Here is a 57671-nt window from a genome sequence, read left to right on the forward strand (position 1 = left end):
TGCGGGAGGTGCCCTTCTGGTTGTCGGTGTCGAACCAGACCACGGCCCCGATCGACGGCGTCGCGGCCACATAGGTGGAGAGTCTGCGGATCCAGGGCGCCTTGGTGTTCCGGCCGTGGCCGATGGCCGCCGTCTCGGCCAGCACGATCGGCTTGCGCCCGCCGTAGGCGTCGACGATCGGGGTGAACAGGGTCCGCGGCGACTCTCTGGAGAAGTTGTAGCCGGACACCCCGACCCAGTCGACGTAGGAGTCGCCCGGGTAGTAGTTCTGGAATCTGTTCCAGGAGACGTCCGGGCCGGAGTTCCAGTTGGGGCCCCACACCCAGGCCACGTTGGTGGCGCCCTCCTCCCGGAAGATCCGGTGCATGCGCCGCCACGACTTGATGTACCCGGACGCCTTGCGCCCGTTGTGGGCGCCGTCCCAGTCGAACCAGTTGCCGTTCATCTCCCAGCCCCAGCGCAGCATGATCGGGCGGCGCATGCCGGCCAGCCGGGTGGCCATCAGGGCGATGTCACGGTCGGACCTGCCGCTGGTGATCCGCTTGTGGAAGGTGCCGTCCCAGGACACCATGAGCACCGCGCCGGGCGGCACCTCCGGCTCGCTGACCGGCGCGTATCCCGTCCACGGGTAGTAGCGGTGCACGATCCGCTGGTCACGCCCGAGCTGCTTGCGGCGCAGCGCCAGGCTCTCGGTGAGGGATCTGCCGCGCAGCGAGAGGTACGACCCGAGCATCGCCTTTCCGGGCCGGAAGCGGACCGGCCCGCCCCGTCCGACCGCCGCCTCGGCCGGTTGCGTGACGCCGGCGGTCAGCACCGCGGCCGGCACGGCCATCGTCATCAGGCCCAGTACCCGGCGGCGCGCGATACCGGTGGGCTGTTCGTCTTCCACGGGCTCAGCGTGCCCGCCCCGGCGCCGCCTGCCCTCCTCCCCGCAGTCGGCAAATGGCAGCCAACCATCCCGAATCAGGCAGGCTGGGCGAGGCCTACCGCGTTCGTGCCAGCTCCGTCAGGCGCCGCATCGACGCCACCGGAACCGGGCAGGCTGTGCCTCCTCGATCGATAACGACCAGAAGGACAGAAAACCCATGCGAGCCCTCACGACGGTCGTCCCCGGCCTGGTTCTGCTCACCGCCCTGGCCGCCTGCGGCTCGTCCGGCGGCGACACGGCCGGGTCCGCTCCCGCAAGCACCGGAGCCACCACGCCGGCCGGGACACCGACCGCCTCCGGGACCACGTCCGCCGCGCCGGCGCAGAGCCCGGGCGGATCGGCGGGTGGCGGGAAGTCGGCGTGCGGGACGCAGGACGTCGCGGTCACGATCACGGCGCAGCCGGGCGGGGACACGACGGTGCGGCGCGGGCTGGTGGCCGTCACCAACACGGCGAAGAGTGCCTGCACACTCCGCGGGTGGCTGTTCGTCACCCTGGTCAACGCGGCGAACGAGCCGGTCGGCCCGCCCGCCGAGACGGTCGAGGAGCCCGGGCCGGCGCAGGACATCGAGATCAGGCCGGGCACGACCGCGTTCGCCGGGCTCAAGTGGACCGCCTGCGACAAGGCCGACTCGGCCTGCCACGTGGGCAACACGATCCGCTACAGCCTGACCAAGTCGACGGACGGGCCGGCGGCGAAGCTGGACGGGTTCCCGGCGCCGGAGAAGAGTGGCATCACCATGAAGTCGCTGCTGATCGGCAGCCTCCAGCCGGCCACGCAGGGCGTCGTCGCCTGGTGATCCGCTCCGCGGGCACCCACGGTCGCCTGATCTAGGACGGTAGACGCAGGCGCGCCTGGACCGGCAGGTGATCGCTCGGGAACTGGCCGGCCTGCCGGTGGGTGTTGATCAGGGCGGCCGACACGGTGATGCCGGGGCTGGTCAGGATCCAGTCGACGCGCTGGCCGTCCGGGATCAGCGGCTCGTAGTTGTGGATGGTGCCCCAGGCCGGTCCGCGACGCGGAGCGCTCCACGAATCACGCAGGCCCGCCTCGGCGGTGAGGAGGCGGTAGACCTCGCCGTCCGGGGTGGCCGGGCTGTTGAAATCGCCGGTCAGCACGATCGGCACCGGGCCGAACGCGGCGATCCGGTCCATGATCAGGCGGGCCGACTGACGGCGGGCGGTCTCGCTGACGTTGTCCAGGTGAGTGTTGACGGCGAAGAACCGGGCGCCGGTCTCCCGGTCGGTGAACAGCACCCACGTGACCATCCGGACACGATGCGCGTCCCAGCTGATGGAGCCGGGCACCTCGGGGGTCTCGGAGAGCCAGAAGTGGCCGTACCTCTGTGGGGTCAGCCGGGTCCGGTTGAAGAAGATCTCCATGTGCTCGCCGAGGCCGCCCGGGTCGCGGCCGAGACCGATGCTGTCGTAGTCGGCGCCCAGGTCACTCTCGATGTCCCGCAGCTGGATGGCCAGCCCCTCCTGGGTGCCGATCAGATCCGGTCGTTCGGCGGCCAGCAGGGCACGCGTCACCGGGCGCCGCTCGGCCCACGAGTTGGGCGGGGTGATGCTCGCGTAGCGCAGGTTGAAGCTCATGACCTCGAGATCGGCGGGTGCGGCCGGGCCGGCGAGCAGCCGCATGGCGGACACCGGCGGAACGGTCACCGACGGAATGACCGGGGCCGAGGGAGTGGCCCCGGCCGACGGGGTGACGGACGCGGCGGGCACCCGGTGGGCCACCTCGCTGCCGGCGATCGAGGTGCAGAGCACGGTGAGTGCCGTGAGGACGATCCCCCGCATCCCGCGCATCGGCACCGTTCGACGATAGCAAGTAGATGATCACACACGGTGATGACCTGCTTGCGGTTGGGCCGGGCGGACGCCACTCCGATACGGTCTGGCGGATCGACGGGGAGGCGACGATGGCGGCGGGTGACGGGAACAGGCCGATCGTGATCGACGGGCTGTTCTGCACGGACGAGCCGGTCCTGGTGTGGCAGGACGGCGAACACGACAGATGGGCCGCCCGTGCCGCGGCCCTCGACCACGGCCGGGAGCAGCCCGACTGGCCGAAGGCCGTGACCAGCGCGAGCCGGTTGTCCGATCTGGCACCCGCACAGATCTCGTGGCTGATCGCGAAGGGCCCGGACGGCCCGGCCCGCGCACTGATCGCCGACCCGCCGATGCTGCGCCACCGGCAGCGCATCGATCTGGGCCGGGTCGCGGTCGCCCGGTTCGAGCTGGACGCGCTGCCGTTCGCGCTCAGTGAGGCCGGGGAGAGCGCCGATCCCCTCGGTCTGCTGGTGCTGCCGTTCCGTGCACCGGACGCGGCCGTCCTGGTCGCGGGCTGGTTGCGGCATCTCGGGTCGGCGCGCCTGTGGGCGCGGCTCTGGCTGGGCCGGCACCCCGAGGCCGCGGCGCGGGCGCTGATCCCGGCCGCCGCCGGGCGCCCCGGCCGGGCGCGGCAGAACGCCGGAGACGCACTCCGCTTCCTCACCGCGGCCGGCCACGGGCCGATCATCCGCAAAACCGCCGAGGGGTACGGCCAGGGCGCCCTCGCCGTGGTGACGGACCTGCTCGGACCCGACACCGCGGACATGCCGGCCGATGGCCCGCGGCCCGCGGGTGAGCAGCTTCAGCTCGTACCACCGATGCCCCCGGCCCGGCCGCAACCGGTCCGGAAGGCGAAGGCACCGCAGTGGTTGCACCCCGAACGGCTGCCGGAGTTGCGCCGCGCCGACGGCGGTGTGATGCCGGTCGACGAGGCCGCCGCGGTGGCCGGGGCGCTGATGCGGTCGCGTCTGGCGGATCCGCCGGAGCCGCCGCCCGGCGATCCCGACCGGCCCGGCGGCCTGCCGCTGATCGTCGAGTCGTCGGCGGCCACCCAACCGCTGGTGGCGCCTCTGGACGAGCAGGCGCGACAGCTGCTGGCGGGAGTCGACCGGCGGAGTCTGGCGGAGTTCGGGCGGGCGCTGCTGGACGAGTGGCTGGCCGACGGGATGCCGGTCCCGGAGGTGCCGGTGCTCCTCGCGCAGGCCCACGTCGGCGACGACACGACGATGGAACAGCTGGGCCCGCTGGTCCGCTCGTGGCCGGCGAAGAGCCGCTACGCGCGGGCCGCCGACGGATTCGCGGTGCTGGCCACGGTGGGTTCGGACGTGTCGCTGCGGCATCTGCTGGCGATCGAGGCCAACATGTCCGGCGGATCGACCAACGACCGGGCCCTCGACTATCTGGCGCAGGCGGCCGCGCGGCGCGGGCTGTCGGTGACACAGCTCGCCGACCGGCTGGCGATCACGCACGGCCTGGACCGGGGGGTGACCGTCGACTACGGCACACGATCGTTCCCGGTCGTCGTCGACGAGCACCTGACCGCCCACGTGACCGGCCCCGACGGGCGGGTCCTCGCGCGTCCCCCGAAGCCGGGCGTCAAGGACACCGCACCGGGCGCCTACCAGTGGTTCCTCCAGTTCAAGAAGGATCTGCGGGCGACCGCGGCGGCACAGACCGCCCGGCTGGAACGGGACATGCACCGGCACCGGCTGCGCCCGGCCCGCGACCTGCCCGGTGTGCTGCTGCCGCACCCGATCCTCGGGCCGATCGCGCGGCGGCTGCTGTGGGGCGAGTACGACACGGCGAACCGCCTGGTCCGGGCGCTGCGGGTGGCGGAGGACGGCAGTCTCGCCGATGTGCACGACACCACCGTCACCGTCGACGGCGGCACCCCGCTCGGGATCGTGCACCCGGCCGAGCTGGGTGACGAGCTGGCCGGCTGGGCGCAGATCATCGCCGACTACGAGATCCTCCAGCCGTTCCCGCAGGTCGACCGGCCGGCGGTGGCGCTCACCGCGGAGCAGCGCGCGGCCACCGGCCTGCCCGGCTTCGGGCCGGTCCCTCCGGACGCGATCGAGACGCTGCTGCGCGGCCGGTGGCAGGGCAACGGGTACGAGAACCCGGACAGCAGGCACACGCAGCTACGGCACACGCTGCCCGGCGGGCTGACCCTGCTCGTCGAGCTGCACCCGGGCGTGCCGACGTCGACGTACCTCACCCCGGCCACCGACCAGCGGATCACCGAGATCTGGGCGGACCACACCTGGTCGGACCACTGGCAGTCGGTACGCCGTACCCCCATGGGGGTCTGCGATCCGGCCGCCCTGTCGGAGTTGCTCGTCGAGCTGTACGCCCTCGGACGCTGATCGTCGCGCCGCCGGCGGGTCTCAGGCGGCCGTGTCGCGGCCGGCGCGGAGGTGCCGGTCGAGCCAGGTGAACAGGTCGGGCAGGATCGACCGCCAGGTGGTGAAGTTGTGCCCGCCCGGACGGTCGGCGATGACCACGGCCGTGTCCGGGGCGCGGACCATCGGGGCGAAGGCCTTCAGGTCGCGCTGGGCGGCCCGGTCGGCGGCCCCGGCGGTGAGGAACAGGTGCAGCGGGGCCCGCTGCTGCCGGCCGATCATGAGCCGGGGGTCGTTGGCGCGGCGCAGATCCAGGTCGCCCTGGTACAGGTCGCCGGTGGACCGGTCGATCAGCGGCCGGAAGTAGCCGGCCAGCGAGGCCGCGGCGGCGAACTGGTCGGGGTGGCGCAGGGCCAGGTTGACGGCACAGAAACCGCCGGTCGAGTAGCCGACCACGGCCCAGTTCTGCCGGCCCGCGGCGGCCCGGAAGTGGCGGTGGACGATCTCCGGGATGTCGGTGGTGAGGTAGGTGTCGGCCCGGACGCCGAGCGCCGAGTCGACGCATTCGCTGTCCCGGCCGCGGACCGGGTCCTGCTCGGCCAGAACCGCGATCAGGGGTGGCAGCCGGCCGGCGCCGATCGCGTCGTCCAGCGCGGCGCCCACGCCCACGCTGTCCAGCCAGCTGTACACGGTTCCCGGGTAGCCGGCCAGGAACATCACCACCGGCAGATCCCCCCGCGGGCCGGCCGGCGCGGTGTAGCCGGCCGGCAGGTAGATCTGCGCGGGCAGCGCGTAGCCGGTGCGCGCGCCGGCCAGGGTCGCCGGGACCACGGTGCCGCGGCCCGGGGCGGTGGGATGGCCGGCGAGCCAGCGGTCGAGGTCCTCCCGGCCACCGCCGTCCGCGGACAGTCGCGGGGCGTCCACCGGAAGCGTCTGGGCGTACGTGTCGCCGCCCTGCCCGAACAGTTCGCCGAGCGTGACGTAGAAGTTGGCCTGCCTGTTGACCACCGCGGCGATGCTCACCAGCAGCAGCAACTGGACGATGATCAGCCCGGCCGCGCGGTGCACGATCCGGAACCGGCCCCGGTCCCAGAACGCGGCGGTGGCCACGGCGGCACCGATGGTGACCGCGATCAGCGAGCCGACCACCCAGCCGCTGGTGAGGACGATGCCGCTCACCGGGGCGTCCCCACGGCCGTCTGCTTGCGGTCGAGTTCGGCCATCGGCGGGCGCGGTACCGGCGGGACCGGGCGGCGACGGCCCGGGGCGGTCACGAAGCCCTCGGCCACGGCGGCGGCCACCGCCACCTTCGGGAAGGACCGGCCCCGCGGGTAGCAGAGGAAACGGGGCTGCCAGGTCGGCTGGTACTTCTGATTCGCCCGGTACAGCGACTCCAGCTGCCACCATCGCGACAGCACCTTCAGCAGGCCGTACCACCAGCGCAGCAACGGCCCGGCGCCCAGCCGCTCACCGCGGGCGAAGACGGACCGGAACATCGCGAAGTTGAGCGAGAGGCGCTGCACACCCATCGTCGCGGCCATCGCCAGCAGCTCCACGATCATGAACTCGATCAGGCCGTTCGGGCCGTCCGGGTCGCGGCGCATCAGATCGAGGGAGAGCCCGTCGGCGCCCCACGGCACGAACCCGAGCACCGCCACCGGCCGGTCCTGCGCGTCGCGGGCCTCGACCACCACGTACTCCAGGTCCTCCGGGTGGGCGAACCGGCCGAGAGCCATCGAGAAGCCGCGTTCGGTACGGCCGTCGCGCCACCGCTCGGCGTGCCCGGCCAGCTCCTCCATGGTGCTCGGGGCGACGTCACCGACCCGGTGGACGCGCACCCGGTACCCGGCCCGCCGGACACGCTGCACCGCCTGCCGTACCGTCCGCATCGGGCGGCCCTCCAGGGTGAACTCCCCGGCGTTCAGGATCGCCTCGTCACCGATCTCCAGCACCCGCAGCCCGGCCCGGGAGTAGGCCCGCGCCCCGGCCGGTCCGGCGCCGAGGACGGCCGGGGTCCAGCCGTGCGCCAGTGCCTCCTCCTGCCAGGCGGCGATCGCGCCCGGCCACTCCGAGCTCGCGCCGATCGGGTCACCGGCGGCCAGGCTCACACCGTTGACCAGCCGGTAGCAGACGGCTGCCTTACCGCTGGCGGAGAAGACGGCGGCCTTGTCCGGGCGCAGCGCGAAGTAGCCGAGCGAATCCTGGTCGCCGTGGGCCGCGAGCAGCTCCCGTACCCGGGCGGTGCCCTCGCCGTCGTCGGCGGTCACCCGGCGGCTGGGGCGCAGGCTCAGCCATGCGGCGAACACGACGACGCCCGCACCGGCCAGCCCCACGGTGACCGGGATCCACGCCGGCGGTGCCGCGTCGAAGTGCGGTTGGCGGATCCCCACCAGCCAGCGCACCAGGAACCAGACGCCGCAGAGGGCACGGCGCACACCACCGGTGGAGGTGCCGGGGCTGAACACGGTCAGCATCAGCCAGCTCGCCAGCGGCCCGACCACGACGAGCGACCCCAGCAGCACGGTCGTCGACCGGCGGGCCCGCCCCCGCCCGGCGCTGAATTCGGAGCCGGCGGCCACGGCCACGGCCAGCAGCAGCGCGCTGATGCCGATGCGCAGCGTGGCGCCGTGCCGCATCGGGTGCGCGGTATCGGTCACGATGCCGGCCGCGGCCAGCACGATCTGGAGGGTCAGCAGCGACACCAGCCACACCCAGGCGGTGTGCTCGCGACGGCTCAGCCCCCGCGCCACGATCAGGTAGAGCACGCCGCTCGCGGCCGACGTCATCGCCGGCAGCCCGGTCCACAGTGACGCGTCACCGGCCAGTCTCGTGCCGACGGTTCCCACGGCGGCCAGGATTCCCAGGATCCCGACGACGGCGTAGAGGATGCCGAACGCGACGGGCACCCGGCGGCGCCAGTCCCATCGCTGTCGTTCTTCCTTCACGGCACGCTTACGCGCCACGTCGCCTCCCCCGATTCGGCCACCGACACCCGGGATCGCCGGGCCGTTGAGAGCCTGCCATCACGGCGCAACGCCGGGATCGGCCCGGAAGCGGACGGCCCCTATACCTTTCGGTAGAGGGCGTACCGTCCATGGATGCGCGTCTTCCTGACCGGCGCCAACGGGTTCATCGCCCGCGCCACCGCCGCCCGGCTGCGAGAACAGGGCCACCAGGTGTACGGCGTGGACCTGCACGCCGACCCGCCCGCCGGGGTGGTGGCCGGCGACATCACCGTGGACGGCCCCTGGCGGGACGCGGTCACCGGCGCCGATGTGGTGATCCACACTGCGGCCGTGGTGTCCAACGCGGTCGGGCTGGACGGGCAGTGGCGGGTCAACGTCGCCGGCACCCGCCGGGCCCTCGACGCGGCGGTCCACGCGGGAGCCGGGCGGTTCGTGCAGTTGTCGTCGATCCGGGCGTTCTCCGACCTGGGCTTCCCGGACGGTGTGACCGAGGACCATCCGGTACGCCCGGACGGCAACCCGTACGTCGACACGAAGATCGCCGGCGAGCAGGTGGCGTTGCAGGCGCACGCCGAGGGCCGGATCGCGGTGACCGTGGTGCGTCCCGGTGACGTCTACGGGCCCGGGTCCCGGCCGTGGACGCTCCTGCCGCTCCAGCTGATCAGGAGGTACCAGTTCCTGCTGCCGGCGATGGGTGCCGGGATCTTCAGCCCGGTCTACGTCGACGACCTGGTCGACGGCCTGCTCCGGGCCGCGTCGTCACCGGCGGGCGCGGGGCAGGTCTTCACCCTCACCGGCGGGGTGGGCGTGCCGTGCCGGGAGTTCTTCGGCCACTACTACCGGATGCTCGGGCGGCGCGGACCGGTCGTGGCACCCACCGCGGTGGCGGTCGGGGTGGCCCGGGCGGCGGGCCGGCTGATCCGGCTGACGGGGGCGGAGACCGAGGTCAACGCCGTGTCGATGCGCTACTTCACCCGTACCGGCACGTACTCGATCGCGAAGGCCCGCCGGCTGCTCGGTTACCAGCCGGCGGTGGATCTGGCCGAGGGGATGGCCCGTACCGGGGCGTGGCTGCGCGCCGAGGGCCTGGTGCCCTGAGGGCTCACCGCCGCCGGCTCCACCCGGGCCCGGCATCCTTGTTCCGGACGCCGGGCCGTTTTCTGCCGTCACGCTAATCGCCGTAGAAGGCGAGGCGGCGGCCGGACCCGGCGCGCACGACCGCGCACAGCCGTGCCAGGTCGCTGAGGAAGCCGGCGGAGACACCCCCCGCTTCCAGCCGGCCACCGGCACCCCGGATCTCGGTCTCCAGCAAGCCGCATCGGTCGGAGTCCAGGAACGTGTCCCCATACGGATCCAGGCTGCCCAGCAGGGGAAACTCAGCCGAGCTCAGCCCGTGCCGGACCGGGTCGAAGGCGCGGTCGGCCACGACCTCCTCGACGACGTGGCCCGCTTCCTCCACCCGGATCAAGAAGCCCATCCGCCGGTCTCCTTGGTCCGAGGTTGCGCGCCCGGGTCCACTCGCGTGAACTCGTAGCGCACCCCACGATCAGGATCGCTGAGGTAGAAGAACAGCACCGGATCGGGGCGATCCAACTCCGCGTGCAGACCACCACCCCAGCGCCCACGCCCCTCGGTCAGATCCAATTGCAGTCGTACGGTGTCCGCCTGGCCCTCCCCGTCGATGGCGGCCGGACCGATGCGCCACGTCCCGGATCCGCCGAGACGCCGACCCTCGAAGTTCGACATGACGGCCTCCCCACGGAGATCCGACGCCTCGAAGGTTCCGTCCGCCGCGAACCGGAACAGGCCACCGTCGGCGCTGGCCCAGGTGCCGACCACGTCGTCCTGCCGGATACTCGCCGGCGCGGCGCCTCCTGCGCAGCCGACGAGAATCAGAGCCGTCAGCACCGCTGCCATCACCGCATACGTGGACCTGTCCAGGACCCGCCGTCCGGTGGGTCGTGCGAGGGGCGCTACATCCGGGATCATGAGAATCCGCCGGGAGCCGCGGTCTCGACCTCGTATGTCACCCGTCACCATCCGTTCATTCCCGGCTTCGCCACCCCGACGGAAACCATCGCGCAAGCAGCCGGCCGGGCCATGCTCCCGCCATCGAATCCGGTCGGACACTAGCATCGCCGGCTCCGCGAACGGCACCGGCAGCAGTCGGCACCAGTGCCGTTCACGCAGGTGACAGCGTCAGTCAGCGCCGCCGGGAAGAGCCGGGCCGGCGGTGGCGTACGCGGCCGCGCCGATCAGTTCCATCGACACCTTCAGCCGTTCCAGGCTGATGTTCTTCGCGATGGTGTCCTCCGGGCTGTGGTAGGGCGGCTCCAGCAGCGCCGGACTCGCCTCACCGCGCCACGAGAAGTTGGCGGCGGCGATCCCCACCTCCTGGAACGACTGGTGGTCACTGGACCCGCGCAGCGTGACCGGGGAGATCCGCGGCTCGTAGCCCAGCCGGGCCGCCGCCGCCGCGACCTCGTCGGTGGCCCGGTTCGCCAGCCCGGTGAACGAGAGCAGCCAGTACCGGGTGGCCGGATCCCAGCTGGTGGCGACCATGTCGTTCTGGTAGACCGCCACGATCCGGTCGCGTTCGGCCTGCGGCAGCTGCGACACGTAGTAGCGGGAGCCGAGCAGCCCCTGCTCCTCCGACCCCCACAGGGCGAAGCGCACCGTCGCCGAGGTGGGCAGCTTGCGCAGCACCCGGGCCAGTTCGAGGCAGAGGACCGTACCCGAGCCGTCGTCGTTGGCCCCGGGGGCGCCGATCACCGTGTCGTAGTGGGCGCTGACCATCACGACCGGGCCGTCGGTGCTGCTGCGGCGCCGCTCGGCGAGCACGTTGTGCGAGGTGAGGCCGCGGTGGGCGGCGGTGGAGACGGTCAGCCGGAGCCGGCCGGCGGCGAGGGCGGCCCGCAGCCGGTGCTTCTGCGCCTGGGCCACGCCGACCACCGGGATCGGCACGGGCGTGGTCGCCGACCCGGGCAGGGTGGGGCTGAACGCCGCGGCCCGGCGCGGTTCGACCAGGTCGGCGGGGAGGAAGACGACCGCCTTGGCGCCGTTCGTGACCGCGGTGGCGACCAGGGCCTCCCGGTTCGCGGCCACGTAGTCGATCAGCACGATCTTCCCGGTCACGTCCGCCGGGTAGTCGGCGGCCGTACCGGCGTGGACGTCCACCACGTCGCCGCGGACCTTCACGTCCAGGGCGCCGTGCGGGGAGGCGCCGGTCTGCCAGCACAGGTCCCGGGGCAGGCCGGGACGGGCCTCCAGCTGGGCCAGGAACTTGTCGGCCACGGCGAACGGCTGCCGCGTCACGTCGTACCCGAGATGGTCCAGCACGCCGGAGATGTAGTCGGCGGCCCGGTGCTCGGAGCGGGTGCCGCCGATCCGCGGCCCGATGCCCTGCGAGAGCACCTGGAGGTGCCACAGCGCCCGCTCGGCCGAGACCCGGGCCGCGACCCGCTGGTCGGCGGTGGTCAGCGTGGGTGGGCGCAGTGCCCCCGGTCGCTGGTCGCCGACCGCCCAGGCGGGTGCGGGTACGGCGATGCCGGCCGCGCCGCCCAGGGCGATCGTCAGCATCCGGCGCCTGCTCAGTGAAGATTTCTGGCCTGGTGTTTCCAAGACTCCCCCTCGCTGAAAGGGATCGTCCATCCCGGTCAGGATGACGATCCACGCGAAAGAAAGACTATGGTCAATGTCGAGGCGGGACAATCGATCAGGTGTGGACGGCGGGCGAGCACCCCCTGCCGCCCGCCGTCCACCGTCGTGCCGCTACTGGTAGCTGACCGCCGTGGGGCGGACCACGTAGACGACACGGTGGGCAACGTCTCCGGGCGGCAGGGTGATGTCGAGCTCGTACCGCGCGGCGAGCTCGGCGAAGAACACGCCCTCGGTGTCCGGGTCGATCCGCTCGACCGTGCCGCGCACCTCGAGATAGCGGTACGGCTGGTCGGGGTCGTTGATCGAGAGGCTGATCCGCGGCTCGCCGGTCACGTTCCGGTACTTACGGCGCGTGGTCGTGTTGGTGAACCGCAGGAACTCCCCGTCGAAGGTGAACCACATCGGGTTGACCTGCGGCTCACCGTCGTCGCGCACGGTCCCGAGGTGACCGAAGAGTGGCCGCTCCAGCAGATCGGTGTGGCTGTCCGGGATGATGCTCATGCCAGAACTCTGGCATACGACAGTGCTCGTAGACAACCCGGGTCCGTGGCAGAATGCCTCACATGAGCGCGATCGACGACCGGCTGGGCCTCGTCATCAAACGGGCCGAGCAGGCCCTGATCGCCCGTAAGACCGCGGCCCTGCGCGAGTTCGGCCTGACCGTCCCGCAATACGCGGCGCTGCTGCTGCTCTCCGGCGGCGACGGCATGTCCGCCGCGCAGCTGGCCCGGGAGTCGCTGGTCACGCCGCAGACGATGGCGACCGTGCTGACCAACCTGGAGACCAAGGGCCTGATCGAGCGCGACCAGTCCCCCCTGCACCAGAAAGTCGTGGTCAACCGGGTCACCCCGGCCGGCGCCGCGCTGCTCACCGGGGCCGACGCCGCCGCGCTCCGGGTGGAGGGGGCTCTCGCCGCCGCCTACACCGATACCGAGCGCCGGCAGCTGACCGAGCTGCTCGATCGCGCGATCACCACCCTCACCGCCTGACCACCCGTTCGTAGGACGGTCCCCGTCCGGGGACTACTCGAACCGGTGGTGAGGGGCCCGCGGCGACCCTGTCGCCCGATAGAGGTGTTGACCGTCATCTTTGCGTCCGTCAATTCTGTCCCGCGTCGCGAGAGCAGAAGGTCCCGCGTCGGGAGAGCAGAGGAGACCTGATGGGGCGGGACGGGCGCGTCGATCGGAGCCGGACCATCCGCGGCCGCATCGTCCGCATGCTGGCGCTGCCGGTCGCGGCGATGATGCTCCTGCTGGCCGTGGTGGTGACCGAGGAGTTCGCCGGCTACCGGCTGGCCGCCCGGACCGGGCACGCCGTCGCCCTCGACCTGGCCGTGCAGGCCCTGGTCCAGGAGGTGCAGACCGAACGTGGCGTCACCGTCGGCCTGCTCGCCGGCAACCAGGACTTCACCGCCGAGATCGCCCCGGCCCGGCAGCGGGCCGACGCCCAGCGCGCCGCGGTCCAGCGGCTCGTCGACGAGCGCGGCGACCTGGACGGGCAGGTCGGCGAGGTACTGGAGCAGGCCGAGACACTTGCCGCGATCCGCGGCGAGGTGGACGCCGGCGGCGCCGACCGGACCGAGATCTTCGAGGACTACAACGAGGTCGTCGGGGAACTCGGCGAGGTCTACTTCGCGCTGGACAACGCCGCCGACGCCACCATGCGCCTGGGCTCCGAGTCGCTGGCGATGCTCAACCTGGCCAAGGAGGCGACCGCCCGGCAGCGGGCCTTCCTCAACGGCGTCTTCTCGGCCGGCGGGTTCGCCGACGGCGAGTTCCTGCGGTACGTCCAGCTGCGCGCCGAACTGGACGCCGCCTACGCGGAGTTCGAGGAGTACGCGACCCCGGCCGCGCTCGCCGCCAAGGACGAACTCCTCGCCAGCGCCCCGGCCAAACGCGCCCAGCAGCTGGAGAACCGGGCGCTGCGCTCCGGCGACGGCAAGACGCTCCGCGCCGACGCCCAACTCTGGTGGACCTCGACCGGGCCGGTGCTCGACGACATGTCGGTCCTGGCCCGCTCGATCGGGACGAGCCTGGAGGACCGCGCCCGGGTCCTGCTCGAGGAGGCGAACGTACGGCTCGCCGTCCTCGCCGCGGTGGTCCTGGTCTGTATCGGCATCGCGGTCTATCTGGGTACCGTCGCCGCCCACTCGATCGCCGGCCCCCTGTCCGGCCTGGCCGCCGAGGCGAACCGGCTGGCCGGCGAGCGACTGCCGGAGGCCGTGCGGCGGGCGGTGGCCGGTGACGCGGCCGGTCCGCCCGGCGCGGTACAGGTGGCCGACGGGGCCAGCTCCGAGGTGCGGCTCGTCGCGGACGCGTTCGACCGGGTGCAGGCGACGGCGTACGCGCTGGCCACCGAGCAGGCCGAGCTGCGCCGCGCGGGTGCCGAGTCGCTGGCCAACCTGGGCCGCCGCAATCAGAACCTGCTGCGCCGCCAGCTCGGCTTCATCACCAGGCTGGAGCAGGAGGAGGCCAGCCCCACCGGCCTGGCGAACCTGTTCGAGCTGGATCACCTGGCCACCCGTATGCGGCGTAACGCCGAGAGCCTGCTGGTGCTGGTCGGCGCGGCCAGCCCGCGCCAGTGGTCCCGGCCGCTGCCGTTGACCGACGTGATCCGGGCCGCGGTCTCCGAGGTGGAGGAATACCGGCGGGTGTCGCTGCGCCGCCTCGACGAGGCGATGGTCTCCGGTTCCACCGCCAGCGGCCTGGCCCACATGCTCGCCGAGCTGATCGAGAACGGTCTCGCCTTCTCACCGCCGGACATGGACGTCGAGCTGCACGGGCGGGTGGTCGACGACGGCTACCTGATCGCGGTCTGCGACCAGGGTGTCGGGATGAGCGAGGAGGAACTGGAGGTCGCCAACCGGCGGCTGCGGGGCGAGGGCGACTTCCTCACCGCGCCGGCCCGGTTCCTCGGCCACTACGTGGTCGGGCGGCTGGCCGCCGAGATGGGCGTCGGGGTGCAACTGGCCCGCTCCCCGGTGACCGGCGTGACCGCCCGGGTCAGCCTGCCCGCCGGGATGCTCGCCGGCCCGGCCTCCCTCGACGCGCCGCCCGCCGGCACCTCCAGGGGCGACACCCCGCCCGCCGGCATCCTCCCGGCGAACACCCCGTCCGTCGGCACCGTCCCGGCGAAGACCCTGCCCACGGCGTCCCGGACCGAGTCGGTCGAGCTGCCGTCGCTGCGTCCGCCGGAGCCCCGGTCGCGGCCCGTGCAGGTCGACTACGTGGTGCTGGACGGGCAGCCGGCGGTGCCCGCTCCGCGCCGGCCGGCCGACGCCGGTATCGCCCGCGCCGGGCACACCGCCAACGGCCTGCGCCGGCGCACCCCCCGGTCGCAGCGGAGCCGGCCCGAGCCCGCGGCTCCGCTCTCGTCGGCCGGGACCGAACCGACCGTCCCGATCCCCGATTCGCCCGAGGCGGTCCGCGACCGGCTGACCGCCCTGCGCGCGGGCATCCAGCGCGGCACCGGCCAGGGCCGGCACGCGGTGAACCTCGCCCCACCCGACGTCGAACCCGGTGGCGCGAGCCTGCCTCGCCGTCTCGAACAAAGCTTCATCAGTGAGGAGATCTCGTGAGCGTCGAGGCCCAGGCCGACCGGCACCAGTTCAACTGGTTGCTCGGCAACTTCGTCCATCAGACCGACGGCGTACGCGACGCGGTGGCGGTCTCCTCCGACGGCCTGCTGATCGCCGCGTCCGACGGTCTGGCCCGCGCCGAGGCCGACCAGCTCGGGGCGATCGTGTCCAGCATGGCGAGCCTGGCCCGCAGCGCCTCCCGCCGGTACGACTTCGACGGCCTCAAACTCATCATGATCGAGATGCTCCGGGGGTTCCTGGTGATCTCGGTGATCCCGGGCGGCAGCTGCCTGGGCGTGGTGGCCTCCGGCGACAGCGATCTCGGCCTGGTCGGCTACGAGATCTCGATGCTCGCCGAACGTTTCGGTGACCTGCTGACCCCCGCACTGATCGCCGAATCGCGGCAGCAGCTGCCCCGATGAGTCCCCCGCCGATGAACCACGACGCCGAGGATCCGGTGGTCCGCCCGTTCATGCTGACCGGCGGGCGGACCCAGCCGCTGCACGACGGGCTGCGGATCGAGACCCAGCTGCACGCCGCACCGGCCGGCCTGTCCGCGCCGCTGCGTTTCGAGGCCCGGCGGATCGTCGAGCTGTGCCAGCGGCCGATGTCGGTGGCCGACCTGTCGGCGGCGCTGCGGGCCCCGCTCGGGGTGGTCCGGGTGATCGTCGCGGACCTGATGACCCAGGGGCTGCTCCAGGCGGGCGACACACCCGGTGAGCTCACCACCGCGTTGATCGAGAGGATCAGGGATCGTGTTCGGGCGCTCTAGCACGGTGGCGGCACCGTCACCGGTCGCTGTCAAGATCGTGATCAGTGGTGGGTTCGGGGTGGGCAAGACCACGTTCGTCGGCGCGATCTCGGAGATCGAGCCGCTGGTGACCGAGGCCGAGATGACCGAACGGTCGATCGGCGTGGACGACACGTCGGCGGTCAGCGGGAAGACGACCACCACGGTCGCCCTCGACTTCGGCCGGATCACCCTGGACGAGTCGCTGCTGCTCTACCTCTTCGGCACGCCGGGGCAGGACCGGTTCGCGTTCCTCTGGGACGACCTGGTGCACGGGGCACTCGGCGCGATCGTGCTCGTCGACACCCGCCGGATCGAGGACTGCTTCCCGGCGATCGACTACTTCGAGGAGCACGACATCCCGTTCATCATCGGGGTGAACGCCTTCGAGGGGTCGCGCCGCTTCGACCCGGACGAGATCCGCGACGCGCTGGGGGTCGCGGAGGGCATGCCGTTGCTGGAGTGCGACGCCCGCCACCGCGATTCGGTGAAGGCCGTCCTGGTCGCCCTGACCGAACGCGTCCTGGCCCGCCGCCTCAGCCGAATGACCCCCTGAATTCCGCAGCTGTCTTAAACACGTCAGACGGCCCGGCCAAAGGCCGGGCCGTTCACGCGCTGCCGGTACCTATTCGCTGCGCGAATCCTTGATCCGAATGACCGCGACTCCACAGAACTAATGTTCAACGAGCCGTATCCCGAGAACGCAACAGCCCTTATCCAACGAACCGCTAGGCCCCGAGAGGCCCGCCCGCAAGCCGACTACCTGACCACAAACGGCGTTGGCCGACAAATCTTCCCGGAAGTCAAAACCGCCGCACCACCGAAATCACCGCAGTACGCCCCCTTCCGACAAACCTTGACTATGTCGCAGCCGGGTCAATTCCGAAGTGCGCGGAGAACAATTCTAAGAATGAGTCGGTCCTGACCCGCAGTGGCCCCACAGCCTGCGGGGCGAATTCGGCATAGGCTTTGAGCGCTCGGGCCGCTTCTTCTCTCGCGCCAGCCACAGCCAGCGCTATCGAAAGGTTACCAACGAGCGCTTGATATCCCATGTCGTTGCGCATCCAGAAAATCTGGCTGTCCAAATCACTAAAAGCACTCCAGAAAGGGGCTGCGTAATTCTCGATGTCATCAAGAATAACCTGGGTCTTGATCTCAACCTCTGATTCACCCTCGATGATCCATCGCGGATAGGGAGCATTCGAAATTCCAGCATCGCACAGTAAAGCCGACAAGCTTCGACCCAACAGCGACGAATCTCCAGGGCCACGCCACTGCCTTCCATTGAAGGTAGCGGCAAGCCTGCCAACTTCCACATGCGTGATCCCTAAGGTCGGGTTGAAACCGACCTCATTTGCCGAAAAATCCCGAGATACGAGACCGATACTCCAAACGATTTCATCGGACGCTGCCAGCGTCAAGCTAGGCGTCTCGCGATCCACACCCTTGTGCCACTGCCATCCATGCTCAACAAGTGCGGTTCCCAGCAAGGCCACCGCTTCATTCCTTACGGAGTACATATGGCACACCACCACCGTTCAGCTGTTACGGGCATCTGAACGATTTCACCCGGATAGAGGCCAAACTGTTCCAGCTTATCGGTACGCAGTTCCGCGCCGATTGTTTCGAGTTCTGGATATCCGACCTTCTGGCCATCAGCATAGCGTCCAGTATTGGTCTTCACCTCAAACGCCTGTCAGGCCTGCCCAGGCTTGCGTGCGACGAAGTCTGCCCGGAATTCGGTGCCGTCGCTGGCATTGAAGGTAACCTCGTCGACGATATCGACGAACCCCTTCGCCTTTAGGTCCTTCTCCATCACGAAGGCGCCTAGCTTTCCGTGATCTGTACTTCCATCCGCCGGACAGATTCCGATAGGAGTATTGTGCACCAGCACCGGCACGGAACCCGCAAGTACATAGTACGTGTGGGCGTATTCGCGGTGGCTACGGTCGGGCAGCCATGTCTATAGCCGCGCTGAGCTGGAGTTTCACAGATCATGAGAGCGTGTCGACGGCGGTCGAAGGCCGCATTGACAGCAGTGCTGACAGCAACCGGGGCGTACGCCGACGGCGGTCTACCTACTTGGGCGGCAAGTCTGCGGCTTCCGTATCGCCACCGTGTCGGCGGTCGATGAGGTGTTCGATGGCGGTGATTCGGCGGTGTAGTCGGACGGAGCCTTCGTCGACGGCGGTGGTGTCGATGCGTTCTAGGGTGTCGCGGGCGGCGTCGAGGTTGCCGGTGCGGGCGTGCCCTTCAGCGAGCCAGGTTTGGTAGAGGGCGGTTTCGCGGGCGTGGCTGTGGTCGTAGCCGGCCAGTGCGCGGCGTAGCAGGGGTTCGGCGGTGTTCGGGGTACCGAGTTGGATGTGGCAGCGCGCGGCCACGACGTCGATCTCATTGCGTCGAGCCAGTACACCCATTCGGGTTCGGCGATGCCGGGTGAGCGCTGTTCGTAGGCGTCGTCGACCGCGTCGAGGGTGCGGCGGGTGGTGTCGATGTCGTGGCAGCGGGCGGCAGCCCAGGCCAGGCGTTCCAACAACAGCGCACGTACGACGGGGGTGGCGTCGGTTGCAGCGGTGACGGCGGACCGTGCGATGAGCAGGCCATCTTCGCGGCTGCCGATGTTGGTGATCTGGTATGCGAGGCTGGACAACAGCTGCGCCCCGAGTGCCCGGTCTCCGGCGTCCTGGGCGGCGGTCACTCCGGAAAGGTAGAGCTGTTGGGCGTGGCGGTAGTGGCCAGCGTCGCTGGCGATCCACCCGGCCAGTTGTGACAGCTCGGCTGCCGCGGTGAGCAGCCGGATGTCGAGCCGGTCGGGGTAGACGCCGTCGCGGGAGAGCTGGGCGGCGGCGTCAAGCTCGGCGCGCACCACGGGTAGCAGGTGGCGGCTGCCGACGGTGTCGTCGAGGTGCCGCAGCTCGACCACCCGGTCTTCCAGCGCGCGCACGGTGTCTGCGCCGATGGGTCGTCCAGCGTGGAGTTGGTCGGTCAGTGGTGGCTGGTTGAGGAGCCATTCGTGGGTGACGCGGACCGGGTCGAGTGGGACGCCGATAGGTACGCCGAGGACTTGCTCGTAGCGTTCGATGACTTCGGGGGTGGCGAGGCGGCGGCCGGTTTCGATGTGGCCGAGGTAGGGCTTGCTGAAGTGGGTGAGCGCGGCCATTGCGGCGAGGCTGTGGCCGGCGTTGCGCCGGGCGGCGCGCAGTTGGGCGCCGAGGTCGTTGCCGGGTGTAGACGGCAGCAGACGGGGTTGGTCTTCCATGGCGATCCCTTGACCGGTGATGCTGGGTGCAGGCCCAGCGGGAACGAGGTCAGAGCCGAACCGGCTGGAGCCATCGGGGAAGATCGTGGCCGTAGTGGCGAAGACCGGCGGGTCTTCACAGGTGCGGGAAACAACCCGGTCTTCCCCACCTTAGACCATCGATGTCCGGGGTTCCTACCGGCTGATGTGGCAGGGCCGCTCCGCGTGATGACGGGGCGGCCCTGCCGCTGTGTCAGGTCTTCTCGTCGCTGTCGTCGTCGGATTGGAGTGCGTCGCCGATGGCTTCGACGGCGGTGCGCTGGGTGCGGAGCCGGACGTGGGAGTAGATGTCGGCGGTGGTGTGAATCTGGGCGTGGCCGAGCAGGTCCTTGATGGTGACCAGCTCAACGCCTTGCTCCAGTAGCAGGCTGGCGCAGGTATGTCTCAGGTCGTGGAAGCGGATGTAGCGGACGTCGGCGATCTCGCAGATGACCTGGTGGTGGCGGTGCACGGTGGCGGAGTCGAGCGGCCCCCCGACCGTGTTGGTGAACACGAGCCCCTGATCGGACCAGTCGTCGGCGGCAGCGCGGCGGTCGATGTCCTGACGGGTGCGGTAGCGGCGCAACGCGGTGACGCAGTCATGCGGAAGCACAATGCGCCGGGCGGAGCGGTGAGTCTTGACGGGCTGGAATGTCGCTCCGCCGCGGGTGCGGGCGAGGGTGCGCCGCACATGGAGGTGTCCGGCGTCGAGGTCGATGTCGTCCCAACGCAGGCCGAGGAGTTCCCCACGGCGTAGCCCGGTACGCAGGGCGAGTTCGAACAGTGGCCCGTGGCGGTGGTAGGCGGCGAGCAGGTAGCGGCGCGATTCGCCGAGGGTGAAGGGCTGGAAGTCGCTGCGCGGAGTGGGGAGCCGCACGGCGGAGGCGACGTTGCGGCCGAGGATGTCTTCGCGGACGCCGCCGGCCAGGGCGGTGGACAGCACGGCTCGTACGTAGCGGACCGTGTTCGGGCTGATGTTCTTGGCGCAGCAGTTACCGATGGCGCAGCAGCGTGGCCGCCGGGCCTTGACTCGATGGGTGGGGTTGCGTTTGGCGTCCCAGCCCCAGGCGCAGCACTGGCACACCGTCGGTAGCCGGTCTAGGAAGGTGCGCACGTCGCGGACCGTGAGCGTGGCGAGGCCGACAACTACGGCGTCGCCTCTATGACCGCCCAACGCGCCCTTCGCGAGCTGCAACACCTCGGGCTCACCTACGCCGTCGTCGGCAAAGGCACCTTCGTGCACCCACTCGCCCGCGAACGCGCCGGCTCCGACGGCAAACCCGTCCCCGAGCGCGGCGGCACTCCTGCCATGGCCAACGACCCCGACCTCAACCGGCGCGTCGCCGAATTTCTGCTCCGCCAAAACGAGATCGCCGGACGCATCGTCGACGCCATGCTCGCCAAAGACCTGCACGCGATGAACGCCGCCACCCAAGAACTCGCGGACCTCAAGGCCGCCCACCAGGGCCTCGACGACGACATCGCCAAGTACGAGGCCAACGCCGGCATCGAACCCGCGACCACCGAGCCGCAAGCCGAGCCAGCGAAGCCCCGCCGCACCCGCAAACCACGCGTGTAACGCCCAGCCCACCACGAGCCTCGATCACGCGAAGCGCGCCACGAACGGGTCGATTGGCTAAGAAGAGCCATACAGGATCAAGAAGCGGCCCGGCCAAAGCCGGGCCGCGCGCACGCGCTACAGGCCTACGGCCCCGCGCGCACGCCCACCAGGGCGAACGCTATACCCGTTGGGGCACAGCCCTATCCATCGCTAGGCATCGATTTGTGCACCTCGGCCGACATCAACGGTGACAGCAACCGCCCCGCATGCCGACCACCGCTAGCGCACATCCGCACACGGACGGGCGGGCCACAGCTATCCAGATAGACCCCTCGCATCTGATTGAGACGGCCATGTTTTCCGGAATTTCGCGCACTCCTAGGTGAACGGCCGATAGCTCAGCGCCTGCTCGACGACCTCCTGATCAGACAGGCTCGGATCCCGAAAGAACATAAGGTCTGAGACGTGCGGACAACGCGTTATCCGCACCAGCTCAACCAAGAGACTGTCAGTTTCACTGTCAGGAAGACGGGGATCACGGAGAAGGCGTACTAGCTCCAGTGCCCGCCCTTTCGTGTCGTCACCGACGTCCATTGCTATCCATTTCCGTAGTGGTAGGACGGGGAAAGTATCTGAGAATGATACAACGGTGTTACTACAACCAAATTATCCATATCATACACGCCCCCACCATGCTGGATCGGCTGTGAATGATGCAGCACGTAGTTCCGGCCTCCACCATACTGCTGAGATGCCGCCACGAACGGGGAGTTACCGGCCTGCATCCTGGCGACATTCTGAGAAGAGAAGCCCGAAGCAAGACCACTATCGTTCCCAACAGCCTTCCAGAATTCCTCACGGAAGTCATTGAAGCTATCAAAACTACGCCCGCGCAACTGGTCAGCAATTTGGCCCGGAATTCGGCCCGCATTGCCGTGCGATCCCTGCAACCAGTTATTTCCGCGAACCGGCGCACCTTCCCTACCGCTAGCAGCACCCGGCGAGTTCCGTAGTTCTTTCGCGGTGCTACGCCCGCAGATCGCGGCCGGCCCATCGTTGTTGTGTACGAGTACGGGTTGGTTGCCGGCGAGCACATAGTACGTGTGGATGTCCGCAACAGTGAGGTTGTATGCCGCGGCGAAGTCGTGGTTGCCCTTGTCGAAACGCTCCACCCGAGCAACACCGGTCGGCGTGCGGACGAGGTCTCCCTCGTCTAGATCCTCAGCGCCTTCCCATCGCTGGTCGGACTCATTCCAGAACGGATGATCCTCGGTTGTCTTGATGTTCTTGCCGGCGACGGTGAGGTCGAAGAGGTCGTCGTCATGAACCCAGACCTTTTCGATCTTGCGCGGGCCTTCTTCGCCCGTTTCGGGATCAGTGGCAAGGACCTCGTCGCCGACTTCCAGGTCTTCGAAGGCTTTCCGACTGCCGTCCGCCATGAGTACGAGCGTGTCGGCGGAAAAGCTCTTACAGCCGGTCTTCAGCTTCGGCATCGGCAACTTATGCGTGATGATGAGCGAGGCGATGATAACGGTGACACTCGCTGCACAATCGGTCTTCGAAGTGCCCGCACCGCAGCCGATGGCTTCTCCGAAATTGCATTCTGCGTCGGTGAACGAGCACGAAGCATAGTGGTACACGCTCTCGGCGGACTCAACTGTCCCGTCGATGACTTTCCCGCAGTCACCCTCCCAATAAACGAGACTCAAACAGTTGCCGAGAGTATTTAGAGACTTGTAGCCATCTACGACGACATCTTTGCTCTTCTTGGCGACCGCCTTTGTGTAACGCACGGTGGCCTGGCCCAGCTGCTCAATCCCGTCGCCGCCATTTGTCACGGGGTTGTAGCAACCGAGCACGCCCGAGCACCCGTTGTACGGCTGGTTGGCCGGCTCGTGCTCGTCGCTTCTCAGGCCGGAAGGGTCGCTTCTTGTTACGGGGCTGTTCTCGGAGTACACGTAGCCCTGCCATTGCTGGGGGCTGCTCGCGTCGAAGATCGGATCGACGGAGATGAAGCGGCCGTCGACCGGGTTGTATTCGCGGGCGCCGAGATGCACCAGGCCGGTGTTGTCGTTGGTCCCGCCGACGTAGCCGCGGGTGTTGGGCCACGACTCGATGGAGTTGCCGCGGGGCGTTCCGTACGGCGTCTGCCGCCGCGTCGTGGCCTGCTGGGTGGCCGCGTTGATCGCGATGCCGGCGGTTCCCTGGTGGTCGGAGGATTGCCAGGTCAAACCGGTTTTGTCGCGGGAGCCAATGGTGCTGCCGGCGTGGCTGTAGTACCGGGTGCAGCTGGTGGTCTGGGTGCTGTTGTTGTAGCGGATCTCCTGGCCCGGCAGGAAGAGGGTTCGACCGGTCGGGTCGCGCTGGACGAGACGGTTGCCGTCGGCGTCGTAGATATAGGTAGTGGTTCCAGTGCTGTCGGTGACCGTGTCAACGTGGCCTTCCGCATCCCAGGTGAACGTCTGTGTGCCCGACTTCGGGGACGGCTGGGTGAGGGTGTTGCCGGTGGCGTCGTACGTGTAGGTGCCAGCCCTGGCGCCGGTGGTGCTGGTCACGGCGTGCGGCCGGACAGTTGTGGCGCCGAAGGCGGGGTACTTGTACTCGGTGGTGGCGGTGCTGGAGGCCGACGTGAAGGTTTCGGTCTTGCGGTTGCCGAGGGTGTCGAAGGTCCAGCTGTACCAGTACGGGGCAGGCCCGCCGAGAGCATTCGCCGCCGGAGCCGCGGTGCAGTCGCCGCTGGTCGGGGTCCACGCCCGGGTCAGGCGGGTGAGCTGGTCGTAGTTGAAGCACTGGGTGTCGTCGACGCCCTCGGGCGCGGCGTCGGCGATCTTGGTGATGTTGCCGGCGGGGTCGTAGTCGTAGCTGGTGTCGCTGAGGATGTACGGAGCGACGGAGTCCCGGTCGGTGCGGATGTTCTTCAGCCGCCCGGTCTCGATGTCACGGTTGTACTTGGTGTAGACCCGTCCACCCTCGCCCGTGCCGGTGTAGAGCTTGACCTGGTCGAGCTGGCCGAGCGCGCTGTAGTCGGTGCCGGTCACGTACTTCTGGTTGGTGCTGCCGTAGAGGCTGTCCACCGTCGTCGGCATGCCGAGATCGTTGTAGGCGTGGGTCAGCGTCTCCGCCTGCAGGCCCGTGTTGGTGCCCGGAATCGTGGTCGACTTGACCGAGCCGTCGATGTTGTACGTGCTGGTGTAGTTGTACTCCCCGTAGAACCCGGTCTCAGTGTCCGGAATGCTGATCTGGGTCTGTTCGGGCTGGTACCTGTCGTTGTAGGCGAGCACCTTGGTCGTGTACTTCGCCGAGCCCCAGGTCCGGGTTGAGGACGTCAACTGTCCCTTGGCAAGGGAGTCATAGACCCACTCGCCGATCTGAGCGCCACCGACCTGGTTCAGGTAGGTGTTGATCTTTCGGCCGAGCGCGTCGTACAGGTACGCGATCTTCTGGCTCCGCGCATCCGTCGCCGTGGCTATGTTGCCGACGTTGTCGTAGGTGTATTTGGTGACGCCGCGATCCGGGTCGTCGACCTGGGTCTGCAGGCCACGGACGTTGTAGGTGTAGACCCAGTCGTTGCCCTCGTGGTCGATGATCTGCGTCTGGTTACCACGTAGGTCGTACTTGTACTCGGTACTGATCCAACTGTCCGAGGTGTAAGGCGTCGGCGCGGCACCGTTGTACTGGCGCAGCTCGATCGTCCGGCCACGGGCGTCGGTCACCGTCGAGGTCACGGTGCCACCGGCGGGCGGGGTGACATCGACGCGGTCACCGCCGTACGCGGTGGTGGTGCGCCACCGCTCGATTCCCTTGGGCTGGAAGATGCTCGCCACGGCCCGGCCGGCGCCGTCGTAGACAGATCGCGTCTGCGTCGGCACGGCATTCTGGTCGCTGCTGGTCAGCAGCGTTCCACCAGGATTGCCGGTGGTGTGGTAGGCGTCGTAACTCAGAATCCCTCGGCCGACCGTGTCATAGAAGGTCTCGGTGACGATCCGCCCGCCCGACGGCGACGGCGACTGCGTCTGCCGGGGTCGTAGAAGACCATCATAGAGCTCGTACGAGGTGACGTATTCGCCCTTGGCGTTGAGTGCCGAGGTGGTGACCACCGACGGCGTGCCCGCATTGAGGCTGTAGGCGTACTTCGCGTTCGGGGTGTCGGTGCCTTTGACGCGGCCTGGCCTCCACACTGAGGTCAGACGGCCGAGCGCGTCGTATTCGGCCTCGGTCCGCTTCCCGTTGGGATCCACCTCGCTGAGAGGGCTGCCCCAGGCCGGATCGACCGCGGTCGTCTGCTCGTGCAGGAGCGGGTTCTTCGTCGAGATCGAGGTGAGCGGCCCGTCGACCGTGGGCGTGTACACGGTCGTAGTCGTGTAGCTCCGCGCGTCGGTCACTGCGGTGACCCGGCCGTGTACGTCATAGGCCGTCTTGGACGCCATCATGAAACTCGGCGTCCCATTGGTCCACGACGAGATCACTCGCGTCTCGGTGGCCAGGCCCTTTGTCGGGGTCGCCTCGAACGTGCCGCCGTCGTAGAGGGTACGGGTCTCTCCGATGACCTGCTGGTCGGTCAAGGTTCCGGTCGTGGCCGAGCAGGCGACCGCATAGTTCTGGACCCGGTGCGCCCGGTTGATGATCCACGAATCGGTGTTGCGCGGGGTGTAGTCGGTCTTGGTGCACCGCTCGTCGCCGGGCACACCCTCCTCGCCAAGGTCCTCGACCTGGACGACCATGCCGTACTCGTCGAACTTGTTGACCGTCTTCGTCACCCGCTCGCCGCGGCCGCCGTCAAGTGCGACGTGGTTGGTGGCGAACTCGACACCGGAGTACCGGGCGGCCACGGTGTCGCCGTTGATCGTGCGCGTCGCAGTCGGGTCGGACGCCCACGGCTTGTTCCTGGTCCGGGAGACCACCGCGCCGCCGGGGCCGTTGTAGGTGATCGTCTCGCGGGTCTGGCCGGCGAACCAGTCCTCGTCCGTGATCCCGTCCACGTCGGCCGACTTGACACCGCCGTCGGCGTTCAGACGGTCACCGTTCATACCGCGGAAGTAACGGGTCTCGGCGTAGGTCTGCTCCGCGCCTTCACCGACGGTGACGCCGACCCTGCCGTAACCGCGATAGCCCGACCAGGTCTTGAACTTCTTCTCGACCATGCCGTTGTCATCGGCGTAGTGCCACGCGGCGCCGTCGAGGTAGGTGTACTTGTACGTCTTCTTCGGGCTGCCCACCGGCGGTACACCACCGGTATTGTCCTGCTCGTAGATCGTCGTGACGACGTACTTGTTGAACCAGTCCGTGACCGGCTCCTCGTACCCCTCCGGAACCCACCGCACCGGATAGCACCGGCTCGTGTTCGTCGCCGGGCTCGGGGTCGCGCCCGCCTTGCAGTCCTGCTCCGAGTAGTCGACGCTGATCGTCCCGCCGGTCTCGGTACGAATCCGGGCGATCCGCATCCAGTTCATCTTGCCCGCGAAGTCACCGATCACATCGACCCGGTTCGGCCGCTGCACCGACGTGAATTCGACATCCGGCGTGGACACGGAGCCACCCACGAGACCGGTGTACGAGAGCTTCGACAACCACAGACCCGCCCGGGTGCCGTCACCCGGATCCGGGAACGTGTGCGTCAGCGTCCAGCGGTCGACATTGCGGTACGAGGTGCCGTTACGAACCTGAGTGGTGATGGTGGCCAAGCGCTTCGTCGACCAGAACGTCGGGGAGTACTTGTCCTCACACGTGTCGCCGGTGCACTCGGAATCCCAGGGCACATCCGGCCAGCGGACCGCATTGTGGGTGTCACAGGTGCTCAGGCAGCGGTTCGCGTAGGTGAAGTCGACGCGCATGGGCGCCACCGTGTCGTGCACGGTGTCCACCCCGCCGACGCGCCGGGTGCCGTAGTCGATGCGCTCCAGCCACGACTCACGGTCGTAGGGGGCGGCATCCGACTTGTCCAGGTTGCGGCCGTACTTGTTCGTCGTCTTCCCGTACCGGAACGACATCGAGTTGCCGACCGGATCAACGACGTAGTCGAGGCTCCAGCGCCATGCCTGATCGCAGTCGGAGTCGATGAACGCCGTCGCATGACACGGCTCGTTGGCGTCGTTGCCGAACACCGGGACGGTCGCGACCGAGTTGGTAAGCGGCTTTCCTGTGGTCCATCCGGGCAGACGGTTGATACCGAACCAGTACTGGACACCATCGGTGGTGGTGAGGACCCAGTACTCGCCGTTGTCGTCACCGTTGGCGGCGCCGGTCTTGCGCTCGATTCGGCTGCCGTCGTCGTTGCGGAGATGCCAGCGGTTCTCGGTGGTGTTGAAGATCAGCTCGCCCGAGCGTCCGCCGAACGACATGGTGGCGTTGTCGGTCTCCCAACACTGGTCACCGGTCTTCTTCTTGTTGTTCGCCGACTCACCCATGTCCGTGGCGCACGACTGGTAGCGACGCTCGATGAAGGCGTCCGCGACCTCTCCGAAGCCTTCACCGACTCGCGACGGCTGGTTGTTCGAGGCGGCGTGCTGGCCGTCGACCGACTGCGACGAGTACGACAGGCTCAGTTCCGGCGCGGGCCCGCCCAGTGACGGCGGCACACGCATCGGGTAAGCCCAGCCGAAGTTGCCGGAGTTGCCGCCCGCCGACCAGGTGGAGGACTGGCTCAGCTTGCTCGCCGAGTAGTCGCCAGCCGGGCCGGACGGCGCCGCGGTCGCCGCGACCAGCGACGACACGCTCGACACTGCCACCTCAGCGGACAGGGTCTGCGCCGCGGTGTCGTTTCGGGTGTCCAACGGCACGCCCTCACCACAGCCGGACTTGCCGGGCGTGGTCAGCGCACACGCGGGCAACGACACCAGCCGCAACCGGCTCGACCAGTCCGCGCCATAAGCCGTGGCGAACGACTTGTAGTCCAGTGTCACCTTCGTCGTGCCCGCCGCAGCGACACCGTCCGCCCGGCCCAGCCGTAGAAGCACACCGCGCACACCGGCCTTGTCGGTGGACTTACGGTCCAGGACCTCCACCTGAACCCGCGACGGATCAGGCTTCGCCGACCGGGCGGCCGCCGCCTTCACCGGCTGCTCCACCCGTACCGGAAGGGTCTGCGCCTGCCCCGACGCAGACAGCACCTCGCCGCCGGCCTTCGGCCACACCGGCGCAGGCCGCGCCGACGCCGGCGACGGCTCGGCGAGCTTCGGCGCCGGGCTGATCTTCGCGGCCTGCACCGGCACCGGCTTGATCGCCTCGACCGATTCGACCTTGTACGGGTCGGGCTTCGCCGCCATCGCCGGAGCATGACCCAGTCCGGCGACCATGAGGACGGACAAGCCTGCCGCGATAGCGATACGCGGCTTGGACAAAAGCCTTCTGCCTGCGGGCAGCGCTGACTTCATCTGACGCTCCGAAGAGTCAAAGGGCCGGATCATGCGGCGGGAACGGGCTGGATGCGCAGGCCGTAGCCCGGGCGCAGAACGGTGAGCCGGTCGGAGTAGGCGATCTGGGAGGCTCCACCCCAGGCATCCAGGCCGATCCACGCCGCACCGCCGAGGTGGACGAAGCTCGCGCCGGGATTCGCATAGGCGTAGGTGAAGCCACCGGCCTCGTCGAGGATCGCCTGGAAGCTGACCCGGGTGCCCGCGTCCTCGTGGTGGCGCATGTTGTTCCACTCCACCACGTACTGCCGGTTCGGGGTGGTGCCACGGACGGCGGTGCGGACGCTCGACTGGCCGTCGGCCTCCCAATTGCCGGCGAACGGGTACAGGCCGCCGTCACCGAGGCTGAGCGCGCCGACGCTGCCGACCCGCAGGGTGCTGTAGGACTCCCCGTAGAGCGTGACCGGGAAGGGCAGCGTCACCTCCGTCCAGGTGTCGTAGCCGGCAGCGACCGCGGTGCCCGAGGTGAGGGCGCTGTACGTGGTCGGGGTCTCGGTGATCGTGTACCGGTCGCTGACCCGGGTGGCCGCCAGGTCGAAGTCGACCGGCTCCCCGCCGACGCCGACCACGACCGGCTTGGCAGCTGATCCAGCGCAGTCGCCGGAGGCGGCGGTGACGAGCACGGTCTGGGCCTTCGACGGCAGGTCCCCGAGGACGTATGTGCCGTCCGCACCGGTCGTGGCCGACTTGGCGCCGGCCGTCACGGTGGCCCCCTGCAGCGGCTGGCCGGAGCAGGTCACCGTGCCGGTGATGGAGCCGGTCGCGGGCGCCTTCGCCGCGAAGTTGATGCTCAGACCGTTCTCGAGCATCTCCCGCCGGTCCAGGTACTCGAAGCCGATCACACCGCCGGCGCCCTCGATGCCGACGACAGCTCCGGCACCCCGCGAGATCGGGTGATCGGCCAGGTCGGTGTAGCGGAACTCGATGGAGCCGTTCTCACCGAAGACGGCCTCGAAGGTGACCCGGGCGCTGTCGTTGTCCCAGCGGTGGACGTTGCGCCATTCGACGATCCACTGCCGGTTCGGAGCCGTGCCGATGGTCTGGGTGGCGATGGCGCCGGAGTCGTCGACCACCCAGTCCTCCCAGAAGGCGTACACCGCGGCGTGCGGTGCGGCCTTGTCACCCTCGGACGGGATCGGGGTCGGCTGGGCGTTGGTGGCGCCCTCCGGGCTGAAGCTGACGAACCCGTTGCTGCTGATCCACGGCTTGGTGGTGGTCTCGCCGTACAGCTTGATCGGGAACGGCGCGGTGGTCTGCCAGGCCGCGTCGTCGCCGGTCCAGTCCTGGACGGTGCCGGCGGTGACGAAGTCCTGACCGGAGGTGCTGCAGTTGTAGTGCGGGTCTGCGTCGTAGTTGAGCGACAGGTCGACCTTCAGGTCGGCGCCGGCCTTGCGGACGGTCGCTGTCGCGTACTGCCCGAGGCAACGGTCGGTGGCCGGGGCGGCCCGCAGGACGTACTCGCCGGGGGCGATGTCGCCGAACTGGAAGCTGCCGTCGGCTCCGGTGGTCACGGTCAGGCCGAGCGGTTCCAAGGTGACCGGGGTCGAGGCGATCGGCTCGGTGGTGACCGCCTCGGTGAGCACGCCGTTGATCACACCGTTCGGCGCGGGCGTGTAGGTCATCGAGCTGTTCGGGGTGAGCAGCCCGTCGGTCATCGAGTGCAGCTGCGACACCTCGGCCGAGTCGGTCTCCATGCCGAGCCGGGCCTCGCTGCCCTTCTGCAGGTCGCTGGTCATCGCGCCGTAGTGGTAAACGGCCCGGCCGTCCTCGTGCAGGATCACCTCGAACGTGGAGCGCTCCGTGGTGCCGGCGAACAGGGCGTTGCGCCATTCGATGGCGAACGACCGGTTCGGTGCGGTGCCCATGGCCTGGGTACGGACGCTGGCCGAGTCATCGATGATGAAGTCGTTCTCGAACACGTCGAGGTATCCGCCGCCGACGCCGATCCAGCCGTCGGTGTGGATCCGGACGGTGTCGTCGTTGACGCCGTAGAACTTCATCTCGAACGGCAGGGTGACGTCGAGGGTCTCGCGCTGGCCGGTCAGCGGCAGCACCGTGCCGGCGGCGACGTAGCCGGACGCGCCGATCGTGCAGGCGTAGCCCATCAGGCCGTAGTTTGGGCTGAGCCGCAGGTCTCGGGTGGTGTCGGCGGTCACGTCGACGACGGTCTCGGCCTTGGTGCCGCAGAGGCCGGTCTGCTTGGTGGTGACGGTGTAGCTGTCGTCGGCCAGGCCGGGGAAGGCGTAGGTGCCGTCCGCAGCGGTGGTGGCCGTCATCCCGCTCGGGTCGAGGGCAACCGTGGCTCCCGCGACCGCGGCTCCGGTTGCGCCGGTCAGTTTGCCCGTCAGGTTGTGCGTCTGGAGGGGCTCGGCGTTCGGGTTCGTGAACACGACCGCCTTGTTGTTGCCCAGTACGGCTTCCTTGTCGGAGTACGTGAACCCGTCCTCGCCGGTCGGGTCCTCGATGCCGACGATCGCGTTGGCCCCCTGCTCAGCCGCGTTGTCGAGGCCGGAGTAGTTGGTGGTGATCGTGCCGTCGAGGCCGAGCGTCACCGAGAAGCTGAGACGCTGGGCGGTGTTGCCCTTGCGGTACACGTTGTTCCACTCGATCAGCACCTGCTGTCCGGCACCGGTGCCGTTGACCGCGGTGCGGACGTTGGCCGACGAGTCGACCACGAGGTCGTCCCAGTACGCGGCGATCACACCGTTCGGCTCGACGACGTCGCCCAGGCCACCGCTGCCGGTGTACGGGTGCGAGACACATTCGCCCTCGAAGAAGATCATTCCGTTGGTGTCGACGCAGATGCTCGAGTACGCGCCGCCGTAGAAGGGGAACGCGAACGGCAGGTTGATCGTGGAGGCCGCGTCGTCTCCGGTCAACGGCAGCACTGTCGTTCCGGTCGCGTATGTCGTGGTGCGTTCCTGGCACAGGTGACCGGCTGCACTGCCTCTGCCGAATACCCGGAGGGCCTGCGTCGCGGGAACCTTTCCGACCAGGACGGACGAGCTTCCGGCGAAACCGCACCGGCCCTGGTACTCCGCCCGGGCCAGGTAGGTGTCGAACGGCAGTTGCTGGAATCCGTACATTCCGTAGTCGTCGCTCGTGGTGGCGTAGTCACCCGGCCTAAGAGTGACCTTGGCGCCCGGCAGTGGCAGCCCGCCCTCATCGGTGACGGGCCCGCTCAAGCTTCCGGCCGGAGCGACCACCGTGAAGCTGAGCTTGGTCTTCGGGCCGGCCCCCTGCCCGCCCTCGGATACGGCGAAGAACTGGCGTTCACTCGTGGTAGCGCCGACGCTGACGTCGAAGGTCGCTGAGCCGCCGGCCGCAGCTGGGGTGACCGAGCTGCCGAGGGTGTCGGCGTCGAGGCTGTAGCGGAACCTGGTGACGTTGGTGTCGCCCTTGGCGTCGAGAGTCACCCGCAACGTGCCGTTCGGGGCAAGCTCGGAGCCGTTCGGGAACGTGACCACGGGCTGCAGCGGCTGCGCCTGCTCGGCGATCTCCGTACTGTTCGTGACCTTGTTGTAGAGCTTCACGTCGTCGACGAGACCGTTGTAGTAGCCGCCCTCGGCGCCGTTCCACTTGCCCTTACCGATGATGACCGGTCCGGTGGCGTTGAAGCCGCCCCCGGCGGGCAGCACCGAGGTCGAGGTCGCCGTCTGCGCTACACCGTTGACGTAGAGCGTCAGCTTTCTCGTCGTCGCGTCGTAGACACCAGCGAGGTGGGTCCACTTGCCGGGGACTAGCGCGGCGTTCGAATCCATCCAATAGGTTGCCGTGTTATCGCCGTCGGTGTTGGCCATGGCGAAGCGGAACTTGTTGGCGGTGGCCGTCTGAACGCTGCCCAGCGTGAAGGCAGAGGTACGGCTGCCGTTGGCGGAGACCGCAGTGTACTGACCGGTGCCGGTCGTGGCGGCGAGCCGGACTCGCGCGGTGACGGTGAAGCTCGCATCGGTACGGACCGTGACCGTTGCTCCGGTGCTGACATTCGTGTAAGAGACGGGTCCGGCGGTCGTGACGGTCTTGCCGGAGCGGCCGTCGAAGGTGAGCGCCTTGCCCGTGTCCCCACGCCCTGCGACAAGGCTCGTGCCGGTCATCGTCAGGGAGTTGTTGTGCCCGGTGATGTCAGGAGCCGAGGAGGCGGTCGCCTCGTCGAAGTTCCACGCCCCGGTGGCGCCGGAGTTCAAAACGGTGAACTGGTAGGCGACCTCACCGGACGGGTTGCCGGCGCGATCCTTGGCCCAGACTCGCAGCCGCTTCTGACCATCGGTGGTCGGCGTCAGCGTGATTGATCCGGTGAAGTCGGTGGCGTTGACCGGCACGCTCTGCGCGGCCTGGCTGACACCGCCGTCGAGCGTCCAGTAGTACGCGGCGATGTCCTGCTTACGTTTGAGAGCGTCCGCCTCCGAAAGACCGGGCAGCACCGGTGCCGCGATCTTGAAGGTGCCCGGGAAGCCGACCCCGCCGCTCGGCTGCGTCGCGGAGTATTGGTCGGAGGACAGGCCGCCGGGCGCCGGTGGCCTGACGGTGTCGACGGTGAACTCACACGTCTTCTCCGACCACGTCTTCATCTGGGACTTGTCGTACTGCGCCACCAAGTCGTCCTCGGTCTGTGCCCGCCACGCATAGGTGGCGCCCTCGGCGAGTTTCGGCAGGGTGGCCGTATTGTCGGCGTTGTTGGCGTTCCTCGCCCACACGTACTGGTTGGTGTTGATCGAGCCCGGCAGCTGCCACCAGTAGAACCTTGTGACCATGGGGTTCCTGTCCGGGTCCGACTGATAGCCGGAGACGGTCACGTCCTCCAGCTTCGCCACGTACGGACGGTTCGGGCCGGTCACGCACGCTTTGTTACCGTCGGTCATCTGCTTCGTCAGGGCGAGTGGCGCCTGGTTGAAGGTGACGGACAAGCGCGCAGTCGACGGCTTGTAGCGCTTCCACTGGTTCTTGGTCGACTCGTCGAGTGCTTTCATGCCGAGCGTCACGGTGGTCTCAGCGTCGGTGACCATGCTGGTCACATTGAACTCGATGTCCCCTACACCCTTGCAGCCGTGTACGGCGCCGTACTTACGGTTGCCAAGGACGGTGGCGGACCGGCTGGAGAGTTTCGGCTGGTTCTTCCAGGTCGTTGCCGACGAGATACCGCTGGTGGTCTCCCACACCTTCGCGTTGGTTGCGGGGCTACAGGTCCACGACCACCGCTGCTGGATGTAGAACTCCGCGGCGAGCACCGCGCCCTTGACCTGGGTGGTGTCCAGCCGGAAGAACGACCGGATGATGTGGTCCGCGCAGCCGGTGCAGTCCTCGGTCCGGCCGACGCCGGCGGCACCGGTGATCTCGCCGTTGGTCAGGGCGGTCGTGTTCTTCCAGAACGACTTCGTGGGGTACTTGCTCCACACCGAGGTCCAGGCTCCCCCGGACAGCCAACCGGTCACCTCCGGGTCGATGTAGACGGGGAACTCGGTGCGCGGGTCCGACAGCATCGCCTTGTCCGGCGTCAGAGTCACCGCGTCCTTCCCGAGCTCCAGCGGCATGACCGCCCGCCGAGAGCGCTCGTCGGAGGTGTCGTCGACTGCCTTGGCCGGCGCCTGCGACTTCGTCGCGACCGCCTGAGACTCAACCGACTCGGAGGAGTCCCACATCAGCGGCGCGGGCGCGGAGAACACCTCGTTGCCCGCGGCGTCGTGACCGCGGAGGCCGCCGGACGAGTTCTTGCGTACGGTGACGCCTTTGGTCTTCAGACCGAACTTCAGCCGCTTGAGCTTCGAGTTCTGCGCCGCCTTGCGGTTCTTGACGACCAGCACCTCGGAGAACCCGGTCGCCGACGCGGTCACTTGGAGGTCCACGTCGCGGAGCACGTTCGGGTAAATGGCGGTGTCGCCCTTGAGGACCGGCTTCGGCAGCTTCGACGGCCAGGTCAGGGTGATCTCTTTGCCGTCCTTGACCAGTCGGCCCACCAGCGTGTTACCACCGTTGGAGAACGTCATCGGCAGGACGGCCGCCCTCGGCACCACACCCGTTGACGTCCGCTTCAGGGTCGTATCCACCGGCACCCAGCGGCTGCCCTGGCGCACCCGCTGGGGCTCGACGCTCTGCTCCAGCGTCCGGGTTCCATCCGCGTTCGCGAAAACCTGCGAGTACTCGGTGCGCTCGGAGAGGATCTCGACCGGCCGGTCACAGGCCTCGGCCATCCGCTGTGCGGCGGGGTCGGTGGACTGCTCCAGCACACAGGTCGGCGGCGCGGTCGATGGTGCCGCGAGCGCCGGCTCCGGCAGCCCTGCGACGGACAGCACGGTGGCCGCCACTGCCGCAGAACAGAGCACGGCCAAATGCCGTGTCAACCGATTTTGGACAGCAAGCATTGCCGTTCCCCCGTACGCAGGCCTCGCAGAATCGGCTCATCTAAACAGGCAAGATCACCGATGTAAAGGCCCATGGTTACGCAACCGATTCGAAACACTCCGGAGCGTGACCGGCGCGGGCCGGGCTCACCACGAGGAAGTGAACACGAGCAGGCAAGGCCATCGCGTACGTCCGGCGGTCGCGCGGCCGGCCTGGCTCAAGGCGTGCATCGCGATGCGGGGAACAGCACTCTACGTAGGGCGTACAAAATCAACGCTCGGTGAGGATGCCCTCCGCCTCGACGTATTCGGCGGCCGTCTCGGGGCAGACCCACAGGTTGCCGTCCTTGGCGACCAACGGGCGACCGGCCCGGCCGACCCAGCCGACCCGACGGGCCGGAACGCCGACGACCAGGGCGAAGTCCGGGACGTCCTTGGTGACGACCGCACCGGCGGCGACCAGCGCCCACCGGCCGACGGTGACCGGCGCGACGCAGACCGCACGGGCGCCGATCGCGGCGCCGTCACCGATCGTGACGCCGACGGCGGTCCAGTCGTCGCCGGTCTTGAGGCGGCCGTCGGGGGTCACCGCCCGCGGGTACTCGTCGTTGGTGAGGACCGCGGCCGGGCCGACGAAGACGCCGTCGCCGAGGCGGGCCGGTTCGTAGACGAGCGCGTGGTTCTGGAGCTTCACGTTGTCGCCGATGACCACGCCGGGGCCGACGTAGGCGCCGCGGCCGACGTTGCAGTCGGTGCCGAGCGTGGCGTTCTCCCGGATCTGGGCGAGGTGCCAGATCCGCGTGCCGGCGCCGATCGAGGCCCGCTCGTCCACATCGGCGGTCGGAGCGACATTGACGGTCATGGGGAGCCTTCCGGAAGATCAGCCAGAACCGGGCACAGGCTAGCTGCTCAGACTCCGAACCGATGTCAGCAAGACGACGATCCGCCGCCGTTCTGACCGTTGGGCTGCGTGCTCGCTGACCGACAGGCGTACCCCGAATGGCCGAAGGGACGCGATGACCCCCAGCTCCGCCGGAATTCCCCTCGCCGACTGGCGCTCGGCTGCGGCGGATCGATAGCTTTCCCGACGGACTGCGTCGGCACCGTCCGTCCACTCTGCGCGGACGCGTTCCCGCCCAATCTCCGACGAAACGGATGCTCGTGACTTCTCCGCTCCCCGCTCCCATCGGTGTGGCCGTCATCGGCGCCGGTTACTGGGGCCCCAACCTCGTCCGCAACTTCCAGAGCAGCCCGAACTTCCGGCTGCGCTGGCTGTGTGACCTCGACGTCGAGCGGGCCCGGCGGGTCCTCGGCGGCTACTCGACGGTGCAGGTGTCGGCCGACCTCGACGAGGTCCTCGCCGATCCGTCGGTGGACGCCGTGGCGATCGCCACCCCGGCCGGCACGCACCTGCCGGTCGCGATGGCCGCGCTGCGCGCCGGAAAGCACGTGCTGGTCGAGAAGCCCCTCGCGGCCACCCACGAGGAGGGTCTCCAGCTGGTCGAGGAGGCCGACAGGCGCGGCCTGACGCTGATGTGCGACCACACCTACTGCTACACCCCGGCGGTGCTGCGGATCCGCGATCTGCTCGCCGCCGGCGAGCTGGGCGAGCTGCACTTCCTGGATTCGGTACGGATCAACCTGGGCCTGGTCCAGCGGGACATCGACGTGATCTGGGACCTGGCGCCGCACGACCTGTCGATCCTCGACTTCGTGCTGCCGCCGTCGGTGCGCCCGGTCGCGGTCGCCGCGCACGGGGCCGACGGCATCGGTGCCGGCCGGGCCTGCGTGGCCTATCTCACGCTGCAGCTGAACACCGGCGCGATCGCCCACATCCACGTGAACTGGCTGTCCCCGGTGAAGGTGCGCACGGCGATCTTCGGCGGGTCGAAGCGGACCCTGGTGTGGGACGACCTGAACCCGAGCCAGCGGCTGTCCATCTACGACCGCGGCGTCGACGTGGCCTCCCCGGAGGAGCTCGGCGAAGAGCAGCGGCGCGACATCCTGGTGTCGTACCGGTCCGGTGACGTGGTCTCCCCCGCGCTCACCGAACGTGAGGCGCTGCGGACCATGGTCGACGAGTACGCCCGGGCCATCACCACCGGTACTCCGGCCCTCACCGACGGTCGATCCGGCCTTCGGGTCCTGGAGATCCTCCAGGCCGCCTCGCGTAGCCTCGCCGAGGGCGGAACCATGATCAAGCTGAACGAAGGGCACGTGGCGTGACTGGCGTATCGATCAAGGGCAGCAAGGCCCTGGTCACCGGCGGGGCGGGCACCATCGGCTCGCACGTCGTCGACGAGCTCGTCCGGGGCGGTGCCGCGGAGATCGTCGTCCTGGACAACTTCGTCCGCGGCCGGCGCGACAACCTGGCCTGGGCGCTCGCCCAGGGCGACAGCGTGAAGCTGGTCGAGGGCGACATCCGCGACCGGGAGCTGGTCCGCTCGCTCACCGAGGGCAAGGATCTGGTCTTCCACCTCGCGGCGATCCGCATCACCCAGTGCGCGGAGGAGCCCCGGCTGGCCAACGAGGTGCTCGTCGACGGCACCTTCAACGTCATCGAGGCGGCCGCCGAGGCCGGTGTGAAGAAGGTCGTCGCGTCGTCGTCGGCGTCGGTCTACGGGCTGGCCGAGCAGTTCCCGACCACCGAGCGCCACCACCCGTACAACAACGACACGTTCTACGGTGCGGCCAAGGCGTTCAACGAGGCCACCCTGCGCAGTTTCAAGGCGATGAAGGACCTGGACTACGTCGCGCTGCGCTACTTCAACGTGTACGGCCCGCGGATGGACATCCACGGCCTGTACACCGAGGTGCTGATCCGCTGGATGGAGCGGATCGAGGCGGGCACTCCCCCGCTGATCCTCGGTGACGGCCTCGCCACCATGGACTTCGTGCACGTGGCCGACATCGCCCGCGCCAACATCCTGGCCGCCGAGGCGGACGTCACCGACGACGTGTTCAACATCGCCGCCAGCGAGGAGACCAGCCTCAAGGACCTGGCCGCCGCGCTCAGCGCCGTGATGAAGTCGGACCTCGTCCCGGAGCACGGCCCGGCCCGCGCGGTCAACGGCGTCACCCGGCGCCTGGCCGACATCTCCCGGGCGGAGCAGAAGCTCGGCTGGAAGCCGCAGCTCAGTCTGCACGCGGGCCTCGAGGGTCTCGTCGACTGGTGGCGGTCCTCCAAGTGATCCCGGTGATGATCCCCGACCTCGGGGAAGAGGAGGCCCAGGCCGCGGCCGAGGCGATCCGTTCCGGCTGGGTCGCCCAGGGTCCGCGGGTGGCGAGGTTCGAGCAGGAGTTCGCGGCCGCCGTCGGCGCCGGGCACGGTGTCGCCGTGTCGTCCTGCACGACCGGCCTGCACCTGGCGCTGGTGCTGCTCGACATCAGGCCCGGCGACGAGGTCGTCGTGCCGTCGCTGTCGTTCATCGCCACCGCCAACGCGGTCCGCTACGTGGGTGCCACGCCGGTCTTCGCCGATGTCGAGCTGGCCACCGGCAACCTCACCGTGGAGACGGTGGACGCGGTGCGTACCGAGCGGACCCGGGCGGTCATCGCGGTGCACCAGGGCGGCGTGCCGTTCGACACCGCGGCGCTGCGCAAGGCCACCGACGGCTGGGGCATCGGGCTGGTCGAGGACGCCGCGTGCGCGGCCGGCTCGACCGCCTACGGCGCACCGGCCGGCACCGGGGCCCGGGTGGCCGCGTGGTCGTTCCATCCGCGCAAGCTCATCACCACCGGTGAGGGCGGCATGGTCACGGTCGACGACGCGGAGGCGGCGGTACGCCTCAAGCGGCTCCGTGAGCACGGCATGAACGTCTCCGCCGCCGACCGGCACGCGGCGAAGCAGCCGGTGCTGGAGGCGTACCTGGAGACCGCCTTCAACTACCGGATGACCGACATCCAGGCCGCGGTCGGCCTGGTGCAGCTCGGCAAGCTGGCCGGCCTGGTCGCCCAGCGGCGGCAGCTCGCGGCCCGCTACCAGGAGTTGCTGGCCGACATCGACGGCCTGGTGCCGGTCCGGGACCCGGCCTACGGGCAGACCAACTACCAGTCGTTCTGGGTGCTGCTGGACGGCTTCCGGACCGGCCGGGACGAGGTGCTGACCGAGCTGGCCGCCAAGGGCGTCTCGGCGCGGCGCGGCATCATGGCGGCGCACCTGGAGCCGGCCTACGCCGACGTCACGCCCGGACCGCTGCCGGTCACCGAGCGGATCACGCGTGAGTCGCTGATCCTGCCGCTGCACCACAAGCTCACGCACGAGGACCAGGACCACATCGTCGGGGTCCTGCGCAGCCTCGCGAACTGAACGACGAACGCCCGACGGCCGCCACCCTCACCGGGGTGACGGCCGTCGTCGTGTGGGGCGTCAGTCCTTGCCGCTGATCACCAGCAGGTTGATCAGGAAGGCGACCGTGGCGGGCTCAGGGGTGATCCCACCGGTCAGGACCTCGTCGAGCCAGGCGCCACGGACCAGACCGGTGGCGCGCAGCGGGGCGGCGACATCCGGCTGCGCCCGCCAGTGCGCGACCACGAGAGCGGCCATCTCGGCGGCTCCGAGCTGCGGCCGGCCCCGGCCCCGCAGCTTCTGGCGAACCTTGCGGGCGGCCTTCTGCGCGGTCACCCGGTACGCCGCGGTCCGCGCCGCCAGCCCCGGCTTGCCCAGCCGGTTCGGGATCAGACCGGAGTCCAGCGGCACCGCGGCCAGCTCCGCGTCGAGCAGACTGATCAGGCGCCCGGTGAGCAGCCCGTTGCGCTTCTCCTCCGGCCGTACCGCATGGGCCAGCTGGATGAACCGCCGGTCGAACATCGGGTTGATGAAGTGCCGGTTCGCCGCCGCCACCGAGCCGTGCGCACCGGACCAGCGCTGCATCCGCTGGTAGAGGTAGAAGTGATCGGTCGCGGCCAGCCACTCGGACGGGTAACCCTCGAACGACTCGGTGATCAGGTCGAGGGCATCGGCCCGTGCGGTCGCCGCGAACTCCGGGTCGAGGGCGCCCTGGTCGACGGCCTCGTTGGCGTAGAGCCGCCAGGACGCCAGTTTCTCGATCAGTTTCGGGCCGGTGACGGCGCCGCCGGGCTGGCCGAAGTAGTAGAAGCCGCGGCAGGTCTCGCCACCCAGCCCGGACAGCCGGTGGCCCTGGTCGAGCTGGGCCTCGGCACGCAGCAGCGGGGCGAGAGCGAGCGGGCTGGCCATGCAGTCGAGGTCGTGCGCGGCCCGTACCGCCAGATCGTGGGCTTCCGCCGGGGTGACCGCGGGCCCCTCGTCGAGCCAGTGGACGTGCAGGTTCATCCCGGTCAGGTCGGCGAGACGGGTGGCGAACCGGGAGTCGGCTCCGCCGTGCACGTCGAGCGTGAGCGCGGCCAGACCCTTGCGCAACTCCGGTGGGATGGCCGCGAGAAGGACACGGGTGTCCTGCCCGCCGGTCAGCTGGAGCACCGACTCGGGGTGATCACGCAGGTAGGCCTTGTGGAACTCGACCATGATCTCGGCCTGCTCGGCCGCGGCGGCCTCGACCGAGGGCGGCGGACCGTCCACGGCGAGGGACTCCTCGACGTAGCGGTGCAGGACGACCCGCCCGTCGTCGAGCACCGCGAGGCACCCGGCCGGGACCTTCCCGACGCCGGCGAACACGGTGCGCAGACCGACCTGCCAGCCGACCAGGCTCTGGACGGCGAGCGCCTGCCGGTCCACGGCCGCACCGGCCAGCGCAGCGAGCGCAAGGGCGCTGGTGGACACGGCGGCGACACCCGCGCCCTGCCACCAGAAGAGCTGCTGGAAACCGAGCCAGTCGGTGGCCGCGACGACCGGCGACGACGGGCCGTCACTGTGGGCCGCGGCGAACGGCGGGACCAGCGCGGCGAGCTGGTCACCATCCGCCTTGACGCCGTCGCGCAGCAGCACCGCGAGCGACTCGGTGGAGACGTCGGCGGTGCGTGTGCGGACCGCCTTTCCCAGACGCACGGTGAACGAGCCCGCCGGATCCGTCCGGTCCGCCGGGTCGGCGCCGTCCATCGCCACCCAGCCGCCGCCGGTGCGGGTCACGACCGGAGTGCCGGTCAGATGAGCCAGGACGGCTGCTGACGGGGCCGCGGCGGGCGCCCCGGAAATCGCGAGGAACGACCTCACCACAGAATTCCAATCATATGCTCACCCTAGTCGCCGCAAGGGCTGGAGAGAAAGCAAGGACGGCAGCGTCAAATCCGACATTTTCCTTTCAATTTCGCAGTCGGGTGTGTCTTTCTTCCGACGTCCTGGAAACACGATTCCATGCCGTGGTTTACTCCCTGTCATGCTGTCTCGGATCTGGTCCCGGCGAACCGTGGACTCAGCCTTCTCCACCCCGGACAACAGCTTCGGTTTCCTGCGCCTGCTGTTCGCCTTCGCCGTCCTCGTCTCACATTCCCTGCCACTGGGCTACGGACGCGACGACCCCGGCGCCGGCATCAGCAACGGCCAGGTCGGGCTCGGTGAGATCGGCATCCTCGGCTTCTTCACGATCTCCGGCTTCCTGATCACCCGCAGCGGCGGCCGGCTCCCGCTGGCGCGTTTCCTGTGGCACCGCGGTCTGCGGATCCTGCCCGGGCTGTGGGTCTGCCTGCTGGTCACCGCGCTCGTCTTCGCTCCGGTGGTGGCGCTGATCGAGCGAGGCAGCCTGACCGGCCTGTTCACCCAGCCCGGGGGCCCGCTCGGATATGTGCTGAACAACGCGTTCGTGGCGATCCGGCAGTACGGGATCTCCGGCTTGCTGCTCGACACGCCGTACGGGACCCGGACCGGAACCTCGGTCTTCAACGGGTCGCTCTGGAGCCTGCTCTACGAGGTTCTCTGCTACGTCATGGTCGCCGGTCTGGCACTGGCGGGCGTGCTGCGCCGGGCCCGCTGGGTGGTCGTCCTGATGGCCGCCGCCGGCCTGGCCCTGGTCGTCCGCGACTTCCTGCGGGCACCGCAGATCCCCGGCCCGCAGGGTGAGCACGGCCCTTTCCTCGGCATCGGCGGCCTGGACAGTTACTCACTGATCTACCTGACGTACATCTTCGTCCTCGGTGCCCTGTTCGAGTTGTACCGGCGCCGGATCGTACTGAACGACGGTGGCGCGATCATCGCCACCTTACTGCTGGCCGGCACGCTGCAATTCGGCGGATTCGCCGTTCTCGGCTACCCGGCATTCGCATACCTGGTGTTGTGGCTGGCCGTCCGGCTACCACGCCCGTTCCGCCGAATCGGCCGCCATCAGGACTACTCGTACGGTTTCTATATCTATGCTTTTCCGGTACAGCAACTACTCGCCCTGGTGGGCGTTCCCGATCTGGGCCTGGTCGCCTACGTCCTGCTCGCCACCGTGGGCACGTTCGCGCTGGCCGTCCCGTCCTGGCACCTCATCGAGCGTCCGGCGATGGGATGGAAGAACTGGGCGCCCGGCCGTCAGCGGACCACGGCCGGCGACCAGGCGTCCGGGATGAACAGGGCCGCGGAGCCACTGCCGTCGGCGGGCACGGTCCAGACGTCGCTGGCGGACGGCCCGTTGCCGGAACGCGGCATCCCGTAGAGGACCCGGTCGTCGTCGAGCCACTCGATCTGGTCGTCGACGCTGCGCTTCTCGGCGAGCAGGGTGCTGCGCCCGGTGGCCAGGTCGTAGACGGCGATCAGCCACTGCCCTTCGGCCTGCCCGTTGCGGGTCTTGAACGCGATTCGGGTGCCGTCCGGCGACAGCGACGGGCACTCGGCGTCCTCGCGCAGCGCCACCAGCTCGCGGGTCTTCAGGCTGCCACGAACCAGCCATGTCTTGTCGCCGGAGGCGGCGGTGGCGTAGAACTGGTCGCCGTCGCCGGTGAACGTCACACCCCACAGGTTGCGGTCCTGCGAGTTGTTCCGCTTGCCGTCGATCAGCAACGTGAAGTCGTCCTCGAGGTTCAGGCTGTCGCCACCGGCCAGCGGCGTCACCAGCGTCTCGGTGGAGAACTCGCCGGGCGAGGTGTAGGCGTGGCCGGCGACGAACGTCGTGGTCGCCACCCAGTCGCCGCCCGGTGACAATCTGGTACGGCTCGGCACACCGGACAGCGGCAGGTCCCGGCGGACCGCCCAGCTCCCGTCGAGCACCTCGGCACGGTACGTGGTGACGAAGCCCGCCTTCGAGTAGAGGCAGACCGCCTCGCCCTGCCGGGAGTAGACCCGGTCGCATCTGGCCGGGGTGAACGCCCGTGCCCCGTCCGGGTCGTCCAGCGGCACGACCGCGACCCGGCCGTAGTCGTCGCCGATCGCGGTGCTGCGGAAGATGATCCGGGCCTGCTGGGACACCAGCGTCAGGTCGGTCACCGGCACCGACGGCGCGGCGGCGACCTGGCGTTCCCGTTCCTGACGGGTGTGGACGACGAAGGCCGCCGTGCCGGTCGCCGACGCCACGAGGACGACACCGAACACCGAGAGTTTCACTCGGAGGCTCATGATGCGGCCTCCTCGACCGGCTCGGCCTGGTCGACACCCCGCAGCAGCCTGGCGCCGACGACGATCCCGGCGACGAGCAGCACCGCGGCCAGGTACAGCGCCGCGGACGGGCCCATGAACTGCCACAGGACGGCGAACGCCAGGGACATCGCGAACCGGGCCAGCACCACGACGGTCTGCGCGGCGGCGATCCCGCTCCCCCGCGCCGCGGCCGGCACCCGGGGGCTGATCAGGGCGGGCAGCACGCCATCGGTGGCGGCGTAGTAGGCGCCGAGCAGACCCAGCGCCAGCAGGGTGAGCGCGAGCCCGCCGCTCGGGGCGGCGGCCACCAGGTAGACGGCGAGCAACGCCACGTGGCCGCCGACGAACACCCGAGCGCGCCCGATCCGGTCGGCCAGCCGGCCCACGGGAATGGCGAGGAGCAGGTAGACGAGGTTGGTGCCGACGTACATCAGCGGGAACCAGCGGGCCGCGAAGTCGTCACGGTGCTGTAGTGACAGGTAGAGGAACCCGTCGCCGACGGTCAGCAGGCCGAGCACACCGACGGCGAGCAGCGGCCGCCGCAGCCGGGGACTGGTCAGCTCGCCGAACAGCCGGCGCAGCGGCAGGCCGGGGCCCCCACCCGCGGTGCGGCGATCAGGCACGAACAGCACCAGCACCGCGACACCGACGATCCCGAAGGCGAACGACGCCACGAACACCGAGTTGTAGTCGCCGGGCACGAGCAGCAGCAGCCCGAACGCGACCAACGGGCCGAGCGCGGCACCGACGGTGTCCATCATGCGGTGCACGCCGAACGCCCGGCCGAGCACGCTCGGCTCGGAGACGTCCGCGATCAGCGCGTCACGCGGCGCGGTCCGGAACCCCTTGCCCAATCGGTCGGCGGTCACCACGGCGGTGATCGCCGCGAAGCCGTGCGCCGGAATCAAGGCGATCCGGCTCACCGCGGAGACGCCGTACCCCGCCACGGCGATCCACTTGGGCCGGTTCGACCGGTCGTTCAGGTAACCGCCGAAGATCCGCACCAGGGCACTGACACCCTGATAAAGACCATCGACGACGCCGTACGCGATCAGGCTGAGCCCGAGTTCGGCGGTGAGGTAGAGCGGAAGAACCGCTGCCACCATCTCCGACGACACATCAGTGAGCAGGCTGACCGTGCCGAGCAGGAAAACCGTGGCCGCCACACGGGGGCGCCGGCCACGAGGACCGCCCGCCCCGTCAGCGGCTGGCCGGTCTCGGATGGAGATGTACACGTGGTGCTCTCAGTCCTCCAGTGCGGCGGCCAGCGCGCGCACGGTTGTCTCCTGCTGTGCCACCGTGATCTGCGGGTACAGCGGCAGCGACAGGATCTCACCGGCCGCCCGTTCGGCGTGCGGGAAGCTGCCCGCCGGGTACTTCGGGTCGGCGAACGCGGGCGTCAGGTGCAGCGGGAACGGGTAGTGGATGCCGGCGCCGACCCCGGCCTCGTGCAACCTGGCCAGTACCGCGTCACGGCGATCGGGGCCGCCGGGGACCCGGATCACGTACAGGTGCCAGACGTGCTCGTTGCCGTCGAGGGTGACCGGGCGGACCACGTCGAGGCCGGACAGCAGCTCGTGGTAGCGGTCGGCGGCCGCGCGGCGGGCGGCGTTCCACCCGGCGAGCCGCGCCAGCTTGGCCCGCAGCACCACGGCCTGGAGTGCGTCGAGGCGACTGTTGACCCCGACCACGTCGTGGATGTACTTCTTCAGGCCGCCGTGGCTGCCCAGCGTCCGGACCAGAGTGGCCTGCTCCTCGTCCGGTGTGATCACGGCGCCCGCGTCGCCGTACGCCCCGAGGTTCTTACCGGGGTAGAAACTGGTGGCGGCGATGCCGTCGGCGCCCGCGCCGCGACCGTGGCGCAGCGCTCCCTGGCACTGGGCGGCGTCCTCGACCACCGCGACGCCGCTACCGGCCAGTGCGGCCCGCAGCTCGTCGGCGGCGGCGAGCTGCCCGTAGAGGTGGACCGGCACGACGGCGGTCGTCTTCGGGCCGATCGCGGCCAGCATCGCCTTGACGTCGACGAGGTAGGTCTCCGGGTCGATGTCAGCCATCACGACGCGGGCACCGATCCGGGCGACCGGCTCCACCGTGCCGACGAACGTGTTAGCCGGCACGACCACCTCGTCGCCCGCCTTCACCCCGGCAGCCCGCAGGGCGAGTTCTACCGCATCGGTTCCGTTGGCGACACCGACGCAGTGCGCCGCGCCGGAGAACTCGGCGAACTCACGCTCGAACGCCGCGACCTCGGGTCCGCCGATGAAGCCGGTGGTGGCGAGTACCCGTTTGAACCCGGCCTCCACCTCCTCGGCGACCTCGGCGTGGGCAGCTTGAAGATCGACGAGCGGAATCATGAGTTGTGTTCTCCCCGGGTACTGGCTGTCTTGAGTGGACGGGACCGTACCGCCGAGCAAGCGCGTCCGGCATCTCAGTGACGACTATCCGGCACCGGTGTTTTCCTTCACGGCACGCCCGCGATCACCTCGACTACTGTAATCAGCGTTGTTCGGGGCGATGCCCCCCGAAGGGTGGGGCGATCCGTCCGTTCGGCTCGTATTAGCCGATCCCCGGCGGTCCCACCGTGTCTGAAGGTGTGTCCATAGCGGTGGGCCTCATCGGTATCGTCGGGCGCGATGAGATCTTCCGCCCCGTGGGGCGGGCCAGGGGGAGGCATTTTGAGTTCGACGGTGCTCGCGCCGGGGCCGGCCGGGACCGACGAGCGGCTCACCGGGTTTCCCGGCGAACCGCTCGCGCACCGGAGGTACCGGCGTATGCGGTTCATCCGGCGGTTCGAGGAGACGCTGCTCCAGCTGTTCGAGGAGGGTGCGCTCAACGGCACCACACACGCCTGCATCGGCCAGGAGGCGGACGCGGTGGCGGTCACCGAGCACCTCACGGCCGGTGACCACATCTTCAGCAACCACCGCTGCCACGGCCACTATCTCGCGCACTCCGGGGATGCGCTGGGCCTGATGGCCGAGATCATGGGCAAGGAGGCCGGTGTCTGCCGCGGTATGGGCGGCAGCCAGCACATCTGCGCGCCGGGTTTCAAGTCCAACGGCGTCCAGGGCGGCATCGTGCCGAACGCGGCGGGGATCGCGATGGCGAACCAGCTCGACGGCAACACCGCGGTGAGCGTGGTGTTCATCGGCGACGGGACACTCGGCGAAGGCGTTGTCTACGAGACGCTGAACATGGCCGCTCTGTGGAAACTGCCGCTGCTGGTGGTCTGTGAGGACAACCGGTGGGCGCAGAGTACCCCGGTCGCCGCGAACCTGGCCGGTGACATGGCCGCCCGGTTCGCCGCCTTCGGCGTGCCGGTCCGCGAGGTCGACAGCACCGACGTGGCGGAGCTGAGCACGATCGCCGGCGAGGAGATCGCCGCGGTCCGCTCCGGCGACGGCCCCCGGGTACTGCTGATCCACACCTACCGGCTCTGCCACCACTCGAAGAGCGACGACGAGCGGCCACAGGAGGAGATCGACGCGCACTGGCTGGTCGAACCGCTGGTGGTGCACGGGCGCCGGCTCGACGACATCGACCGGCTGCGGATCGACGACGAGGTGGAGACCGCGCTGAGCGAGGTCGTGGCGACGGCGAGGGCGTTGGCGTGATCTTCGCGAAGGAACTCAACGACACGCTGCGCGGCGCTCTCGGCGACGACCGGCGGGTGGTACTGCTCGGCGAGGACATCGCCGACCCGTACGGCGGCGCCTTCAAGGTGACCCGGGGCCTGTCGACGGCCTTCCCCCAGCGGGTCCGGACCACGCCGATCAGCGAGGGCGCCATCGCCGGGATCTCGGCCGGGCTGGCACTCGCCGGTTACCGGCCGATCGCCGAGGTGATGTTCGGTGACTTCCTGACTCTGATGTTCGACCAGGTCGTCAACCACATCACCAAATACCAGGCGATGTACGCCGAGCAGGCGACCTGCCCGGTGATCATCCGCGCGGCGACCGGCGGCCACCGCGGCTACGGCCCGACGCACAGCCAGAGCCTGGAGAAGCACTTCCTCGGTGTCCCGCACCTGCGGGTGGTCGCGGCGTCGCTGTACCACGACCCGCGGACGGTCTTCACCGACTTCCTGTCCCGGGACGAGCCGGTGCTCTACGTCGAGCACAAGCTGCTCTACCCGCAGCATGTGACGCTGCCGGTCAACGGCCGGGTCGGCGACCTGATCGCCTCCAGCGACGCGTCGCCCGGCATGCTGCCGACGATCCGGCTCTCCGCGGTGCCCGTCGAGGACTGTTCGGTCAGCGTCCTGGCGTACGGCTACCAGGCGATGCTCGCCGCGCAGGTGATCGAGCGCTTGGCCGTCGAGGAGGAGATCTTCGCCGAGCTGATCGTGCCGGCACAGATCGCCCCGATGGACTGGGCGCCGGTCGAGCGCTCGGTGTCGGTCACCGGCCGCCTCGTCACCGTCGAGGAGGGAGCCGACGGCTGGTCCTGGGGCTCGGAGGCCGCGTCGGTGATCTCCCGCCGCCTGTTCGGCCGGCTCGGCCGGCCCGTCGACGTCGTGGCCAGCGAGCCCACGATCATCCCCTCGTCGAAGACGAAGGAGGCCGACGTGCTCGTCGGCAGTGCCCGCATCGAGGCGGCGATCCGCGCCGCCGCCGCGTGAAGGAGACTTCGTGAATCCCGTCCTGGTGCCCACCAACGACGTCAACAGCGAGCACGGCATCCTGGTGATGTGGTTCGCCGAGGACGGTGCCGAGGTGGAGAAGGATGAGCTGCTCGCCGAGGTGGAGACGAGCAAGTCGGTCCTCGAGGTCCTCGCCCCGGTCACCGGTGTGCTGCTGCACAAGGCCGCCAAGGGCACCGAGGTACCCCTGAAGGACCCGGTCGCGGTGCTCTTCGACGATGTCGCGGCCCGTGACGCCTATGTGACCGCCGAGGCCGCGGCCGCAGCCGCGGCCACCTCGTCGGAGGGACCGCGAGCCACCGTGAAGGCGGTGCAGCGGGCCGCCGATCTAGGGGTGGACCTGGCCGGCCTGAAGCTGGACCGCCTGATCACGGTCAAGGACGTCGAAGCCGCAGTCGTAGCGGCCCCGGTGGCCGTCGACGATCTCCCGCCGCCGCTGGCCGGTGCACCCGGCCGACAGCGGATCATGATCATCGGGGCTGCGCTCGGCGCGACCCAGGTACTCGACATCCTGGCCGGCAGCAGGACACAGCAGGCGGTGGCCATCGTCGACGACGACGCGGCCCGATGGGGTGCCGAGGTGCACGGGGTACCGGTGGTCGGCGGCAGCGGGCGGCTGACCGAACTCTTCGCGGCGGGCGTCTTCGACGCGGCGGTCATCGCGATCGGCAGGTCTCCGGCCGTGCGGGCGAAGTTCCGCAAGACCTGTGAGGAGGCCGGTGTCCCGCTGGCCAACGCGATCGACCCGACCGCGAAGATCGCGACCGACGTGCGCCTCGGGCAGGGCAACATCATCTGTGCGTTCTGCCACGTCGCGACCGGTGTTCAGGTCGGTGACAACAACTTCTTCTCGGCCTACAACTCGTTCGACCACCACAGTGTGATCGGCGACGACAACGCCACCGGCCCTTCCGTCTACACCTCCGGAAAGGTCACCATCGGCAGCCGGACCAGGTTCGGTACCGGCATCGTCATCGAGCCCGACGTGGTGATCGGCGACGACGTTGCGGTCGCCTCGGGCGCGGTCATCGTCAGCTCGGTGCCGGCCGAGCACGTGGTCAAGACCAAGATCGTCACGACCACGGTCGTACCGCTGCGCCGCTGATCCGGGCATACGGAAAAGGGGGCCCTCACGGGCCCCCTTTTCCGTTGCATCAGATGCCGCGCCGGCGCCAGGACTGCCACCAGAGCCACTCGCGCCCCTTCGACGCCACGGCCGAGAGAACCAGGGGCTGAAGGTACGGCATGGTCTTCGCACCCACTTTCCGGCGGACCTCGAGACCACGGAACTCCGCAAGACTCCGGTACTCCGGCCAGCACTCGGCCGCGAATGCCACCAGCTCGTCCTCGGGCACGGTGGCGGTACGGCCGCGGTCGTAGGCCCGGACCGCCCGCCGCAGGGCGAATCGGGCCAGCCGCCGGTGGACCATCGCGTCCCACCGGTCCGCCTCGGGCAGCAGATCCCGGGTCTTGGTCAGCACCGCCTCGTAGGCGGTCTTCCGCTGCCGCAGGTCGTCGAGCTGCCCGGCGAAGTCGGTGGCCGACATGTTCTTACCGTGCAACCGGTAGTACGCCTGGTCGGCCTGGACATATCCGACATCGGCGTGCGCGGCCAGCCGCATCCACATCTCGATGTCACCGGCGTGCGGCAGCTCCGGGTCGTACCCGCCGACCTTGTGCTGCAGGTCGGTTCGCACCACCACCTCGGGTGAGGTGATGCAGCCGGTCGCCTCCCGGAAACGCCGCTCCAGCCACCAATGGCCGTTGTAGACCCTGGTGCCGCCCTTGCCGGTGTTCGCCGGCGGCGGCGGGCCGGGATGCTGGAAATGCACCGGGTGCCCGTAGGCGAACCCGACCTGGGGGTTCGCGTCGAGCAACGCGACCGCACGGGTGAGCGCGCCCGGCGTCAGCATGTCGTCGGCGGACAGCAGCGCGCAGTAGTCACCGTCGGCCCATTCGAGAAGGCCCTCGTTGTACGTGGCGATGTGCCCTTTGTTCTGCTCGTGCACCCGGACCTCGACACGGGGATCGGCCTCGGCGATGGCACGCGCCTTCGCCGCCGAGTCGTCCGGTGACGCGTCATCGATGATCAGCACCCGGACGTCGACACCCGGATTGTCGAGCACGGTGTCCACGCATGCCCGAAGGTAATCACCGTACTTGTAGCACGGGATCACGACGCTGACCGAACTCACCTTTGTTCTCCCCCATCAAAAATGGCGGGCCCGGCGCCGTCCGGCGCCGGGCCCGTTCAACTCACGGTGCAGTGGTGGTGAAGACCACGTCGACCCAGTAGTTGTTCGCGTTCCAGGTAGACGTCGGGAACGCCCGGGTCGCGCTGGCCTTGAACAACCCGTTGCGCCCGGCACTCGTGTCGGCCACCCCGGTCAACGGGTACGAGCTCCGCGCCTGCGTGAAGAAGGCGCCGCTGTACGAATAGAAGCCCACGTCCGTGTGGTACGAGACGACGTATTGCGTGTTCGCGGTGATCTGCACCGGGGTCGCGAACTGGAGCGTCTGCCAGCCGCTCGCCGTCTCGTTGGCGAACGTACCGGTCGCCAGCTCCTGCCCGCTCGCGGACCACAGCGTGCCCGTGTGCGTGCCCGTGTTGCGGTATCCCTTGTAGAACCGGACACCGGTGACGTAGCCGTCGACCGCCGAGGTGAACCGCATCCCCAGCTCGAGCGCGTTGGCCTCGCCGGCGCTCTCCACGTCCGGGGTCGACGCCGCGCTGAACACCGAGCAGGGGCACGAGACCCCGGTGCTGGTGGTGAACGACCAGGTGACCGGCGAGGACATCGTGTTGCCCCACACATCGGTGGCCTGCACCGAGGCGGTGTACTGGGCGCTTGCGTCCAGTACGTTGTCCGGCCGGAGCGTGGCCTTACGGGTCGTGTCGTTGTACGAGACCTTGGCGGGGACCGTGGCGCTGCCGGCCTTCAGCGTGAAGGTCAGCTGCTCCGGGTCGACATCGTGGTCGAACGTCGCCGTCACCGCGGTGTTGCGGGCGACTCCGACGTCGCCGGCCGCCGGCGTCTTGACCGTCACCACGGGCGGCGTGGTGACCGCCGACGCGGTGTCGACGACCACGTCCACCCAGTAGTTGGTGTCGTTCCAGCTCGAGTTCGGGAACCCGCCGCCGGAGCCGTACTTGTAGACACCGTTGGCACCGGAGACCCCTGACTGGAGCTGCTTCACCACGCCGTCGCCCGCACCCTTGGCTTTGAAGTACGCGCTGGTGTACGAGTAGTGCCCGGTCGGGGTGTAATACGACACGATGTAGGTCGTGTTCGCGGCGAGCTGCACCGGCTGGCTGAACTGCATGGTCTGCCAGCCGCTGGCGCTCTCGTTGGTGAAGTTACCGGAGGCCAGCAGCTGCCCGCTGGTGGTCCACAGTTTGCCGATGTGGGTTCCGGTATTCGTCGGCGCCTTGTAGAACCGCACGCCGGTCGCGGTGGCGGGCACGGACACCCGGAACTTGGCGCCCAGTTCGTTCGCCGAGCCGTCATGCGAGTCGACGTTCGTCGGGACGTCGAACGAGGTGTATGTGGTGCACGGGCACGCCTGCGACCCCACCGTCACGTTGACGGTCTTGACCGCCCCGAAGTTCAGGCTGTCGTCGATGCCACGCACCTTGATCTGGGCCGCCCCCTGGGCGGTCGGGGTCCAGGTGTAGGTCCAGTTCCCCAGCCCGTTCGCCGCACGCCAGGTGCTGCCGCCGTCGACGGAGACTTCGACCCGGCCGAGCTGACCGGCCGTGTCCGACGCGGTGCCGCTGATCGTGAACGCGGAGAGCACCGGCACCGTCGCACCCGTCGTGGGCGCGGCGATGTTCACGACCGGCCCCACCGTGTCGGTGGACTTGGTCGGCATCGTCAGGTTCGACTGCAGCGTCTTGGGCAGCGAGTCCATGTCGGCGAGCACGTTGGCGGTGGCCTGCTGCATCCGCGGGTCCTCGGAGCTGGCGGGACCGGTGTGCAGCGCGCTCAGGCCCCAGGACCACTGCACCGTACCGGCGCCGAAGACCAGCGCGTTGGAGACCTGGTCGCGGTACATGACGACGCTGTGGGTGGCGACGCCGTTGCCGTAGTTGTTGCCCTCGTCGAGCAGGAGGGTGCCGTCGGTGATCTGGAGGGTCGTCGCCGAGAAGCGGATCATGCCCGGCGGCCGGGCGGCGTTCTCCACGTCGGAGTCCCACTCGTAGCCGAGGGTGCCGGCCGGGAACGTCGCCACCTCGCCGGAGTTGAGGTCCTCGATCGCCGTGTCACGCCACAGCCGCAGGTTCTTGAACTCCGACGACACCGTCATGGCGTCGTTGCGGTAGCCGTTGACCGAGAAGAGCGTACCGGTGATCGCATTCTGCGGCTTGTTGCCGCCGGTCCCGGCGCCCGCCGGGTCCATCCAGGTACCGGTCCACTGGCCGCTCGGGTCGGCGACGCCGTTCGGCGGCGTCATCTTCATCTTGGTCGACTTGTAGGAGACCAGGGTGCGGTTGGTACCGCCGCTGGTGGCGATCGACGGCTCCAGCCGAGTGCGCCAGAACGCCTCGTTGCCGCTGAAGAACGCCAGGTTGACACCATCGGCGCGGGCCTGCTTGACGTTGTCCCAGATGCCCTGGTCCCAGTACTCGTCGTGCCCCGACGACAGATAGACGTTGTGGTCCTGCAGAAGGGACGGCTTCGTCGACACGTCGATGTTGGAGGCGTAGCTGACGTCGTACCCGTTGCGCTCCAGCCACTGGATCATCGGATACTCGCTGGACAGGATGGCGTTGTCACCGGCGATCCGCATCGGCCGGTTGTAGCTCACCTTGTACGCGCGGCCGTCCGGAGCCGGACCACCACCCTCGTAGAAGTTCTGGCCGCCCCACTTGTTGTAAGCCTGCCAGGTCTGGTCCGAGGTCTGCACCAGGATGTCGGAGTCGCTGTCGTCGTCCGCCACGACGAACGGATACGGCGAGTAGCCCCGGCCGGACCCCTGATCGAGGATCGCGAGGTAGACGCCGGACACCGCGTCGGACGGCACGGTCCAGTTGACGTTGGTGTCCCAGTTGCCGCAGTCCACCAGACCGGTAGCCGGGTCCTTCAGACACTCGTCCTGAACCTTGGCCGGGAACGTCGTGGTCGGCGAGCTCGGCATCTGACGTGCGCCGTCGCCGCCGTAGTAGCCCAGCCGGAAGAACTTGACCGTGAAGGTGGTCGGGGAGTTCACCTTGAGCTGGAGCGTCTCGCCGGGCTGGACGCTCACCTTCGTGGTGAAGCCACCGATGTCGCCCCAGGAACTGTCGCCGTACCAGTCCTCGAGGGGGACACCTTCCTTCGAGTTCTCGCAGACGATCGGATTGGAATTGACGCCGCACGGGTCATCGGCAGCGAGAACCACTGCCGGTGTCAGAATCGCGGTTGCGATTATCAGCGCGGACACCGCGCCTGTGGCGAGTCTGTGGATCACTCGACTCTCTTTTCATGGAAACGGGAGATCACCGGACAGCGGGCACAAAGAACCCAGCGGTCCATTCGGGACAGGTAAACCGTTTTTAGGGCTACTTCGGTTTTGGAACCTGTTTCTTGGTAGGTACGCCGTCGATGGATCCGACGACATTGTTCGACCACTCCCCGTAAGTGGTCGAACAATTGGAGTCACAACCGCCGGCCGGATCCCAGTGGGTCGGACCGAAAACGTTGTCAGTGATCTTGAGATCTACGCCGGTCTGGGCGTAGAGCCCGTAGGCACCGAGTGAGATGAAGCTGTTGCGGACCGAGTAGTTCTGCAACTTGGACCCGTCGACGCTCTGCGTGAACAGGACGGCGGTGATCGCCTTCCAGTAGTTCGCCACCGGCTTGCCGGTGTGCGCGTTGACGCCCGGCTCCAGGCGGCTGTTCTCAATGGTGATCGGGCCGGTGCCGCCGTACGGGAAGACCCCGCCGGTGTGGGCCGCGGACGGATCACTGAGGTTGGCGATGTAGTTGTCGTGCAGCCAGCTGTGGCGAATGGTCGTACGGGCGCCGCAGAGACACATGCCACCGGTGTTGGCCACGTCGACCCGGTTCATCGTGATCGTGCAGGTGGCGCAGTCGTTGATCGCGTGGTCGTTCAACGGCACGCTCTTCTCACCCAGCCCGACCGGCTCCGGCCGGATGGTGACGTTGGTGAGGTTCAGCTTCAGCGTGCCCGAGCCGTCGGCGTTCACCAGGATCGCCCGGTTCGCCGAGCCCGCCGGCGGCGCGATGATCGAGTTGGTGATGTTCACCGTGCCGTGGCAGCTGGTGCCGATGTAGATGAAGGCCTTGAAGTACTTACGATCGAGGTTGACCGTGCCATTGCAGTCGTAGAGGTCCCACTCCTTGCTCTCCTTGTTGTGCGGCAGGAACACCTTGTAGCCCTTCGGAACCGGCAGGCTCGCGTCCGACTGCTTGTAGGGCTTCACTCCGGGAGCCCCGACCGAGAACCGCGCCGGGTACCGCCCGCCGCCGGTCGCGTTGACGGCCAGCGCCGCGGTCTTGGTGGGAGCACCGGTCGGCTCGGCAGCCGGGGCGGGAGCTCCGGACGCGGACGGCACGCCGGACGGCAGGGAACCCGCACCCGGCAATCCGGTCGGTCCGGTCGGCGCCGAACCGGACGTGCCGGTGGCCGTGTTGGCGCCTGCGGTGGGCTCGGCACTCCGGTCGCGGAGCAGCACCACGGCGGCCAACGCGACCGCCAGCAGGACGGCCAGCCCCGCGGTGAGGAGATACTTGCGCCGAGTGGCGATCATGACATCTCCCAGGCAGTCCAGTAGCTGTTCGGATTCACGGCGTAGTTGACGGTCGGTTCCGGGATGTGTTCGACGTGGTGCCGGCGGCTGAGCCGGTAGATGAACTCCCAGTCCTCTTTGGGAGCAACCGACGAGCTACGGCGCAGACGGCTGAAGCGCATGCCGGGCAACCGCCGGACGACCAGCGGATTAGTGTCCAGGAAGCACCGCTCCCAGGCCAGCTTGCGGTCGAACGGCACCGAGAGCACGTCGTGCTGGGTCCCGTCCGGCAGCATCCGGAGCATGGCCGTGTAGACGGCATCGGGCTGTGGACCGGTGGCCGCCGTGTTCTCGAGCCGATGGAGAGCCGTCTCCAGATGGTGCGGGTGCCACGTATTGTCGTCGTCGAGGAACGCCACGTAACGCGAGTCGGTCAGGCCCATGCCGATGTTTCGGCTGACTCCCAGCACGTTGATGTTGTGCCGCAAACTGACCACGTGCAACCGCGGGTCCGCGGGGAACTCCGGCAGCTGGCCTCCGCCGTCGTCCACCACCATCACGACCTGGTCCTGGACTGTCTGGGAGAGCACCGACTCAACAGCCCGCAGGACCCCTTCGGGCCGCTTATAGGTCAGCACGACGGTGGCGACGCGGGCGGTGGGACGGACGCCCCCGGGCATGGATGTCAGGAGTCGCCGGATCTCGGACCGCTCGAACCGGCCCAGACCTACCGCGGTGTGCCCGAGTACGACCTTGTTGCGCATCTCCTCGAGTGGCAGCCAGCCGTAGCGGGCTCGCAGGCGCTGTTTCAGCGAATCCATCTGTCTTCGTTCTCCTAGGAGGGTTCGGCGGCCGCGAGTTTGGTCTCAGCGGCGGGCGGCTCGGCGGCGCCGGCTGCTCCGGACCGGAGTCCGTTGACGACAGGAAGCACGAACGGCACGTAGGCCGCGAGAGCGGCGAGGCCGGCCGCGGTCAGGCCGAGGAAACCGTCACCTAGCCAGCGATGCACGGCCCAGGCGACCACGCCCATGGCCAGACCACCGAGCGCCGGACGGACACAGCTGGCCAGGATCCCGCTCGCTGGAATGCCGAGGCGGACCAGGGCCACCAGGAAGACCGGCGCGACCAGTAGAGCGGCCACCACGACATGGCCGGCGGCGACACCGGGAACGCCCCAGAAGTGGGCGAAGATGATGAGCACCGGGAGGAGGGTGAGCAGCCACCAGGCCTGCATCAGCATGAGCGTCTTCCGGACGCGGGTGGCGAGGCAGTCGTACGCCAGGTCGACCGCAACCCGCAGCAGGCCGAGGGCCACCAGGAATTGCAACGGCAGGCCGGCGTCCGCCCACTGGTCGCCGTAGACAAAGGTGATGATCGGTGTGGCCAGTACGCCGAGCACCACGCAGATCGGCACTGCAGCCGCGATGACCAGTGTGAACGCCCGAATGAATCCGGCCGCGAACCGCTCGGAGGACTCGTCCGCGAGGCGGGAGAAGCCGGCGAACGATACCCGCCGGGCGGTCTCCGACACCATCCGCACGGGCCAACTGGACATGTTGAAGGCCATCGCATAAATACCGAGCGCGGCCGGGCCGAGCACCGAGCCGACGACCACCGAGTCCACGTTGACGATGCCCAGGGTCAGCAGGCTCGCCGACGCCAGCGGGAAGCCGTATTTGATCAGCTTCTTCGCCTGCTCGGTGTCCCAGCCGAACCGCAGCATGCCGGGGGCGCACAGGCCGAAGCCGACGAGTGCCACCACGTTTCCGATCAGCGAACCCCAGGCGAAGCTCATCGCGCCGACGCCCGCCGCCGCGAACGCGATGGTGGCCGCGGTGTTCACGACGAAGTTGAGGATGTCCACCACGGTTCGCCTGAACTGCTGGAACTCACGGTTGAGTTGGCCCAGCGGAACACAGGCGATGCCGTCGATGATCACACTGATGCAGAGCACGCGCAGCATCGTGGTGGCTTCCGGCGAGCCGAGCAGGCCGGCCACGGTCGGTGCGGAGACGTACAACACCAGGTAGAACGCGCTGCTGCTGAGGGTGGACAGAGTCAGGACGGTCGGTGCGAACCGCCGGATGTCGCCTTCCCAGCGCACCAGGGCCAGGCTGACACCCATCTCGTTGAGCGACAGCAGCATCGCCAGCACGAGCAGGCCGACGGCGTACAGGCCCCACTCGTACGGCCCGAAGAAGAGGCGAGCCAGCACCACACCGGAGGCGAACGTGCCGACCCGGCGGACGATGGTGTTGACCAGACTCCAGCGTGCGGCCGTGGCCACCCGCTGGTTCAAATCCGTCACTGTGGAAGATCTCCGATTCTCGCCTGTTCACGGCGAGCCACGCTCAGGTAAGCACCCGACAGGCCCAACATCAGGAAAGTGGATCCGGCCACGATCGGAAAGCTCAACGTGTCGAAAGTGGCCGTTACGACGAGGAGCACGAACCCTACGGCTACAAACCCCTGACCGGTCTCCCGGCGTGCCGGATCGGTGAATCGGCGGCGACCGGCACCACCGCAATGAATGGTCGTCACATAGAGTGCGATGATGGCTACCAGCCCGACGATTCCGATCTCCAGCATCGCCAGGAGGTACTGATTGTCGGTGTAGCGGTAAAGGTCGGGAAGGAACGTCCCGGGGCCTCGCCCGAACCACCGATGTCCTTCGAGGAATCCATCGACATCGGCACTTGTGGCCGTTCGCGAGTTGGTGCTGTTGTCCCCGCCGTCGAGCATCGCGCTGAAGAGCCCGATCAGGGTGCCGATCAGACCGGGCACGACCACCCGGGTGGCGCCGATGGCCGGGATCAGTACCAGAAGGGTCTTGCCGACACGATCGGGTGTCCAGGTGACCATCAGCACGAGCATGACGATCACCAGGCCGATGACCGAGGTACGCGAGACGGTCATCACCGAGGCGAGCGCGATCAGGCCGACCGGCACCCAACGTCGCCAGAAGCTGCGGCCTTCACCGTGGAAGGCCTGCTGGATGGCGAACGGCAGTGCGGTGACCATGGTGGTGGCCAGTTCCAGAGTGTTCGACGCGGTGGCGGTGGGCCGGACGAAATCACCCCGGCTGATCAGCTCGGTGGCCGCATTGGACTGCAGGCCCGGGATGACGATCCAGCTGGTGAGGCTCTGTTTGA

The 57671-nt window shown here is 69.0% G+C and carries 38 protein-coding genes and 2 pseudogenes (2 of these 40 cut by a window edge); 16 read left to right on the top strand and 24 right to left on the bottom strand.

The window, feature by feature from the left end; all coding sequences use genetic code 11:
- Nucleotides 1-889: the 5' portion of a glycoside hydrolase family 26 protein gene (locus tag BC793_RS13910; protein ID WP_146246263.1), read on the bottom strand. The gene continues 77 nt to the left of window position 1, outside the view; the window shows 889 of its 966 coding nt (coding positions 1-889); it begins with the start codon at nt 887-889; its stop codon lies beyond the left edge, outside the window.
- Between the two features lie 196 nt (nt 890-1085).
- Between BC793_RS13910 and BC793_RS13915 the strand changes: the two genes are divergently transcribed.
- Nucleotides 1086-1727 carry a DUF4232 domain-containing protein gene (locus BC793_RS13915; RefSeq protein WP_109592907.1) on the top strand — a complete coding sequence of 214 codons (642 nt, stop codon included), beginning with the start codon at nt 1086-1088 and terminating at the stop codon, nt 1725-1727.
- A 31-nt stretch (nt 1728-1758) separates the two neighbouring features.
- Here the strand turns inward: BC793_RS13915 and BC793_RS13920 are convergent, their stop codons facing one another.
- Nucleotides 1759-2736, bottom strand: coding sequence for an endonuclease/exonuclease/phosphatase family protein (locus BC793_RS13920; protein WP_170167238.1), 978 nt, complete (start codon nt 2734-2736; stop codon nt 1759-1761).
- Between the two features lie 113 nt (nt 2737-2849).
- Here BC793_RS13920 and BC793_RS13925 point away from each other — a divergent pair, with 113 nt between their 5' ends.
- Nucleotides 2850-5126, top strand: a complete 2277-nt coding sequence (locus BC793_RS13925; protein ID WP_146246264.1) for a DUF4132 domain-containing protein — start codon at nt 2850-2852, stop codon at nt 5124-5126.
- A 21-nt stretch (nt 5127-5147) separates the two neighbouring features.
- Here the strand turns inward: BC793_RS13925 and BC793_RS13930 are convergent, their stop codons facing one another.
- Both BC793_RS13930 and BC793_RS13935 read right to left on the bottom strand, forming a co-directional pair.
- On the bottom strand, nt 5148-6281 hold the full coding sequence (locus tag BC793_RS13930; protein WP_158319247.1) for an alpha/beta hydrolase: 1134 nt from the start codon (nt 6279-6281) through the stop codon (nt 5148-5150).
- Nucleotides 6278-8065, bottom strand: coding sequence for a phosphatidylglycerol lysyltransferase domain-containing protein (locus tag BC793_RS13935; RefSeq protein WP_203896184.1), 1788 nt, complete (start codon nt 8063-8065; stop codon nt 6278-6280). Before BC793_RS13935 ends, BC793_RS13930 begins: the two co-directional genes overlap by 4 nt.
- A 135-nt stretch (nt 8066-8200) precedes the next feature.
- Between BC793_RS13935 and BC793_RS13940 the strand changes: the two genes are divergently transcribed.
- Nucleotides 8201-9166, top strand: coding sequence for an NAD-dependent epimerase/dehydratase family protein (locus BC793_RS13940; RefSeq protein ID WP_109592911.1), 966 nt, complete (start codon nt 8201-8203; stop codon nt 9164-9166).
- A gap of 73 nt (nt 9167-9239) precedes the next feature.
- On the opposite strand, the gene BC793_RS13945 is transcribed toward BC793_RS13940, so the two are convergent.
- The 4 genes from BC793_RS13945 to BC793_RS13960 form a co-directional block, all read right to left on the bottom strand.
- Entirely contained in the window at nt 9240-9545 is a 306-nt protein-coding gene (locus BC793_RS13945) for a hypothetical protein (protein WP_109592912.1), read from the bottom strand.
- Nucleotides 9533-9976 carry a hypothetical protein gene (locus BC793_RS13950; protein WP_146246265.1) on the bottom strand — a complete coding sequence of 148 codons (444 nt, stop codon included), beginning with the start codon at nt 9974-9976 and terminating at the stop codon, nt 9533-9535. The genes BC793_RS13945 and BC793_RS13950 overlap by 13 nt, the downstream gene beginning before the upstream one ends.
- Nucleotides 9977-10267: 291 nt before the next feature.
- Nucleotides 10268-11647 (bottom strand): M20/M25/M40 family metallo-hydrolase, encoded by a 1380-nt coding sequence (locus tag BC793_RS13955; RefSeq protein WP_239169992.1) that lies wholly within the window; start codon nt 11645-11647, stop codon nt 10268-10270.
- A gap of 192 nt (nt 11648-11839) precedes the next feature.
- Entirely contained in the window at nt 11840-12229 is a 390-nt protein-coding gene (locus tag BC793_RS13960) for a PPOX class F420-dependent oxidoreductase (protein ID WP_109592915.1), read from the bottom strand.
- 62 nt (nt 12230-12291) lie between these two features.
- Between BC793_RS13960 and BC793_RS13965 the strand changes: the two genes are divergently transcribed.
- The 5 genes from BC793_RS13965 to BC793_RS13985 all read left to right on the top strand — a co-directional run bounded on the left by BC793_RS13965 (nt 12292) and on the right by BC793_RS13985 (nt 16651).
- Nucleotides 12292-12717, top strand: a complete 426-nt coding sequence (locus tag BC793_RS13965; protein ID WP_109592916.1) for a MarR family winged helix-turn-helix transcriptional regulator — start codon at nt 12292-12294, stop codon at nt 12715-12717.
- Nucleotides 12718-12887: 170 nt separating this feature from the next.
- On the top strand, nt 12888-15305 hold the full coding sequence (locus tag BC793_RS13970) for a sensor histidine kinase (RefSeq protein ID WP_109592917.1): 2418 nt from the start codon (nt 12888-12890) through the stop codon (nt 15303-15305).
- Nucleotides 15302-15727 (top strand): roadblock/LC7 domain-containing protein, encoded by a 426-nt coding sequence (locus BC793_RS13975; protein ID WP_109592918.1) that lies wholly within the window; start codon nt 15302-15304, stop codon nt 15725-15727. The genes BC793_RS13970 and BC793_RS13975 overlap by 4 nt, the downstream gene beginning before the upstream one ends.
- Nucleotides 15724-16077 (top strand): DUF742 domain-containing protein, encoded by a 354-nt coding sequence (locus BC793_RS13980; protein WP_239169993.1) that lies wholly within the window; start codon nt 15724-15726, stop codon nt 16075-16077. Before BC793_RS13975 ends, BC793_RS13980 begins: the two co-directional genes overlap by 4 nt.
- Nucleotides 16058-16651: a GTP-binding protein gene (locus BC793_RS13985; protein ID WP_373871219.1), complete on the top strand. Its 594-nt coding sequence runs from the start codon at nt 16058-16060 to the stop codon at nt 16649-16651. The genes BC793_RS13980 and BC793_RS13985 overlap by 20 nt, the downstream gene beginning before the upstream one ends.
- Nucleotides 16652-16955: 304 nt before the next feature.
- Here BC793_RS13985 and BC793_RS48790 read toward each other — a convergent pair whose 3' ends face one another.
- The 4 genes and pseudogenes from BC793_RS48790 to BC793_RS13995 form a co-directional block, all read right to left on the bottom strand.
- Nucleotides 16956-17591: a hypothetical protein gene (locus tag BC793_RS48790; protein WP_146246266.1), complete on the bottom strand. Its 636-nt coding sequence runs from the start codon at nt 17589-17591 to the stop codon at nt 16956-16958.
- Between the two features lie 200 nt (nt 17592-17791).
- The gene (locus tag BC793_RS50555; protein WP_146246267.1) at nt 17792-17995 is read right to left on the bottom strand and encodes a hypothetical protein; all 204 of its coding nucleotides are present in this window, start codon (nt 17993-17995) and stop codon (nt 17792-17794) included.
- Between the two features lie 178 nt (nt 17996-18173).
- A pseudogene (locus tag BC793_RS13990) lies at nt 18174-19354 on the bottom strand (helix-turn-helix domain-containing protein).
- A 232-nt stretch (nt 19355-19586) separates the two neighbouring features.
- Nucleotides 19587-20510: pseudogene (locus tag BC793_RS13995) on the bottom strand (tyrosine-type recombinase/integrase); the annotation flags it as partial.
- A gap of 24 nt (nt 20511-20534) precedes the next feature.
- Between BC793_RS13995 and BC793_RS14000 the strand changes: the two are divergent.
- Entirely contained in the window at nt 20535-20951 is a 417-nt protein-coding gene (locus tag BC793_RS14000) for a GntR family transcriptional regulator (protein ID WP_109592921.1), read from the top strand.
- A 578-nt stretch (nt 20952-21529) separates the two neighbouring features.
- Here BC793_RS14000 and BC793_RS14010 read toward each other — a convergent pair.
- From BC793_RS14010 to BC793_RS14025, 3 genes are all read right to left on the bottom strand, one after another.
- Nucleotides 21530-28303 (bottom strand): polymorphic toxin-type HINT domain-containing protein, encoded by a 6774-nt coding sequence (locus tag BC793_RS14010; protein WP_146246268.1) that lies wholly within the window; start codon nt 28301-28303, stop codon nt 21530-21532.
- Between the two features lie 29 nt (nt 28304-28332).
- A complete protein-coding gene (locus tag BC793_RS49555; RefSeq protein WP_158319248.1) occupies nt 28333-34629 on the bottom strand; it encodes a carboxypeptidase regulatory-like domain-containing protein in 6297 nt (2098 codons plus the stop codon).
- Nucleotides 34630-34948: 319 nt separating this feature from the next.
- Nucleotides 34949-35539: an acyltransferase gene (locus BC793_RS14025; RefSeq protein ID WP_109592925.1), complete on the bottom strand. Its 591-nt coding sequence runs from the start codon at nt 35537-35539 to the stop codon at nt 34949-34951.
- A 299-nt stretch (nt 35540-35838) separates the two neighbouring features.
- Between BC793_RS14025 and BC793_RS14030 the strand changes: the two genes are divergently transcribed.
- Genes BC793_RS14030 through BC793_RS14040 form a run of 3 tightly spaced genes read left to right on the top strand, consistent with a single transcriptional unit; the run spans nt 35839 to nt 38986 of the window.
- Nucleotides 35839-36903 carry a Gfo/Idh/MocA family protein gene (locus BC793_RS14030; RefSeq protein WP_239169994.1) on the top strand — a complete coding sequence of 355 codons (1065 nt, stop codon included), beginning with the start codon at nt 35839-35841 and terminating at the stop codon, nt 36901-36903.
- On the top strand, nt 36900-37868 hold the full coding sequence (locus BC793_RS14035; RefSeq protein WP_203896186.1) for an NAD-dependent epimerase/dehydratase family protein: 969 nt from the start codon (nt 36900-36902) through the stop codon (nt 37866-37868). The genes BC793_RS14030 and BC793_RS14035 overlap by 4 nt, the downstream gene beginning before the upstream one ends.
- On the top strand, nt 37850-38986 hold the full coding sequence (locus BC793_RS14040; RefSeq protein WP_239169995.1) for a DegT/DnrJ/EryC1/StrS family aminotransferase: 1137 nt from the start codon (nt 37850-37852) through the stop codon (nt 38984-38986). The genes BC793_RS14035 and BC793_RS14040 overlap by 19 nt, the downstream gene beginning before the upstream one ends.
- Nucleotides 38987-39046: 60 nt before the next feature.
- Here BC793_RS14040 and BC793_RS14045 read toward each other — a convergent pair whose 3' ends face one another.
- Nucleotides 39047-40807, bottom strand: a complete 1761-nt coding sequence (locus tag BC793_RS14045) for a class II glutamine amidotransferase domain-containing protein (protein WP_146246269.1) — start codon at nt 40805-40807, stop codon at nt 39047-39049.
- Nucleotides 40808-40970: 163 nt separating this feature from the next.
- Between BC793_RS14045 and BC793_RS14050 the strand changes: the two genes are divergently transcribed.
- The gene (locus BC793_RS14050) at nt 40971-42227 is read left to right on the top strand and encodes an acyltransferase family protein (RefSeq protein ID WP_109592928.1); all 1257 of its coding nucleotides are present in this window, start codon (nt 40971-40973) and stop codon (nt 42225-42227) included.
- Nucleotides 42228-43119: 892 nt separating this feature from the next.
- Here the strand turns inward: BC793_RS14050 and BC793_RS14060 are convergent.
- Both BC793_RS14060 and BC793_RS14065 read right to left on the bottom strand, forming a co-directional pair.
- Complete coding sequence (locus tag BC793_RS14060; RefSeq protein ID WP_239169996.1) at nt 43120-44310, bottom strand: MFS transporter; 1191 nt, start codon at nt 44308-44310, stop codon at nt 43120-43122.
- Nucleotides 44311-44388: 78 nt separating this feature from the next.
- Nucleotides 44389-45498 (bottom strand): DegT/DnrJ/EryC1/StrS family aminotransferase, encoded by a 1110-nt coding sequence (locus tag BC793_RS14065; protein WP_109592931.1) that lies wholly within the window; start codon nt 45496-45498, stop codon nt 44389-44391.
- Between the two features lie 321 nt (nt 45499-45819).
- Here BC793_RS14065 and BC793_RS14070 point away from each other — a divergent pair, with 321 nt between their 5' ends.
- From BC793_RS14070 to BC793_RS14080, 3 genes are read left to right on the top strand one after another with little or no spacing between them, the layout of a single operon-like run.
- Nucleotides 45820-46758: a thiamine pyrophosphate-dependent dehydrogenase E1 component subunit alpha gene (locus tag BC793_RS14070; RefSeq protein ID WP_239169997.1), complete on the top strand. Its 939-nt coding sequence runs from the start codon at nt 45820-45822 to the stop codon at nt 46756-46758.
- The gene (locus BC793_RS14075) at nt 46755-47765 is read left to right on the top strand and encodes an alpha-ketoacid dehydrogenase subunit beta (protein WP_109592933.1); all 1011 of its coding nucleotides are present in this window, start codon (nt 46755-46757) and stop codon (nt 47763-47765) included. The genes BC793_RS14070 and BC793_RS14075 overlap by 4 nt, the downstream gene beginning before the upstream one ends.
- Nucleotides 47766-47775: 10 nt before the next feature.
- Nucleotides 47776-48891 carry a biotin/lipoyl-containing protein gene (locus BC793_RS14080; protein ID WP_109593053.1) on the top strand — a complete coding sequence of 372 codons (1116 nt, stop codon included), beginning with the start codon at nt 47776-47778 and terminating at the stop codon, nt 48889-48891.
- Nucleotides 48892-48940: 49 nt separating this feature from the next.
- On the opposite strand, the gene BC793_RS14085 is transcribed toward BC793_RS14080, so the two are convergent.
- From BC793_RS14085 to BC793_RS14110, 6 genes are all read right to left on the bottom strand, one after another.
- Nucleotides 48941-49981 carry a glycosyltransferase family 2 protein gene (locus BC793_RS14085; protein WP_307784570.1) on the bottom strand — a complete coding sequence of 347 codons (1041 nt, stop codon included), beginning with the start codon at nt 49979-49981 and terminating at the stop codon, nt 48941-48943.
- Nucleotides 49982-50042: 61 nt separating this feature from the next.
- A complete protein-coding gene (locus BC793_RS14090; RefSeq protein WP_109592934.1) occupies nt 50043-53237 on the bottom strand; it encodes a DUF4082 domain-containing protein in 3195 nt (1064 codons plus the stop codon).
- A gap of 91 nt (nt 53238-53328) precedes the next feature.
- Nucleotides 53329-54540 carry a hypothetical protein gene (locus tag BC793_RS14095; RefSeq protein WP_109592935.1) on the bottom strand — a complete coding sequence of 404 codons (1212 nt, stop codon included), beginning with the start codon at nt 54538-54540 and terminating at the stop codon, nt 53329-53331.
- Complete coding sequence (locus BC793_RS14100; protein WP_109592936.1) at nt 54537-55340, bottom strand: glycosyltransferase family A protein; 804 nt, start codon at nt 55338-55340, stop codon at nt 54537-54539. Before BC793_RS14100 ends, BC793_RS14095 begins: the two co-directional genes overlap by 4 nt.
- A 14-nt stretch (nt 55341-55354) precedes the next feature.
- Nucleotides 55355-56827, bottom strand: coding sequence for an oligosaccharide flippase family protein (locus BC793_RS14105; RefSeq protein WP_109592937.1), 1473 nt, complete (start codon nt 56825-56827; stop codon nt 55355-55357).
- Nucleotides 56824-57671 carry the 3' portion of an O-antigen ligase family protein gene (locus BC793_RS14110; protein ID WP_203896187.1) on the bottom strand. 217 nt of this gene lie beyond the right edge of the window, so only the last 848 of its 1065 coding nucleotides appear in the window; the start codon falls outside the window, past its right edge; the stop codon is at nt 56824-56826. Before BC793_RS14110 ends, BC793_RS14105 begins: the two co-directional genes overlap by 4 nt.

The organism is Actinoplanes xinjiangensis, assembly GCF_003148685.1.
Taxonomy (GTDB): Bacteria; Actinomycetota; Actinomycetes; order Mycobacteriales; family Micromonosporaceae; genus Actinoplanes; species Actinoplanes xinjiangensis.

Coding starts and splice junctions, on each gene's coding strand:
- BC793_RS13960 (WP_109592915.1), bottom strand. CDS start 12,229: ATGAGCATCATCCCGGACAGCCACACCGATCTGCTGGAGCGGCCACTC.
- BC793_RS13945 (WP_109592912.1), bottom strand. CDS start 9,545: ATGGGCTTCTTGATCCGGGTGGAGGAAGCGGGCCACGTCGTCGAGGAG.
- BC793_RS13955 (WP_239169992.1), bottom strand. CDS start 11,647: ATGCTGACGATCGCCCTGGGCGGCGCGGCCGGCATCGCCGTACCCGCA.
- BC793_RS14010 (WP_146246268.1), bottom strand. CDS start 28,303: ATGAAGTCAGCGCTGCCCGCAGGCAGAAGGCTTTTGTCCAAGCCGCGT.
- BC793_RS13920 (WP_170167238.1), bottom strand. CDS start 2,736: ATGCGCGGGATGCGGGGGATCGTCCTCACGGCACTCACCGTGCTCTGC.
- BC793_RS13980 (WP_239169993.1), top strand. CDS start 15,724: ATGAGTCCCCCGCCGATGAACCACGACGCCGAGGATCCGGTGGTCCGC.
- BC793_RS14100 (WP_109592936.1), bottom strand. CDS start 55,340: ATGGATTCGCTGAAACAGCGCCTGCGAGCCCGCTACGGCTGGCTGCCA.
- BC793_RS14025 (WP_109592925.1), bottom strand. CDS start 35,539: ATGACCGTCAATGTCGCTCCGACCGCCGATGTGGACGAGCGGGCCTCG.
- BC793_RS13965 (WP_109592916.1), top strand. CDS start 12,292: ATGAGCGCGATCGACGACCGGCTGGGCCTCGTCATCAAACGGGCCGAG.
- BC793_RS14050 (WP_109592928.1), top strand. CDS start 40,971: ATGCTGTCTCGGATCTGGTCCCGGCGAACCGTGGACTCAGCCTTCTCC.
- BC793_RS13915 (WP_109592907.1), top strand. CDS start 1,086: ATGCGAGCCCTCACGACGGTCGTCCCCGGCCTGGTTCTGCTCACCGCC.
- BC793_RS14000 (WP_109592921.1), top strand. CDS start 20,535: ATGACCGCCCAACGCGCCCTTCGCGAGCTGCAACACCTCGGGCTCACC.
- BC793_RS13925 (WP_146246264.1), top strand. CDS start 2,850: ATGGCGGCGGGTGACGGGAACAGGCCGATCGTGATCGACGGGCTGTTC.
- BC793_RS14065 (WP_109592931.1), bottom strand. CDS start 45,498: ATGATTCCGCTCGTCGATCTTCAAGCTGCCCACGCCGAGGTCGCCGAG.
- BC793_RS13970 (WP_109592917.1), top strand. CDS start 12,888: ATGGGGCGGGACGGGCGCGTCGATCGGAGCCGGACCATCCGCGGCCGC.
- BC793_RS14095 (WP_109592935.1), bottom strand. CDS start 54,540: ATGATCGCCACTCGGCGCAAGTATCTCCTCACCGCGGGGCTGGCCGTC.
- BC793_RS13940 (WP_109592911.1), top strand. CDS start 8,201: ATGCGCGTCTTCCTGACCGGCGCCAACGGGTTCATCGCCCGCGCCACC.